Raw genomic sequence first — 55,856 nt, 5'->3', positions numbered from 1 at the left:
CGGTGGCCAAACCAGGCGCGATCCTGGCCACCAACACCTCCTATCTCGACGTCAACGAAATCGCCGCCTCGACCTCGCGCCCGCAGGATGTCGTCGGCATGCATTTCTTTTCGCCGGCCAACGTCATGAAGCTGTTGGAAATCGTGCGCGCCGAGAAGACCGCGCCCGATGTGCTGGCGACAATCGTCGAACTGGCGCGTCGGATCGGCAAGGTGCCGGTCGTGGTCGGCGTCTGTCATGGCTTCGTCGGCAACCGTATGCTGGCTGCGCGGGGCACGGAAACCGAGGCGCTTTTGGTCGAAGGTGCAACGCCACAGCAGATCGACCGCGTGTTCACCGATTTCGGCTGGCCGATGGGGCCGTTCCAGATGGGTGATCTCGCCGGCCTCGACATAGGCTGGCGCAACCGCAAGGCACGCGGCCAGACGGCAATGATCGCCGACACGCTGTGCGAACAGGGGCATTTCGGCCAAAAAACCGGCAGAGGCTTTTATCTCTACGAGAACGGCTCGCGTACGCCGGCTCCCAATCCCGAGGTCGAAGCGCTAATCCGCGACAAGGCTGCCGAGAAGGGCATCGCGCCGCGCGCGATCGGCGCTGACGAGATCATTGAGCGGACGCTCTATCCGATGATCAATGAAGGGGCGAAGATCCTCGAGGAAGGGATAGCTGCCCGCGCCTCCGATATCGATGTCGTCTGGGTAAACGGCTACGGCTTTCCGGTGGGCAAGGGCGGGCCGATGTTCTGGGCGGGCCTCGAAGGACTCGACAAGATCATCGGACGGCTGGACCACTGGCACGAGCGGACCGGCAAGGATGTTTTCAAGCCGGCGGCCCTGCTCAGGCAAATGGCTGAAACCGGCTCCTGGGAAGGCATTTCCAGCTAAACTGCCCTGAGCGAGGCCATTTTCGAAAATCGTGGACTACCGAATCCGCGCGTCCATGATCTCGACGAAACGCGCGAAGAGACCAGCCTGCGACTTGATCTTGAGCTTGCGGTAAATGTTGCGGCGATGAACCTTTACGGTTCCCGGTACGATGCGCATCGCCCTGGCTATCGATTCCGTCGAGTGCCCCTGAAGCACCAGATCGACGACATGCTTTTCGCGCGGTGTGAGCGAAAGGCTCTTCCAGATATGAGCACGTTCGAACTCGTTGACCGGCGCAATCGCTTCGTCCTGCTTCGTCTCTGCCGGTTCGTCGGCCGGAAGGGCCGGCCAGCGCAGCCTTGCGAAACCGATCACCGCCGGCGCCATGTCGCGCAGCAATCTGGCATCGGCGGTTCCGAAGGGTCCCGAAGCATGCAGTCGCATCAGCGAGACCACCAGCGCGTCCTTTCCCGGCAGCGGCACGAAGAAGCCGACCTCTTCGGCCAGTTTGGTCTGGCTATAGTAAGAGCGGTAATATTCGCTGGCATAGAAGCGGTCCGGCGCCAGCTCGCGCATGCGCCAAAAACCTTCCTTGCGCTCGACCGCCGCGTGGTGGAACGGGTCGAGCAGATAAGGCCCCTCCTGATAGAGCGCTACGAAGACGTGGCTTTCGGCTGGCGAGAACGTCTCGAACAGCAGCGGCGGGCGCGAGGCGCCGCGATACCCGAAGACCACACAGTGATCGAAGCTGACATGCTGCCGCAGCCAAGCGACCATCGCCTTGCCGAAAAGCTCGCCGCTCGTCTCCCGTGTCGCAGCGATGAGCGCAGCGAGCTGATTGTATTCGTCGCCGCGCGATCCGCTCAATTTTATACCCCTTTAAACGAGAAAATAGACCGAATATACCACCTGCGAGGTATATACTAGTCACCATTGGCTCTGATAGCGTCATGAAAATCGCCTTCGCTGGAGCCCGCAGCTTTGACCGCAGTGCCAGATATCGAGTTTCGCGGGGTCACCAAACGCTACGGCAGCGTGACTGCGGTCAGCGGCATCGATCTTGCCATCCCGCCATCTGCCTTTGTCGCTCTGCTCGGGCCGTCCGGCTGCGGCAAGACAACCTGCCTGCGCATGATCGGTGGCTTCGAACAGCCGAGCGAAGGTGCGGTGTTCATCCGTGGCAGCGACATGGCCGGCACGCCGCCCTACCGGCGGCCGGTCAACATGGTGTTCCAGCAATATGCGCTGTTCCCGCATCTGGATGTCGAGGACAACATCGCCTATGGGCTGCGCCAGGCGCGGCCGCGGTTGGCGTCGCGGGAGATCAGCCTGAGGGCAGGCGAGGCGCTCGCCATGGTGCGGCTTGCCGGCTACGGCCGCCGCAAGATCCACGAGCTTTCCGGCGGCCAGCAGCAGCGTGTCGCCCTGGCGCGCGCGCTGGTCAACAAGCCGGCGGTGCTGCTGCTCGACGAGCCGCTGGCGGCGCTCGACAAGAAGTTGCGCACAGACATGCAGATAGAGTTGCAGAACCTGCAGCGCGAGATCGGCATCACCTTCGTCCTTGTCACGCACGACCAGGAAGAAGCCCTGTCGATGAGCGATTTCGTCTGCGTCATGAATGGCGGGCGCATCGTCCAGCTCGGACAGCCCAGCGAAATCTATGACGAGCCCGCCGACCTGTTCGTCGCCGACTTCGTCGGCAAGACCAATCTCTTGAGCGGCAAGGTCGCTGGGCACTCGGGCAACCTCGTCGAGGTGGTGCTTGCCGACGGTACCGTCATAGCTGCGCGCAAGCGGACTTCGCTGCGGCAGGACGAAGCCGTTGCGGTCAGCCTGCGTCCCGAATCTTTAAGCCTCGGCGCGCCGGGAAGCGGCCGGCTCAACGGCATTATCCGCAACCGGATCTTTCTGGGCTCGACCGCGGAATATGCGATCGAGGTCGGGGGTATCGGAACGCTGCTCGCCAAGGCCGATCACCTGATCGGCAGTAAAAATCTCTTCAAGCCGGGTGAACCCGTCGCCATCGGCTTTACAGCCGGAACGCCGCTCGCGTTTCCGGACCCCAAGAACAACGGGACCAACCAGAGGGAAAACAAACATGTCGAAATCATATCGTGACGGACTGCCGATAAGCCCCGAAAAATTCGTCGATCAATTGATGCGCCTCAAGCGCGGTTCCATCGGCCGCCGCGAATTCCTTGGCCTCACCGGTCTTGGCATCGCAACGGCGGTGATGGCCCGCGAGCTCGGCATTATGCCCTCGCCGGCCTTCGCCCAAGAGGGTCTTGGCGACCGCATGTCGATCGCCACCTGGCCCAATTACCACGACCCGACGACGTTCGAGAATTTCAAGGCCGAGACGGGCGTCGCCGTCGAGGTCAATGTGTTCGGGTCAAACGAGGAGATGCTGGCCAAGCTGCAAGCCGGCGCTTCTGGCTGGAGCCTTTTCGTGCCGACCAACTACACGATCTCCACCTATAAGAAACTCGACATCATCGAAGCGCTCGACATGGCCAAGCTCGCCAATTTCGACGGCTCGCAACAGGACCCACGCTTCACTGGGGAAGGCACGATCGATGGCGTGACCTACGCGGTGCCGAAGAATTGGGGCACCACCGGATTTGCCGTCAACACTAAGAAGCTCACAAAGCCGATGACGAGCTGGAAGGAATTCTGGGACACGGCTATGGCGGAAGGCGACGGCCGGATCATGGTTCATGATTACCAGCTCACCACGATCGGCAATGCGCTGAAATATTTCGGCTTCTCGTTCAACTCGCTGAAGCAGGACGAACTCGCCAAGGCGGAAGAATTGCTGCTGAAGGTCAAGCCGCATCTGTTCGCGGTTTCCAGCGATTATCAGCCGTCGATGCGTGCCGGAGACGCCTGGATGACGATGTGCTGGACCAATGACGGGGCGCAGCTTCACCGCGACATTCCGGAGATCGCTTATGTGCTTGGCAAGGAGGGCGGCGAGATCTGGACCGACTTCTACGCCATTCCGAAGGATGCGCCCAACAAGCCCGCCGGCTATGCCCTGCTCAACTACCTGATGGATCCAAAAGTTGCGGTCAACGAGCACCTGGCCAACGGTGCGCCCTCCACCGATGCCCGGGTCAATGCGCTGCTGCCAAAGGAAGTGCTGGCCAATCCGATCCTCTACCCGGCGGCGGATCTGCTGAAGCCGCTGGAATTCGGTGCGGCTGCGACGCTGACCGATCCGGGCCGGGCCGAACTGATGGCGCGCTTCAAGTCGGCTTGAACCGGGCGGGCCATAGGTCCGATGCAGGCAACTCTACCGGCGGGCTGATGTCCGCCGGCACCGGGGCGGTTTTTCATGCGCAGCAATGTCCTTCGTCACAATCTCCTGACCGCGCTGCTGCTCGGTCCAGCAACCGCCTGGCTGGTGGTGTTTCTGGTCTTGCCGTTCGTCGCGATCGCCGTTTTCAGCGTCGGCGAGCGGGCGCCGGAAGGCGGCTATCAGGCCGCTTTCACCTTGGCGCAATATGTCAATCTTCCGGCGCGGGCGACTGCCTTCTGGAATACGATGGTGCTGGCGCCGGCGGGCGCACTGGCCTGTCTTCTCGTCGCTTATCCGGTCGCCTACTACCTCGCCTTGCGCGCGCCGGAGCGGTGGCGGCTGATCCTGCTTGCGCTTGTCGTCATCCCGTTCTGGACCAGCCTACTGATGCGAACCTACGCCTGGATGTATATTCTGGGCGGGCGCGGCATCCCGGCATTGCTGGCCTATGTCGGGTTCGAAGATGTGCGGCTGATCAACACGCCGGGCGCAGTCCTGCTCGGCATCGTCTATGGCTATCTGCCGCTGATGATCCTGCCGATCTATGTCAGCCTCGAGCGGCTCGATCGCCGGCTGCTGGAAGCCTCCGCCGATCTCGGCGCGACACCAGTCTCGACATTCCTTGGTGTGACGCTGCGGCTGTCGCTGCCGGGTGTGATGACCGGCTTCTCGCTGGTCATGATCCTGCTGCTCGGCGAATATCTGATTCCGACGCTGCTCGGCGGCGGCAAGGTCTTCTTCATCGGCAACGCGCTGGTCGACCTGTTCCTGCAATCGCGCAACTGGCCGTTCGGATCGGCAATCGCGATCACGCTGGTTCTGGTTTCGGTGGTGGTGCTGCTTGCCGCCAACCGCATTTCGACCCGGCTTTCGGGCGCGCGTCGGGTGGACCTGGTCTGATGCGCGCCTTCGTCGTTGCGGTCTTTGCCTTCCTGTACTTGCCGATCGCGCTGGTGGTGCTGTTCTCCTTCAATGCCGGCCGTCACGCCAGCGAGCTCACCGGTTTTTCGGTGCAATGGTACGGCAAGGCGCTGTCGAACCCTTTCCTGGTCGAAGCGCTGAAGAACAGCCTGTTCATCGCCACCACCAGCGCGTTGCTCGCGGCGCTGTGCGGCACGGCGGCGGCGCTTGGCCTGGCGCGTGTCGGCGCGCGGACACGGGCCATATTCGATGCGCTTTTGGGTGCTGCGATCGTCGTTCCGGGCGTCGTCATCGGCATCTCGACGCTGGTCGCGCTCGTCCAGCTATTTGGGGTCGTCAATCCGTTTCTCGCATCGCTGTGGCCGAACGACCAGCCGCCACGCCTAGCGCTTGGCTACGGGTCGATCATCGCCGCGCACGGCCTGTTTTCGATGGCGCTGGTGGCGATGATCGTCGGCACACGCCTCGGCAGCCTCGACCGCAATCTGGTCGAGGCTTCGAGTGATCTTTATGCCACCCCGCTGACGACTTTCCGCAGCATCGTGTTGCCGCAGATCATGCCGGCGGTGATCGCCGGCTTCCTGCTCGCCTTCACATTCTCCTTCGACGATTTCATCGTCGCCTTCTTCGTCGCCGGCGCACAGACGACGTTGCCGATCTATGTCTTTGCCTCGATCCGGCGCGGGGTGACGCCCGAAATCAACGCCATCGCGACGATCGTGCTCGTCGCCTCGGTGCTGCTTGTGGTGCTTGCCCAATGGCAATTGCGCCAACGCAAACCATCAAACTGAAAGTCGCATCATGATTCTGAAAGATCGCATCGCCGTGGTGACGGGCGCCGGGTCGGGCATCGGGCGGGCCGGTGCCATGATCATCGCCAGGGAAGGCGCGGTGGTGGTGATCGCCGACAGGGATCAGGCTGCCGGCGAAGCCACCGCTTTCGACATCCGTGCCGCCGGCGGCCGGGCCGAGGCGATCGCCACGGATGTCGGCGAGGACGCGGCAGTCGAGCAACTCATCGTCGGAACGCTGGGCAAACATGGCCGGATCGACATCCTGCACAATCACGCCGGAGTCCAGGTCGGCGGTACGCTGACCGAAGTCGGCGTCGACGGCATGGATGCCTCGTGGCGGATCAATGTGCGGGCGCAGTTCCTCGCTGCCAGGCTCGTCATGCCGTCGATGATCGAACAGGGCGGCGGCGTCATCCTGAATACCGCCTCGAATTCAGGTGTGTTCTACGACCGCGAGATGATCGCCTACGCAACCTCAAAACATGCCGTGGTGGCGATGACCCGGCAGATGTCGCTCGACTATGCCACGCACAATGTCCGCGTCAACGCACTCTGTCCGGGCTGGGTCGATACGCCCTTCAACGAGCCCTTCATCGCCCAGATGGGCGGGCGGGATGCGATCGAACGCTATGTCCGCACCAAGATTCCCATGCAGCGCTGGGCCAGCCCCGAAGAAATAGCCGAAGCGATCCTGTTCCTCGTCTCCGATCGTTCGTCCTTTATGACCGGCCAGGCTTTGGTGATTGACGGCGGCGAGAGCATCGGCTGACACTTCGCGACAATGCGCTCCGTGTCACCTCATACGTGCTTGCGGCCGCCGGCCTCGCGGAACCAGCTGTCGGGATAGGGATACCACCAGTCCTGGATCACTGGCTTGTGCTCGATGATGACCATCTTCGAGCGGCGGAAGGCATCCAGTCCTTGGCGTCCAAGTTCGCGGCCGAGGCCAGACGCCTTCCAGCCCCCGAACGGCAGCGCGTCATTGTCGATCAGCGGATTGTTGACCCAGACCATGCCGGCCTCGAGCCGCTCCGCAGCCTCATGCGCTTCGGCTAGATCGGTGGTGAACACGGAGGCGCCGAGCCCGAACGGGCTGTCATTGGCAAGCTCTATCGCCTCGTCGAAATCCTTGACCCGGCAGATCGCGGCGACCGGTCCGAAACACTCTTCGCGCACGATCGCCATGTCTGGAGTGATGCCGGTCAGGATTGTCGGCTCGTAGAACCAGCCGACATTGTGCGCCGGCGGAATGCGCCCGCCGGTGACCGCCTTGGCGCCGCTTCGGATCGCATCGTCGACCAGCCGCATGACTTTCGCCCGCGCCGCCTCGCTGACCAGCGGCCCGATCTCGGTCTTGTCGAGGCCGTTGCCGATGCGCAGCGTCCGTGTCTTCTCGGCAAACAGATCGACAAAGCGATCGTGAACGGCATCGACGACGAAGAATCGTTCGGCCGAAGTGCAGACCTGGCCGGTGAGGTGGAACGCGGCGGTGACGCTGCCGGCCGCCGCCACGTCAAGCGGGGCGTGTTGGCTGATGATCAGCGGATCGCTGCCTCCGGCCTCGATCACGCAAGGCTTCATGCGCTCGGCGCAGGCGACGGCGACGGCCTTGCCGGCGGCGACCGAGCCGGTGAAGGCGACCGCATGGGTACGGTCGGAAGCGATCAGCGCCTGTGCGGTGGCCGCCCCGCCGGGGAGGCAGGAAACCAGGCCCTCCGGCAGTGAGCGGAACACCTTGAAATAATCCAGCGTCGACAATGTCGTCGCCTCGGCCGGCTTGATCACGCAGGCATTGCCGGCGGCAAGCGAAGCTGCGACGGTCCAGCACATCAACAGGATCGGAAAGTTGTAGGGCATGATATGCACCGACGTGCCGTAGGGCTCGTAGCGCGCATATTGGAACGAACCGGCCTGCGTCGTGCCGGCGACCTTGCCGGCGTCGTCACGCGCCATTTCGGCGTAATAGCGGAAGATCGGTGCGCAATTGGCGATCTCGCCGATCGCTTCCGGATAGGGCTTGCCCATCTCGCGCACCATCAGCTCGGCGCAGCGCGTGAAGTCGGCCGCCTCGATAGCGTTGGCGACAGCATGCAGATGTCTGGCGCGGCTCTTGGCGTCGAGCTTCTTCCACGCCGTTTGCGCCTTGGTCGCCGCGGTGAGCACGGCGTCGATCTCGCCGTCGGCTGCGGCAGCGATGGCGCCCACGGTTTCCAGCGTCGCCGGATCGATTACTGGTTTTGCCGCACCGGTCATCGGCCGATAATCCGGATTGACAAAAAAGGTTGGCCGGTCAGCGGAGAATTCCATGGTCTTCCTTTCAACCCGCTCAGCGGATCATGTAGACCTTCTTGATCGTCTCATGGACAGTGCAAACGCCCTTCCAGTCCTGCGGAAAGAACGCCGCAGTATCTGGTTCGATCTCGATCACCTCGCCGGATTCGTGGACATAGGTGCAGCGTCCCTCGAGGAAATGGCAGAACTCGTCGCGGGTGACATGGCAGTGCCATTTGCCTGGGGTGCAGACCCACAGCCCGCATTCGGAGCGGCCCTCCGGTCCCTTGTGCAGCAGCTTGCCGGAAGTGCGGGATTCGCCCTCGATCATGGTGGGGATGACGCCCCAGTCGACCAGGTCGGTGAGGGCGAGCGGCGATTTCATGATCGGTGTCGGCATGTCGTGAAGCTCCAGTGGCTGGCTTCAGGCCAGCATGTAGATGTTGCGAATGGTTTCGTGGACAGTGCATTCACCCGCCCAGCCGGCCGGGAACATGACCACCGTGGCGGCGGAGACGTCTATCACCTCGCCGTCATCTGATCGGTAGGTCGCGCGGCCGGCAACGAAATGGCACAATTCGTCGCGCGGAATCGCCAGCCGCCACCGGCCGGGCGTGCAGACCCAGATGCCGGATTCCGGCTGGTTGTTCGGCCCCTTGTGGACCAGCCTGCCCGTCGAGTGCGAAGCACCTTCCAGCACATTGGGCTGGGTGCCCCAGTCGATGAGGTCGGCGCGGGTGGAAGCCTGGTGGAGATGTGGCGCGGAGGAGGTCATGTGGGTACTTCGTTGGTGCGACGCTCATTTTCGAGAGGCCTTCGCTCTACGGCGCCCCCTCTGTCCTGCCGGACATCTCCCCCGCTTGGGGGGAGATCGGCACCCTCGCCGAGAGCGCCCCATTTGCGAAGTTGGCGATTGGCGAAAAGCACTGATGACAGCCAATATCCCTCCTTGTGGGGGACATGTCCGGCAGGACAGAGGGGGGCGCAAAGGAACTCCATACCCATAAGCCCGGTCACAGAAGTTTCTCCAGCAGCCCCGCCGCTTTCTCCGGGCCGTTCTGCGATTGCATCTGCGCCGATGTCCTAGCCAATTTGGCCTTGATTGCCGGGTCCGTCAGGCAGGTTTCGATCTTGGCGATCAGCTCGGCATCGCTCCAGTCGTAGCGCGGCATGCCGAAGCCGTGGCCGGTCTCCTCGACCCTCGTCGCGTTGTCGTGGCCATCCCAGACATAGGGCATGATGATCGCCGGCTTGCCGAAGTAGAGACACTCGGTGAACGAGTTGTTGCCACCATGGTGGATGACCGCATCGACCTGCGGGATGACCGAGGGCTGCGGAAACCAGCTCTCGACGATGACGTTTTCGGGGACTTGCGCGTACTGGTCCTTGTATCCCCCGACATTGACCAGCGCCCGGTAGCGCGTCTTGCCCAGCGTCGCGATGATGCGCTTCAGCAGATCGACATCGCCGGCGCCAAGGCTGCCGAAGGAAACGTAGAGCAGCGGCCCGTCATTGTTTTTCGCGAAGGTCGGCACGGTGTAGGGCTTCTCCTGCCGCACGCAGCCTTCCAGATACTGAAATTTTGCCGGGTCGAGCGGATGGCGGCGCTTGAACTTTGCCGCCTCGGGATAGAGCAGCAGGTTGAGATAGGGCGAAGCCTCGAAGAACTGGCCGATCGGATACGGCGCCTCGTTGTTCGCCTTTAGGAACGCGTTGAAGTCGTCATGGATCGGCTTGATGGCCGCGTTGAAATGATCGCGGTAGCGCCGATGGCAGGCGTGGTCATTCTCACCGCAGCCGGACAGATGCGGCGGGATATCCTCGTCCTCGATTTCGTTTTCCGAGCAGGAGATGACGCGCACCCACGGCTTGCCATACTGCTTGATCGCCGGGAACAGGATGACATTGTCGACGCAGATAACATCCGGCTTGATCGTCGCAAGTACACCAGGCAGGTCCTTCTCAGCCCATTTGGCGCTGTCGACAATCGCCGTCCAGCAATCCTTCACGTAGTTGTCGACCTGGTCGTAGGGCGACTTGCGGAAGTTCGGGATGTGGCCGTTGATGAAGTCTTCCCAGAACTTTGCCATCTGCTCGGGCGGCATCGGCTCGGACAGGTTCACCGGATGAGCTTCGAAGCCGTAGCCCTTGTAGACATCGAGGAAACCAGGGTCCGACAGGAACACCGCTCTGTGGCCGTGCGCCTCGACCGCCTGGGCGATGCCGACCGAATTGAGCGCCGGGCCGTAGGCTGCTTCCGGAAAAAACGCGATCGTCTTCTGAGCCATCAAGCTTCTCCTTCCAATCAATCTGCGAAAATTCTGACGTCGGCGGCATCCCAGCCGAGTTCGACCGCATCGCCTGACGAGACCGGGCGCCGGTCGGCGGCGTCGGCGGTGACGCGCACCAGGAACGGCTTTGGCGACAGAGCGGTGCGGACATGCAGCTGCAGGTCGAGCCCATGATAGGCGAGCGCCTCGACGGTGCCGGCGATCCGGTTGGCTGTCTCTGGCGACGGGAAAAGCCGGATTCGCTCGGGCCGCACTGAAGCGACCGCCGCTGCGCCGGAAGCCAGAGGCGAGGGAACCGTTCCGACGATCCGTGTGCCGTCCGCTGCCTTCACCCCGTCGGCGGTGGCCTTGCCCGGCACGAAATTCATCACGCCGATGAAGTCGGCGACGAAACGGTCGGCGGGATGCTCGTAGACCGCATGCGGCGTGTCGCATTGCAGCAGCTTGCCGTCTCTCAGCACCGCCATGCGGTCGGCCATGACAAGCGATTCCTCCTGGTCATGGGTGACGATGACGAAGGTGATGCCGACCTCGTGCTGCAGGCGCTTCAGCTCCAGCTGCATGGCGCCGCGCAATTTCTTGTCGAGCGCGCCGAGCGGCTCGTCGAGCAGAAGCAGCCGCGGCCGCTTGACCAGCGCCCGCGCAAGCGCGACGCGCTGCTTCTGCCCGCCCGACAGTTGCTCCGGCTTGCGGTCGGCGAAAGGAATGAGCTCGGTCGTCGCCAGGATGGCGTCGACGCGGGAGCGGATTTCCTTTGCCGGCAAGCGTTCCATTTCGAGGCCGTAGGAGACGTTGGCCCTGACGCTCATATGCGGAAACAGCGCATAAGACTGGAACATCAGATTGACCGGCCGCTTGTTGGGCGGGGTCCTGGCGATGTCGCGGCCGTCGAGCAGGATGCGCCCGTCATTGGGCGTCTCGAAGCCGGCCAACATGCGCAGCAGCGTGGTCTTGCCGCAGCCCGACGGCCCGAGCAGGGCGAAGAACTCGTTCTCACGGATATCGAGCGAAATGCGGTCGACGGCGGTCACCCGGCCGAAATTCTTCGACACCTTGTCGATCGCCAGCAGCGTGCGGGGTGCGCTCATTGGCCGATCACCCCGCGGTTGAGCCGCTGCGACAGGGTTAGCGCGGTGATGCTGACCGCCATGACGATGGCCGCCAATGCGTTTATCTCCGGGGTGATGCCGAAGCGGATCATCGAATAGATCTGCATCGGCAGCGTGGTCGAGGCGCGGCCGGCGCCTGATGTGAAGAAGGCGATGATGAACTCGTCGACCGAAAGCGTGAAGGCGAGCAGCGCACCGGCGACGACCGCCGGCAGGATGACCGGCAATGTCACCCGCCTGAAGGTGGTGAGCGCGGAGGCGCCGAGATCGGCGGAGGCCTCGACGATCGACCAGTCGAAGCTCTTCAGCCGCGCGCGCACCACCGAACAGACGAAGGCGAGGTTGAAGACGACATGGGCGAGGATGATGGTGTGCAGGCCCAGGGTGAAATCGAGCAAAGAGAAGAAGCTGAGCAGCGCGATCGCCAGCACGATGTCGGGAATGATCATCGGCGCAAAGATCAGCGCCTCGAGGCCGCTCCCATATTGCCGGCGTATTTCGACACCGATCGCCAGCAGCGTGCCGATCAAGGTGGCGATTGCCGTCGAGACGAGCGCCACGATCAGCGTGTTGAGGGCAGCGGAAAGGATCGCGGCGTTTCCGACCAACGAGGCATACCATTTCAGTGAAAAGCCCGACCAGACGGTCGGCAGCCCGCCTTGGTTGAAAGACAGCGCCACCAGCACCGCGATCGGGATGTAGAGAAAGGCAAAGACCAGCGAAAGCACAAGCCAGAGCGTGCGCCGCGTGGCGGGGGAGCGCTCAGCCATCGGCGCCTCCTTTCGCCTCGGCGGCACGGCCTGCGGCGCGATCCGCAGCCAGGGCCTGCGCCGTCAGCACTAGCAGCATTATGGCGATCAGCGCCATGGCAAGTGCGGCGCCGAAGGGCCAGTCATTGGCGGTCAGGAACTGGTCGTAGACGAGATTGCCGATCATCTGGAAGCGGCCGCCGCCGAGCAGCGCCGGCGTGACGAAATTGCCGATCGACAGCACGAAGACGAACACCGCCCCGGCGGCGATGCCCGGCACGGTCAACGGCAGGATGACCCGGCGAAATGTGGTCATCGCCGAAGCGCCGAGGTCGCGTGAGGCCTCGGCGAGCTCCGGATTGAGCCGCGACAGCGGCGCGTAGCAGGCCAGGATGACGAAGGGCAGATAATTGTAAACCAGACCGGCGATGACGGCGCCTTCGGTGTAGAGCATCGACGGCGGCTCGCCGGTATAGCCAAGCCAGCGCAAGAGCTGCGTGATCAGGCCCTCGCGATTGAGCAGCACTATCCAGGCGTAGGTGCGGATCAGGTAGTTGGACCAGAAAGGCAGGACGGCGAAGAACAGGAATACCGGCTGCCACCGGCGTGGTGCCGCCGCGATGGCATAGGCGGCGGCATAGCCGATCACCACCGCGATCAGCGTTGCCGTGCCGGCGATGCGCGCCGAATTGAGGAAGATGCCGGCATAGAGCGGGTCGAACACCAGCCCGAAATTCTCCAGCGTGAAGGTGTATTCGATGCCGCCATAGATGCCGCGCCGGAAGAAGGCGAGCGCCAGGACCAGAGCGCATGGCACCACCATCAAGGCGGTGAGCCAGGCCAGCGCCGGCGCCATCAGCAAGGAGGAGCGAAATCTGGTTTGGGACACGATTGCGATACCGCACTCAGCGGCCGGCGGCGGAGGCCCGCCGTCGACCGCGATCTCTGACCTTGATACCGGTTACTGCGCGGCCTTGATCTCGCTGACGATCTTCGAATAGTCGCGCTGGGCGTCGCCGACGTCGCGCAACTGCTCGAACTTGACCAGCTCGGCCACCGGCATGCTCATATTGGGGAACTTGGCGAGGAAATCCGCAGGCAGACTTTCCATAGCCGGCTTGTTCGGCACCTTATAGTCGATGTTCTGCGCCGCCCAGGCGTGGTTCTTGGCGTCCAGCATGAAGTTGATGAACTGGAAGGCGGCGTCCTTGTTGGCCGAAGCCTTCATCACCACCATCGTGTCGACCCACAGATCCGAGCCCTCTTTGGGGATGACGTATTTGATCTCAGGCTTCTCGGCGATGCCGTAATTGCACCAGCCGTCCCATGCCTGCACCAACAACGCCTCGCCGGAGACCAGCTTCGAGTAGAAGGTGGTGTCGTCATAGGCGAGCAAGGTCTTCTTGGCCGAGATCAGCAGGTCCTTGACCTCGGCGAGCTTGGCCGGATCGGTCTCGTTGACCGAATAGCCCTTCGCGAGTTGGCCGGCGGCCAGCAGCCAGCGGTCCGTCGCCAGCATGGTGGTCTTGCCCTTGAGGTCGTCGGAGGGGGCGAGAAGATCGTTCCAGCTGGCCGGCTCGGTCTTGACCAGATCCGAGCGGTAGCAGAGGCCGGTGGTGCCCCAAGTGTAAGGCACGGAGAAATTGTTGCCGGCATCGTGCGGCAGCTTCGTCGCCTCGGGATAGAGATTGGCAAGGTTGGGGATCTTCGCGTGGTCGATCGCCTCGATCAGGCCGAGCTTGTTCAGCACTTCGGCAAAGGGCGAGGAGACGAAGACCACGTCATAGCCCTTGCCGCCCGAAGCCACGAGCTTGCCCATGATCTCCTCATTGGTGGCGTGAACCACGACTTCGCCGGAAACGCGGGTTGCGGCCTTGAAGGCGGCCATGGCATCCGGCGCCATGTAGCCGTCCCAGTTGGAAATGACGAGGTCGGCGGCGGCCGCCGGCGCCGACAGCGCCAGGGCGAGACCAAGCGCGACCGAAGATATCTTTAACGGATGGCGCAGGCGGGTTGAGGCGGTCATTACAGACTCCCATTCTGGTTGATCGTCGAATTCAATCAATCGTCGGACCAGCGCTTGCGACCATGCCGCCGCTTCGATCCTGTTCCCCGGTCTTTTTGTTGCCGTTTGACCTCACAGTACTATTGCAGAAAAAAGTACGTCAATCCATAATTTGGCACGTCGCTGCGAAATCGCCGAACGCGCTATAAGCGCGATCGGTCAAGCCGTAGCGGTCAAGCCGTTCATGAGAAATCGCCATGCAAGCCGCCGCCAGACGACCGCGCACCAACCATCTCGATCTCGCTCAGCGCATTCTCGATGTGGCCCGGCAGCGCGGCTTCGAGGCCGGCGCTCATCTCCCGGAACAGCAGATCGCCTCGCTGTGCAACGTATCTCGAACCCCGGTGCGCGCCGCTTTGCGCCTGCTCACCGAAAGGGGTGTCGTGCGCTGGGAGGCTGAATCGGGCTATCGGCTGGCCGTCGACCTCACCAACCAAGCGACCGTTTCAGCCGACCTGCCGAGCGCCGAGGAAGACGAGCTCGCGGAGATGATCCTGCGCGATCGATCGGCGCGCCGGCTGGATCAAACGGTGACCATCGGCGCGCTGATGCGGCGCTATGGTGCCGAACGAAAGACGGTACTAAAATCGCTAAAGAAACTGACGGAGGAAAATCTTCTGGACCGTGCACCGGGGCAGGCCTGGCTGTTCAGGCGGGCGCCTGACGATCCGGAGGCACAAGGGGAAAGCTATGAGTTCCGCCTGCTGCTGGAACCCGCCGCCATTCTGGCGCCCGGCTTTCGGCTGGACGGGACGCGCGCGGCAGCCTTGCGCCAGGGCATGGAAACGCTGCTGGCGCTGCCCGATGCCGCATTCGATATCAGAGAGTTCCAGCGGCTGGACATCGATTTTCATGGCATGATCGCCGACGGAGCCGCCAACCGGTTCGTCACCGACGCGCTGTCCGACCATCTCAGGCTGCGCCGGCTTCCGGGAACCTATGCCGGCGTCAACGTCTTCCGGCTGAAGCAATCGCTGCGCGAGCACCTGACCATACTCGACCAATTGGAAAGCCGGCAGTATGAGGTTGCAGCCGATCTGCTTCGCGTCCACCTGCGGCTCTCCCGCAGCCAGCGGCCGCAGGCGGCCAGTCGCGGGGCCCCCGCATTGTTCGGCATGATCAGCCGGCCGGACTCACGAGGACCGTAGTGACGCGCAAAGCCAGCCCGACCATCGCGCTGTTTCCCGAAGCGAGCTTCGGCGCCGCGCTCAATTGCGTCGGTATCGCGCAAGCCTTGCGCGCCCGTGGAGCCCGGCCGGTGTTCATCTGTCACGCCGGCTTTTCCGGTGTGTTCGCCGACTATGGTTTTCAGGAATACCAGTTGCCGACCCACGAGCCGCTGACCGACAGCGAACGCCAGAGCTACTGGCAAGCTTTCGTGCGCCGGCATCTGCCGCATTTCAGGCTGAGCCCGATCGATCAGCTCGAAACCTACGTCGCCCCGACCTGGGAAGCGATCGTCGATACCGCGGTCAATGCCGAGGGGCCGCTGCGCCAATTGCTGGCCCGGCTGAAGCCGGATGCCGTGGTGCTCGACAATGTCATCATGTTTCCGGCGCTGGCCGCCGCCGGCTGCCCATGGGTGCGCGTCGTCTCCTGCGCCGAGACCGAGCTTCCCGACGCCGATGTACCACCCTATCTGTCCGGTCTCGCCGCCGACGACCCAAGCCGCGCGGCCTTCGAGGCGCGCTATCTGGCAGCGGTCGCTCCGGCGCATGACCGCTTCAACCGGCTTCGGATCGACGCCGGTCTTGCGCCCTTGCCGAAGGGCCTTTTTCTCGAAGCTTCGCCAGATCTCAATTTGCTGCTGACCCCAACGATCGTGCGCAGGGAGCGGGCCGAGCCGCTCGACCCGGCCCGCTTCGTCTATCTCGAAGGCTGCGTCCGTTCGGAAGGGCCGTTCGATGTGCCGGTCTTTCCGCGCAATGACGGGCCGCTGGTCTATCTCAGCTTCGGCAGCCTGGGCGCCATGGATGTCGGCCTGATCGAGCGCATGCTTGCCGTGTTCGACCGGCTTCCGGCTCGGTTCATCGTCAATGTCGGCGGTCTGCGCGACACCTATCGCGCGGTTCCGGACAATGTCTATCTCGACGCCTGGTTTCCGCAGCCGTCGGTCGTCGCGAAATCCGATCTCTTCATCCATCACGGCGGCAACAACAGCTTTTGCGAAGCGCTGCGTTTCGGCGTGCCGTCGCTGATCATGCCCTATTGCTGGGACGGGCATGACAATGCGCGACGCGCTGAGGAAACCGGCGTTGGCCGCCACATCAGCCGCGACGGCTGGAGCGACGATGAACTGGAAAATGCCATCCTTGGCCTAATGGCCGACAGCGGGATGCGCTTTCGCCTCAAGGAGAATGCGGTCACCATGGCACGGGCGCCGGGAACCGAAATCGCCGCCGAAGCCATTCTCGCCCTCGTAAGGACGTGACCTGATGCTCAACACCACGACAACGGATGCACCGCAAATGACCCCGACGGACGATCCGAAGGGATGGCTGGAGCAGCAGGGGATCAGGGAAGTCGAGTGCCTGGTGCCGGATGTGAACGGCGTGCTGCGCGGCAAGACCTTGCCGACGGCCAAGTTCCTGAAGTCGCTCGAAGATCGCGCGCTCTACCTGCCGAGCAGCGCCTTCCTGGTCTGCATCGACGGCCGCTATTCCGGATCCAACGACGAGGGCTTCGGCTATCAGGACCCCGACATGCGGATGATGCCGGACGTTGCGACGCTCTGCCTGGCACCCGGTGCCGGAGCAGGGAAAGCCTATGTCTTTGCCGATGCGTTTCACATGGACGACCGGCCGTGGATGGCCTCGCCGCGCCACGTCTTGAGGGCCGTGCTCGATCTCTACCGCCAGCGGGGATGGCGGGCGGTGGTGGCGCCGGAACTCGAATTCTACCTGACCGCGCCTAATCCCGATCCTGATCGGCCGTTGAGCGCACCGGTCGGGCGCAATGGCCGTTCCGAAACAGTGCAGCATCCTTATGACATGGCGGCGTTGGAGGAATTCGAGCCGGTGATCCGGCGCCTCTACGATTATGCCGCGGCGGCCGGGCTGCCGCTCGACACGCTGATCCATGAATCGGGCACGGCGCAGCTCGAGATCAATTTCCTGCATGGCGACGCGCTGCCGCTGGCCGACAAGGTGCTGCTGTTCAAGAGGATGACGCGCCAGGCTGCACAGGAATTCGGCATGCACGCGACCTTCATGGCCAAGCCGATCGCCACACAGGCCGGCAGCTCCATGCATCTCCATATGTCGGTCGTCGACGAGGCCGGGAATACGCTGTTTGCCGGGCGCGACGATGCCGACACCGAAATGTTCGGGCATTTCGTCGGCGGCCTGCAGAAATACCTTCCCGAGGTGATGCCGCTGTTTGCGCCGAACGTGAATTCGTTCCGCCGCATCCGGCCGAACCACAGCGCCCCGGCCAACATCGAGTGGTCGCACGACAACCGCTCCTGCGGCCTGCGCGTGCCGGCCGGCGGGCGCGCCGCGCGGCGGGTGGAAAACCGGCTGCCCGGCGCCGATTCCAATCCCTATCTGGCGATGGCCGGCTCGCTGCTCTGCGGCTATCTCGGCGTCGAAGAAAAGCTCTCGCGCTCGCCAGAGGCATCGGGCAATGCCTATCGCAGCAAGAGCACGCTGCCGAAAACCATGGAGGAGGCGCTCGACCGTTTCGCCGCGTGCAGCCCGGTTCGGGAGTTGCTCGGCGAGGATTTCGTCCAGACGTATCTGCGCGTCAAGAGCGTCGAGCTCGACCTGTTCCAGAGTGTCGTCACCAGCTGGGAACGCGATCATCTGCTGCTCAAGGTTTGATGATGGGCTTCAACTCCGGCCTGGATATCGGCAAATCCTATTATGTCGCGACCGCCAATCCGGCCGCGGATTATCCGGCGCTGCAGGGCGACGTCGACGCCGATCTGGTGGTGGTCGGCGGCGGCTGCACCGGCCTGTCGGCGGCCCTTCACGCGGCCGAGCGCGGGCTGAAGGTGGTGCTGCTCGAAGGCGGCAAGATCGGCTGGGGGGCGTCGGGGCGCAATGGCGGCCAGATCATTCCAGGCCTGCGCAAGGGCGCCAAGGGTCTGGTCAAGCTTTATGGGCCCGAACGGGCGCGGGCGCTTTTCGCTCTCGCCTTCGAGGCACGCGGACTGGTGCTCGACCAGATCAAGCGTCACGCCATCGATTGCGACCTCAGGCTCACCGGTCATCTGGCCGGTGCGGTCAACGCCTCCGACCTGCGCGACCTTGAAGAAGAGGCCGAGTGCCTTGCCAGCGTGATGAATTTTCATGACGTCGAGATGCTGTCGGCGGCGCAGGCGCGCGGAATGGTGAACACCCCCTATCACGGCGCGATGTACGAGAAGCTCGGCGGCCATATGCATCCGCTGAACTACACGCTGGGTCTTGCCCGCGCCGCGGCAGCTGCGGGCGTCAGCATCCATGAGAATTCGGTGGCGCTGCGGCTGGAGCGGGAACCTGCCATCAGGGTTGCGACGGCCAAGGGCTCGGTCCGGGCCAGGCATGTCGTGCTGGCGGGCGACGCGCTGCTCCAGGGGCTCGAGCCGCGCGTCAACAGCCGCATCATGCCGGTCGGCAACTACATCGTCGCAACCGAGCCGTTGGACGACCCGAGCGACGTCATCCCAAGCAATGTCGCCGTTTCCGACACCCGCTTCGTGGTCAACTACTACCGGCTGTCGGCGGACGGACGCCTGTTGTTCGGCGGCGGCGAGCGCTACACGCCGTCGCCGCCCGCCGACATTGCCGGCTTCGTGCGGCCGCATATGGAAAAGACCTTTCCGCAATTGCGCGGCCGCCGCATCGACCATGCCTGGGGCGGCCTCGTCTCGGTGACGACATCGCGCCTGCCGGATGTCGGCCACTATGGCGAGGTCTATTTTGCGCATGGCTATTCCGGCAAGGGCGTGATCCTGTCGACGCTGTCGGGAAAGCTGCTCGCTGAGGCGATCACCGGCGATGCTTCGCGGTTGGATCTGTTTTCGACGCTAAGGCCAATACCGTTTCCCGGCGGCACGGCGCTGCGCGGTCCGCTTTATGTGCTCGGCATGCTCTGGTACGCCATGCGCGACCGCATCAAGCATTGAGCGCAAGCGAGCGGGGCCGTAGCAGGGAAACGCAAAAGAGAGCTGTTAGATGGCCGAGGCCTATATCTGCGACTACATTCGCACGCCGATCGGACGCTTTGGTGGGTCATTGTCTTCGATCCGCACCGACGACCTTGGCGCGATCCCCCTGAGAGCATTGGTCGAGCGCAACCCCGGCATCGATTGGGCCGCGATCGATGACGTCGTCTATGGCTGCGCCAACCAGGCCGGCGAGGATAATCGCAATGTCGCGCGCATGGCACTGCTGCTGGCCGGGTTGCCCAAGGAGGTTTCCGGCTCGACCGTCAATCGCCTCTGCGGTTCGGGCATGGATGCCATCATCATCGCCGCACGCGCTATCAAGGCGGGCGAGGCGGAGCTGATGATATCAGGCGGCGTCGAATCGATGAGCCGTGCCCCTTTCGTCATGCCCAAGGCGGAGACGGCCTTCTCCCGCAATGCCGAGATTCACGACACCACCATCGGTTGGCGTTCCGTCAACCCGCTGATGCAGGAGCAGTACGGCATCGATTCGATGCCGGAGACCGGCGAGAATGTCGCGGAAGAGTTCGCCGTCTCCCGCGCGGACCAGGATGCGTTTGCCGTACGCAGCCAGGACAAGGCGGTGGCCGCGCAGGCCAATGGCCGGCTGGCGAAGGAGATCATTCCCGTAACGATCCCGCAGCGCAAGGGCGACGCGATCGTCGTCTCGAAGGACGAGCATCCACGCGCGGGTACGACGATCGAGGCGCTGGCGAAATTGCCGACGCCGTTCCGGCAAGGCGGCGCGGTCACGGCCGGCAATGCGTCGGGCGTCAACGATGGTGCCGCGGCGCTGATCGTCGCCTCGGAAGCTGCCGTGAAGAAATATGGGCTGACGCCGATCGCCCGCATCCTCGGCGGTGCGGTCGCCGGCGTGGTGCCGCGCATCATGGGCATCGGCCCCGTGCCGGCGACACAGAAGCTGTGTGCCCGGATCGGGCTGAAGCCGGCAGATTTCGACGTCATCGAGCTCAACGAAGCCTTTGCCTCCCAAGCCATCGCCGTGCTCCGCCAGCTCGGCATTGCCGAGGACGCGGAGCACGTCAACCCGAATGGCGGCGCCATCGCACTCGGCCATCCTCTCGGCATGTCGGGTGCGCGCATATCAGGCACTGCGGCGCTGGAGCTCAGGGAGCGCGGCGGCCGCTATGCGCTCGCCACCATGTGCATCGGCGTTGGCCAAGGCATCGCCGTGGCGCTGGAACGGCAGTAAAAAAGATCGAGCGCCGGCCGCGGTCTGCCGCGGCGGGCGGCAGCTGCTGCTCCCCGAAAAATTTGACCATGTGGACAAAGGTGCGGCTCCGTTCCATAGTTCCCCAGCTGACAATTCAAAGAAACAGCCGGCTCGCCACGGCGCCAATCAGAGGGGCATGCGATGGAAAACGGGAAGAGCAAAGTCCAGTCGAAATGCAAAGGGCTTTCGCGACGCAGCGTTCTGGAACTGGGCGCGCTCGGCCTGGCAGCAACCATGCTGCCGGGTCTGGCCTTAGCTCAGGACAAGAAGCTGAAGGTGGCGGCCATCTTCGCCACGCCGACCGAGGAGCCATGGGTCCACCAGATCCATGTCGCCCTGCAGAGGGCCGAGAAGGAACTCGGCATCGAGTACAAATGGTCGGAGAAGGTTCAGACGGCGGATTTCAGCCGTGTCATGCGCGAATATGCGCAAGGCGGCTATGAGCTGGTAATGGGCGACGCCTTCGCCGCCGAACGGGAATCCCGCCGGACCGCCAAGCAGTTCCCGAAGGTTGCCTTCCTGTTCGGCTCCGGCGCCGGGCCGGCCGAGCCGAATTTCGCAGTCTTCGACAATTGGATCCACGAGCCGGCTTATCTCTCCGGCCTGATCGCCGGAAAGATGTCGAAATCAGGCACGATCGGCGCCGTTGCGGCGATGGGCATTCCGGAAGTGAACCGGCTCGTCAATGCCTTCTTTGCCGGCGCCCGAGAGGTCAATCCTAACATCAAGCGGAAGGTCGCTTTCATCGGCTCTTTCTTCGACCCGCCAAAGGCCAAGGAAGCGGCTATCGCCCAGATCGACGCCGGTGTCGACGTGATCTATGCCGAACGTTTCGGCGTCATCGAAGCGGCGGTCGAGAGGAAGATCCTCGCTATCTCCAACATGTCCGACCAGTCCAACCTCGGCCCGGACACGGTGATAACCGGCCCGGTGTGGGACATGTATCCGACGGTCGAGCACGCGATCAAACTGGTCAAGGCCGGCGTCTTCACCGCCCAGGATTACGGTGATTTCTCGCGCATGGCTAAGGGCGGCTCCTTTCTGGCTCCGTACCACAAATTCGACAAGACGTTGCCCGCCGACGTCAAGGAGCTGGTCGAGAAGAAAAAGGCCGAAATCCTCGACGGCAATTTCCGCGTCGATGTCGACGAGAACACGCCGGTTTCGGATTGAGTTTTTTACCCCCCTTGTGGGGAGGGTCGATCCGCGAAGCGGAGCGGGGTGGGGGTCGGCGCCGTACCCCCCCACCCCGTCTCTCGATCTTCGCTTCGCTACGATCGTAAGCCGACCCTCCCCACAAGGGGGAGGGCGAAGAGTCGCGCCATCTCCCACCAGGAGCACCCTTGTCAACATCTGCCCCACTCATCGAAATGCGCGGCATCTCCAAGAGCTTCGGCGCCGTCAAGGCAAACGAAGCCGTCGATCTCAGCGTCGCGCCGGGTGAGATTCTCGGGCTGCTGGGTGAAAACGGCGCCGGCAAGACGACGCTGATGAACGTGCTGTTCGGCGCCTATGCGCCCGACGCCGGCGAGATCCTGGTTCAGGGCCGGCCGGTGACGATCAACAGCTCGGCCGACGCGCTTGCCGCCGGCATCGGCATGGTGCACCAGCACTTTCATCTCGCACCGCGGCTTTCGGTGCTGGAAAACCTGCTGATCGGCATCCCCGGAAAGTCGGGCCGGATCGACCGCGCCGGCGGGCTGGCGCGGCTCAACGAGATCGGCCGGCAGCATGGACTCACGCTCGATCCGGACCTTCCCGTCTCGGTGCTGTCGATCGGCGAGCAGCAGCGGCTCGAAATCGTCAAGGCGTTGTTTCGCGGTGCAAGGCTGCTGATTCTAGACGAGCCGACGGCGGTGCTGGCGCCGACAGAGGTCGACGGGCTGTTTTCGGCGCTGCGCTCGATGGCGGCCCAGGGCCTCGGCATCATCTTCATCTCGCATAAGCTCAACGAGGTTAGGGCGCTCACCCATCGCTGCGTGGTGCTGCGGCATGGCCGCGTGACCGGGCGCGTCGATACCCCCGCAAGCACGACATCCTCGGAGATGGCGAGGCTGATGTGCGGCCACGAAATCGTTCCACCGGCCAGGGGACCATCGACGCCAGGTGCCCCGGTGCTGACCCTCGACGGCATCTCGACGTCGCGGCATTCCGGCATGGCGCTGCGCGACGTGTCGCTCTTCGTGCGTGCCGGCGAGATCCTCGGCATTGCCGGTGTCGCGGGCAATGGCCAGCGGGCGCTTGCCGAGGTGATCTCCGGCGTTCGCGCGCCCGATGACGGCCGGATGACGATAGCCGGCAAAAAGGTCTCGCGGTTCTCGCCGCGCGAGGTGCAGGCGCTCGGTCTCGGGCGCATCCCGGAAGACCGGATGACGACCGGTCTGGTCACCAATTTGCCGCTGGCGGATTCGATGGTGCTGCCGCGCATCGGCACGGGGGCGTTCAGCCGCAACGGCCTGCTCAGGCCGGATGCGATCCGCGCCTTCGCCGAAGCGCAGATCAAGGCCTATGACATACGCTGCCCCGGACCGATGACGCGGGCCGGAGCGCTGTCCGGTGGCAATCTGCAAAAGGCGCTGCTGGCGCGCGAGCTCGCCTTCGACCCCAAGGTGCTGATCGTGTCGCAGCCGACGCGCGGTCTCGACATCGGTGCGGCGCGCTTCATCCACGAAAAGTTCCTCGACATGCGTGGCAGGGGCTGCGGCATCATCGTCCTCGGCGAGGATCTCGAAGAGCTGCTCATGCTCTGCGACCGCATCGCGGTGATGTATGAGGGACGGATCGTCGGCACGCTCGACAGCGCCGACGCCACCATTGCGCGGCTCGGCCTGATGATGACCGGGGCGGAGGGGACAGCCTGATGTTTCGCCTCGAAGCCCGCACCAGCACGCCCGGCTGGTTCAATCTCGCTCTGCCACTGCTGGCGATCGGAGCAACGCTGGTGCTGTGCAGCGGCCTCATCGCGCTGGCCGGTGCCGGCGTCATCGAAGCCTATGGTGTGATGTTCTCGGCGTCGCTGGGCGACAGCTACGCCATCACCGAAACGCTGGTGCGCGCGACCCCGATGATCTTTACCGGGCTGGCCGTCGCCGTCGCCTTCCGTGCCAAATTCTGGAACATCGGCGCCGAGGGGCAGTTGCTGGCCGGTGCGGTGGCGAGCTGCGCGGTCGGCGCCATCCCGATGCCGGGGCCGCTCGCCATGCTTCTCATGGCTGCGGCAGGCGCTGCCGCCGGTGCCGCAGTCGCCTTGGTGCCGGCGACGCTGCGCGTCAAATTTAGTGTTGATGACGTGGTCAGCTCGCTGCTGCTCAACTCGGTCATCTTCTACGCCCTGATGGCGCTGATCGAGGGCCCGTGGAAAGATACGTTCAGCGGCTACCCGATCTCGCCGCCGATCGAGGATTCCGCGAATTTCCCGGTGCTGCTCGAAGGGACGCGGCTGCATCTCGGCGTTGTGGCAGCGTTCCTTGCTGCGCCGGTCATCTGGTTCCTGATCGCGCGCACGACGCTCGGCTTCAGGATCAGGGTTATCGGCGAAAATCCAGAAGCTGCGCGCTATGGCGGCATCCATGTCGAGCGCGTGCTGATCTCGACGGCGCTGCTGTCCGGCGCGCTGGCCGGGCTTGCCGGCGTCGGCGAGGTCGGCGGCGTGCATTTCCAGGTGATGAGCGACATCTCGCCGGGCTATGGCTATTCCGGCATCGTCGTCGCCATGCTGGCGAGGCTCAACCCGCTCGGCGTGGTGCCGGCGGCGCTCTTCCTCGCCGCCGTCATGACCGGCGCTGAGGCGATGTCGCGAGCCACCGGCGTTCCGGCCTTTCTCAGCGATGTCATCCAGGGAACCGCGCTGCTCGCCATGTTGGTGGCGCTGCTGTTCACCGCCTACCGCATCCGCCGCGTGGGGACAGCAAAATGAGCGTCGTGCTCGAACAGATTTTTCAGGTCGGCTTCCTGGCCGCCATCATCCGGATTGCCACGCCGCTGGCTTTCGCAACATTGGGCGAGATGTTCTCCGAGCGCGCCGGCGTGCTCAATCTCGGCATCGAAGGCATCATGCTGTTGTCGGCGATGACCGGCTTCACCGCCACCAGCCTCAGCGGCAGCCTGTGGCTCGGCGTGCTTGCGGCAGTTGTCACCGGTGCGCTGATGGGTGCCGTGCATGCGCTGTTCACGGTGGCGCTCGGCCTCAGCCAGCATGTCTGCGGCATCGGCGTGACGCTGTTCTCGTCGGGCCTCGCCTATTTCCTTTACCGGCTGATCTTCGGCCAGCAATCGGTGCCGCCCAGCATAAAGAGTTTCGAGACGCTGCCGATCCCTGTTCTCTCCGACATCCCGGTGCTCGGACCGGCGGTGTTCAACCAGTTTTCGCTGGTCTACATGGCGATGGCAGCCGTTCCCCTGGCCGCCTTCGTGCTCTACCGGACGCCGTGGGGCCTGTCCGTGCGCATGGTCGGCGAAAATCCGCGCGCCGCCGATTCGGCCGGCGTCGGCGTTATCGCCACGCGCTTCCAGGCGGTGATCCTCGGCGGCGCCCTGATGGGGCTGGCCGGGGCTTTCCTGTCGATGGTGCAGTTCAACGCTTTCACCTTCGGCCTTGTCTCCGGACGTGGCTGGGTGGCGATCGCGCTCGTCGTCTTCGGTCGCTGGGACCCCTGGCGTTCGGCAGGGGCCGCCCTGCTATTCGCCTTCGTCGATGCCTTGCAACTGCGCATGCAGGCGAGCGGGCTCGGCCACATCCCCTATGAGGCGTTCCTGATGCTGCCCTTCATCTTCACCATCGTCGCCATGGCGGTGATGTCGCGCAATGCCGTCGCGCCTTCGGCGCTGCTCAAGCCGTTCCGCCGGGAAGAACGCTGACTAAAGCGCGTCGCATTCGACCGGCCTCCTGCGAAGCGCTTTTGATTGTTGTGTTCTACGCATGTCGCTATCGCAAAACCGCTGCGCACTTTTGCGCGACATGCATTAGCCGAGGACCGCCGGCTTCAATATGTCCTCGCACCATTGGCGGAAGCTGGTGGGGGTGGTGGATTGTGGTGTGCGCAGCTCGGCATTGTCGAGGCCCTCGTTCTTGGCCCGGACCATGTCGAGCATACCCTGCGCGAAAGCCTTGGAGGCACCGCGTTCGATGAAACCCGCTTTGAACGCCTCGAAGGAGATCTGCTCAAAGAGCACCGGTTTTCCCAGCACCTCCGACATGATCTGCGCCATATCGTTGAAGGACAGGTCCTCGGGGCCAAGGACCGCGATATGACCCTCTCCGCTCCAGGTGGGGTCGAGCAGCAGCTTGGCGGCGGCAGCAGCGATGTCCCGGGTGGCGCAGGTCGGGAGCTTGCGATCCCCGGAGATTGGCCAGAAGAACATGCCTTGGTCCCTGATCGACCCCACCTGGCGCAGGATGTTGTCCATGAACGAAGGCACCGTTAGCGCCCGGTAGCTCACGCCAGTACTCGCGATCAGATCGTCCATTGCCAGCGACGCCGACACATGCCCGGCCCTCGCGGCAACCGCCGTTCCGCGGCCAAGGGCCGACACTGCGACCACACGTTTGACTCCCAGGCTCTTGATCGCGTCGCAGGCCGGCCGGCTGAAGTCCACATAGGCAGCCTCGACACTCTCGGCGTGGACGTTCGGGGGCGCCAGCCAGAACACGGCGTCGGCGCCAGCGAACGCCTGGTTGACGACGTCGATGTCGCCGTGCGACCCCTGCACGACCTCGACGCGCTCACGTGTGTGCGAGGAGAGACGGGAAGGATCGCGCACGATCACGCGGATCGGTCGGCCGCTGTCGAGGAGATTCTCGAGGACTTGGTGGCCGATGCTGCCTGTGGGTGTGGTGATGACGATCATATGAATCTCTGACTTCGGGTCGTGACCGCTTTTCGCGATCGACGGGGATAGGTAGCTCTCGCGTCCCCCGCCGATCGCGGTCGCCTGAGTCACTCAGACGACCGTGATGAGCGCAACGGTGCGAGGGTGAGCACCTCCAATTCAGGCGTTGAGCGCCGCCAGCACCCGCTCCGGCAGGAATGGATAGTGCCGGAGCCGCACGCCGCCGGTGAGCCGCGCCACCGCGTTGGCGATCGCCGGACCGATCGGCGGCAGACCGACCTGGCCGACGCCGCCGATCGGATTCTCGGGCGTTGGAATCACGGTGACCTGGATGTCTGGTGCCTCGGACATGCGTATCACCCGATAGGTGTCGAAGTTCGATTCCTGCACCTCGCCATCGACGATGTTGATCTGCTCGAACAACGCATGGCTGGCACCGCCTGTGATCCCGGTAATCATCAGCGCTTCGATGTTGCGCGGCTGTACCGCTATCCCCGGATCGACAGCGCACCAAACGGTGTGAACGCGGATCTCGCCGGTCTCCCGGTCAAGCGAGACCTCGGCGATCTCAGCGCAGTGGGAGCCAAAGGCATCGGAATAGGCGACACCCAGCGCCCGCCCGTCGCGTTGGCGGCCCCATTCCGCCATTTCGGCGACGGTTTCGATGACCTTGCGCGCTCGCGGCTGGTCCTTCAGGAGCTCCAGCCGAAGCGCCACAGGATCGACCCCATTGGCGGTCGCGATTTCGTCGATGACACATTCGATGCCGAACCTGGTGTAGCCAACCCCGACCCCGAACCAGAAGCCTATGTCCAGGCCGTTATCCTGGCGGATATATTCGATCTGATGCGCAGGGATGGCATAGTTGAAATGCGCGCCTTCGGTCACCACACTGTCGTGGCCGCCTTCGCTCTCGAACAGTTGAGGCATCGTGCGGGCAAAAATGGAATCCGCCACGATGCGGTGCCGCCATCCGACGATGTTGCCGTCGGCGTCGAGCCCAATCTGCACATGTTGCGCCTCGAGCGGCCGGTACTTGCCATGCTGGACGTCGTCTTCGCGGCTCCAGATGACCTTGACCGGGCGGCCTTGCACCGTCTTGGCGAGCGACACTGCATCGATGATGAAGTCGGCCTCGGCCTTGCGACCAAAGCCGCCACCGAGCAAGGTGGTATTCACCTTGACCTTGTCAGGGGTGGTGCCGGCCACCTCCGCAGCAAAGCCCTGCGTGCCCGTTGGCCCTTGCGTCGGCGCCCAGACTTCAACCGTATCGCCCGTCACCAGCGCCGTGGCGTTCATCGGCTCCATAGTCGCGTGGTGAACATGGTCGCTCATGTAATCGACCTCGATGAGAGTTGCGGCCTTCGAGATCGCTGTCTGTGCGTCACCTTCCGTGCCCGCGCTGACGCCGGTTTGGGCGAGGTCGCGGCCAATGTTGCGATACTCTTCCAACAGTCGATCGCTGGTGTAACTGCGAATCCGCGACGACGTGGTCCACACAATTTTGAGCAGATCCTTGGCCCGCTTCGTCGCCTCGACCGTCTCGCCGATGATGCCGACGCCGTAGGGCAGCGGGACGATATGGATGATGCCCGGCACGGCCCTGGCTTCGACATCGTCGATGGTTTCCGGCTGCTCGCCCTGTACCGGTGCCCGCAGCACCGCTCCGTAGAGCATGTCCGAAAGCTGCACGTCGATGCCGAAGATCGCGGTGCCGTCGACCTTCGAGGGCACGTCGACACGCGGTACAGTCAGATTTCCGATATAGCGCCACTGATCGCTCGGCTTCAGATCGGCTTCGGTCGCCTGCGGCAGCGGATCCGGAAGCGCGCCGGCCGCGGCGACCTCGCCGTAGTCGAGCGAGCGGCCCGATCGCGCGTGGACGACCCGGTTGGGATCCGTGGTGAGTTCGCTCACCGGAACTTTGAGCATGGCGGCAGCACTCGCCAGGATGATCTTGCGGGTCTGGGCGCCGACCAGGCGCAGCATATTGTAGTAGCCCCGCGTGGATTCACTCCCACCGGTGAGCTGCACGCCGTAAAAGCCAGGGTTGCCGTACTTCTCTGCGTCGGATGGAGCTTGGACGACGCGAACCTTATGCCAATCGGCGTCCATGTCCTCGGCGATTAGCAGCGGCAGCGTCGTCATGATGCCTTGCCCCATCTCGGATGCGGGTGACATGATGGTCACGGTGCCGTCGGCCGCGATGGTCAGCCAGCCGTTCGGCCGATAACTGCCCTCGACCGTCGGCGCAACGCTGTCGCCCGAGGCATCCTGGAGCAGACCTCCGAACGCAACCGCCATGCCGGTGGCGCCGACGGTGATGAGGAAGCTGCGCCGCGAGAGCGCTCTGGTGTGCAGCTGCAATCTCTTGGTCATGGCTCAGGCCTTCCGTGCGGCGCGCTGAATGGCGCTGATGATTCGCACATAGATCCCGCAGCGGCAGATGTTGCCGTCCATGTGTTCGACGATCTGGTCGCGGGTGGGGTCGGGGTTGCTCTTGAGGAGCGCCGCCGCCTGCATAATCTGCCCGGACTGGCAATAGCCGCATTGCGGCACCTGCTCGGCGATCCAGGCTTGCTGCAGCGGATGGCTGGCATCCGGCGACAGGCCTTCGATCGTCGTCACTTCCATTCCGGCCACGTCCTGAAGCATGGTCACGCAGGAGCGCGTCGGCACGCCGTCGACGTGAACGGTGCAGGCGCCACATTGCGCGATGCCGCAGCCGAATTTGGTGCCCGTGAGTTTCAGATGCTCCCGTATCACCCACAAAAGCGGCGTATCTGGCTCGGCAGCAAGGTCCACCGCCCGTCCATTGATCGTGAACGCTGTCATGACTCTTGTTCCTTTATCTGGCGCAATCATCCGGTGTCATTCAGTGATGATGGCGAGTTTATTCCGCGTTACCCATAGAATTTTCTCCGTTACCCGCAGCGGTAACATCTAAACATTTCAATAGTTCTGATTATTACATCACCGATGGCCGCATTATCGGAGGCGTTGTTATTAAATACCCAGTTGAGGAAATGCGGTCTATGCTGTAAAGTCCGTATCATCTTCGCAATCGTCCGGAACGCCCATGGATCCGCTCTCAGATGTGCTGTCGCTGCTGAAGCCACGCAGTCACGTGTCCGCTGGCTTCGACGCAGGTGGGAACTGGTCGATCCAGTTCTCCGACCAGCACGAACGCATCAAATGCTACGCTGTGGTTTCCGGAGGGTGCTGGCTCTCCGTGGAAGGCGTTGCCGACGCGGTGCGCCTGGAGAAGGGAGACTGCTTCGTGCTGCCGAGTGGGCGGCCTTTCCGCCTCGCAAGCGACATGACTTTGATGCCGGTCGAAGCTGGCACGATTTTTCCCCCGGCGCGCGCTGGCGGCGTCGTGACCTATAATGGCGGCGGTGATTTCTTTCTTGTCGGCAGCCGCTTCGCCGTCAGTGGCAGTCATGCCGGCATGCTGTTGGGGATGCTGCCGCCCATCGTCCATATTCGGAAAGAAACGGATCAGGCGGCGCTGCGCTGGTCGGTGGAGCGGATGATGCAGGAACTGCACGAGCCGCAGCCTGGCGGTTTTCTGGTCGCGCAACACCTCGCCCACATGATGTTGGTTCAGGCCTTGCGCCTGCATCTGGCGGAAGGGCTGGGAGGTGGCGTTGGATGGTTCTTCGCCCTGGCAGACAGACAGATGGCTGCTGCGATCAACTCCATGCACGACGATCCGGCGCATCGCTGGACATTGCAGGAGCTGGCGCAGCGTGCCGGCATGTCACGATCGACCTTTGCCCAGAAATTCAAAGAGATGGTTGGGACGTCACCAATGGAGTACCTGACGAACTGGCGAATGCTGCTGGCGGGGGACAGGCTGGCGAATTCCAGCGATCCAATTTCCATCATCGCCCTGTCGCTCGGCTACGAATCCGAAAGCGCCTTCAGCACGGCCTTCAAGAGGGTCATGGGCTGTACACCACGGCAACATGGCCGTGGCCGGAATCCCGCTTTCCCTTCAAATAGCCAGGGGGAAGCGCTCCGCGCCAGTCGGTTCGAATCCATCGCATGCTGATATGCGCGAGTGGGGGCGCTGCAAGTCGATCTAGATCTAGCCCGAGCCGAAAGGGATTCTCAGCCGCCGCTTAGCGCCCGCATCACATTCGGCAGCGCCGGCAGCGTCAACAAAACCGTGCCGGCAAGCCAGATGGACGAGACGACGATGCTCCTGGGGTACGCCGACCAGCGCTCATAGAGCGCGGCCGGGACGCCGGCGAGCATGATGGTCATCGTCGACAGGATCAGCGCACTTGCCATGTAAACGATCTGGCTTAAGGGAGGCGCCCAGCCCGGATACCAGACCGGATAGAACAGGAACACCAACAGCACCCACGGCGAAAAGATACCGTTGACGATGGCGACCGCCATGACCGGCACAAGAGCGTTTCTGTCCATTGCCTCAACCCCCTTGTGAAGCCATCGGCGCAATGCCGAAATTGATCAGAAAAACGAGATAGCTGACGCGCAAGGCCATAAGCCAGAGCACGCTGAAGACGATCACCACCGGCTGGGTCAGGATCGACGGCGTGATGGTCCGCACGATCCGCAGGACCGGGTCCGTGACGGACTTGAAGAAGCGCCAGATGTAGTTGTCCCAGCTTTCGGGCACGAAGAGGCCGAGCAGGAGACGCCCCATCAGCGTGTACATCACCGCGGCGAGGATGAAATTCGGTATGTGGAAATACCAATAGGACCAGAAATCGTTCATGGGCGATTTTCCAAGCGGCGGCGGCGCCGCGTTATGCCAGCGACGTCCCCGAAATGAAAGCGGGGTCCGTCACCGGACCCCGCCTCTTGCGCCGATCGCTATGCGCAATCAGGCAATCTTTTCTTCCATCATCTGCTTGCCGCGAGGGACACGGATTTCCTCAATGAAATCCTGCATAGCCCGGGACGGCGCCCTGGTGAGAAGGCTGACGATTATCATCGCGGCGAAGCCCACCGGCAGTCCGAAAGTCGCCGACGAGATGTTCTTCACCCCCCACCACAATTCCATGTTCGGCGTCGCCTTGTCGAAATCGGCGCCGTACTGGGTCATCACCAGATAGAAGAGGGTGATGCCGAAGCCTGCGATCATGCCGGCGACAGCGCCCGCCGAGTTGGCGCGCTTCCACCAGACGCCGAGCACCAGCGCCGGGAAGAGCCCGCCGGCGGCCAGAGAGAACGCCCACGACACCATCGACAGGATGTCCGACGGCTTGGTTGACGCGACGTAGGCGGCCAGCACCGCGACCATAACCAGCAAGATGCGGGACACGATCAGACGCCGCGACGTAGGCGCATTCTGGTCGATCATCTTGTAGTAGATGTCGTGGCTGAGCGCGTTGGCGATGGCCAGCAGCAGGCCGTCCGCAGTCGACAGCGCGGCGGCAAGGCCGCCGGCGGCGACGAGGCCCGAGATGACGTAAGGCATGCCGGCCATTTCCGGCGTGGCCAGCACGATCATGTCGGCGTTGAGGTTGATGTCGGCAAACGAAAGGGCCGTGACGCCCTTTTCGGCGCAGGCTGCGACGATCGCCGCGGTGTCTGTCGCCGCCTTGCCGCAGATCTGCACGAGCGTATTGTCGGCAGCGGCCCAGCGCATCATCCATCCGGCTTTCTCGGCGATGTTTTCAGGGGTCAGGCCCGACGCCACCAGGTCGAGCATCGTCCACTTGGCGAATGCCGCATAGGCGGGCGCCGTGAAGTACAGGATGAAGATGAACAGCAGCGACCAGGCGACCGAGACACGCGCTTCCCGCACCGACGGGGTGGTGAAGTAGCGCATCAGGACGTGCGGCAATGACGCTGTTCCGACCATCAGGCAGAGAATGAGCAGGAAGTAGTTCTTGGCGTCATAGCCGCCATGCACGAATGGCGTGATGTGATGCACCGTGATGCCCTGCGCCGTCTCAAGCGCGGTGATGTTCGCCAGCGCCTGGCCCTGCATCAATTGCGGGATAGGAATGCCCGTCTTCACCGTGGACATCCAGATGGCGGGGATCAGGTAGGCGATGATCAGCACGATGTACTGGGCGACCTGCGTCCAGGTGACGGCGCGCATGCCGCCGAGCATCGAGCACACCAGGATGCCGGCGAGGCCAACATAGACTGCGACGTTGAAGTCGATGCCAAGGAAGCGAGCCGAGATCAGCCCGGTGCCGAAAATCTGCGCGACCACATAGGTAAACGAGCAGGAGAACAGAACGATCACGCCGATCAAACGGGCAAGATTGCCGCCATAGCGCGCCGACAGGAAGTCGGGAACCGTGTAGGCGCCGAACTTGCGCAGATAGGGCGCAACGAGGATGGCCACGAGCACGTAGCCGCCGGTCCAGCCGAGCACGAAGCCGAGGCCGTCATAGCCGAGCAGGTAGAGCGAGCCGGCCATGCCGATGAAGGAAGCCGCCGACATCCAATCGGCGCCGGTCGCCATGCCGTTGTAGAGCGCCGGTACGCGACGCCCGGCGACGTAATATTCGCCGACGTGCATGGTGCGGCTCAGGATGCCGATCACCGCGTAGATGACGATGGTAAAGCCCATGAACAGGTAGCCGATTACAACGTTCTCGACACCCATGGCGCTCAAGATGGCCATCAGGATGATGAAGGCTATGAAGCCGCCGGTGTAGATGCCGTAGATGCGGCCAAGATTGGAGGTGAAGTCGCCTCCGCTTGCGGTGGTAGATGTCGTGTTAGCCATTGACGTTCCCCCCGATCAATCTTCATTGACATGATGCTCTTCGTCGATCGCGTTCTGGCGCCGTGCGAACCAGAACAGCATGACGACGAAGGCGATAAGCGAACCCTGGGCGGCCATGTAGAAGCCGAGCGGAAAACCAAAAATGACGATGGTGTTGAGTTGCTCCACGAACATGTGGATGACGTAACCGAAGAACACCCACAGGCCCAGCATGACGAACATGAGGCTCTTGGTCTTGTTCCAATAACTTACGCGGTCTGGTGTCGCCATAGCGTTGAACCTCCCTTGGTTGGCAGCTTGCGAACCGTCTCGACCGCAAGGCGCCGTTTAAAGCTTGCCTCTTCCGCTAAGGCGGAAGCCCTCCGGCATGTGTAGCGGTCAGGTATAGAATCAGTGACCGTAACTTTATAGGAGTAACACTTCTTGCCGCTTCTGTTCATACGACTTTAGAATCGGTGAGAGGACTGGAGAACCGGTGAGAGGACTTGAATCGGTAAGAGGGCTGGCGGTGCGGCGTCACGGAGGCTAAACGATCAACATCGGTTGGAAAAACCGAAGGGAGAGCGTCATGGGCCTGCTGACCAACCTGTTGCCCGAGTTCCTGCGTAAGCCGCACCCGATCGTCAGCGTCAGCGACCTGGCTGACTTCATGGATTCGCGCGCCGCCTTCCTGGCGCAGAAAAGCATCGTCGAGTTCTGCCGCGTCAGGGCAGGGGTCTACTGGCAGAAGCTGTTCAGCGAGAAGGAGTTCCAGGCGGCGCTCAACCATTCACGCTGGCGCGCCTACCCTGCCTGCTATGCCATCGTGGCGGAAATGGTGGAGGGTGCGCTGCGCGAACCCGCCGGCTTGCGCCAGCGAGGCCTGCCAGCGGCGCTGGAAAAAGTGGCCTTGGCAAGCTTCTCCAAATATGCCGTTCCGGACGGCTCGCCCCCGACTTTCTGGGAGGACGCCACCGAGCTCACACGTCAACGTCTCACCGCCACGCAGATCGGTCCGCCGCGGCCGGTGAGCGAAATCCCCGAGCCGCTGGCGCGAACGGTTTTCGAGATGGTCCCGATCCACCCCAATCTCCTGACCAACGACTATGACTATATCTTCAACTTCCTGAGGATGAATCTGCTGCGCGCGCATGAGGATTTCCTTGCGCAGGCTGACCGCAGCGCCCTCGCCGACGAGTTGCTGGGTGCCGCGCGCATCTGAGCTTTGTTCCGGCGCGCCGATATCCAGGGCTCCCCGTTCGGCCTCACTCCGTCCGAGCGTCGCCGGCTATGCGAACATCAGGTCCCGCACCAGGTCGGGTGCCGACTGGAGGCGCTTGATGAGGCTCTTGAGCTCTGCCTGCTGCTCGCGCGTCAGGGCATTGATCTCGATACGGTTGGATACAGGTATACCAGCGTAGATGTCATGCGTCTGCTGAGCGAGCAGCAAGCCGATCAGCATGGAATGGCCGGCCAGCATCGCCTTCATGTCGCGCTCGCCGCCGATATCCTGCGCGATCAGTCTCTCGAGCCGGGCACGCGTGCTCCGCTCGCGGATGCCGTGGCGAATTGCAAGCGTGCGTGCGGTCGCGACGATAGGAAAAAGGCCATACTTCTTGATGTCCAGCCGGCCATTTTCAAGCTGAAAGCCGCCAAAAACAGTGAAGGGATTGCCGGTTGTCATCTGCTCGCCGAGAAGCTTCGCGAATACCGGCTCGGCGTGGCCACGGTCATACGCATATTCGATGAACTGCGCGGCCAGCGTCGTGTCACCGTGAACCGGCCGCAGATCGTAGACGATATCGACGTTGAGCAGATCCTCCGGCCGTAGGCGGCGAACCCAATCTTCGACGCGCCCCTTCCAGGTGTCGAGGCTTCCGCGGAATGCGGCGTTCGCGGCCATTACCCCGCCTTTGCAATACGGCACGCCTGAGATGTCGAGCATGTCGGCGAGCTTGGTGCCGAGCTTTTTGTACCAGCTGTCTTCGGCCCCGCCCGGCTCGCCATCTGCGAAGACGATTGCGTTGTCCTGGTCGGGGGCTATCAGGCTTTCGCCACGGCCGCCTGAGCCGAGCACGAGCACGGCGTAGGCACAGGGCGGCGGGCCGTGACCTTCGATCTGCATCTGTTGTTCGGCAAGCACGGCGGCGCGGCGGGTAAGCGAGCAAAGTTCATCGCTGATGATTTCCGCCACCGCGCGCGGGTCGATCGCTTCGCCGATGAGCGAACGTACCACGCCCGGCAGCATCGACCAGGTGGCGGCCAGTTCGGCGGCGTCCTTGGCATGTTCGATCGTGTCGTCGAGATCGATGGCAGCGGCGGCGCGCAGCCTCAGCAGGTCACGCGCCGAAAGCACGCCGACCAGCACGCCCCCGTCGTGGACGGCGAGGTGGCGGACTTTCAGCCGATCCATGCGGCCGATCGCCCGATAAGCGAAGGCGGCGGCGCGGATGCTTATCAGCGGTCGCGTTGCGATGCTTCCGACCGGCATGTCAAAAGCCCGCTCGGCGTCGGACGATATGCGGCGCAGCAGGTCACGCTCGGTAACGATACCATACTCCTCAATCGGTCGATCCGGCGTTCCTCGGTCGGACACCAGGACCGAGCTGATCTTGCGCTTGACCATGAGGTCGATGACCTGCCTTGTCGGTTTGGTCGATTTCACCACGACTGGCGGGCTGCTCATGAGGCTGCCGACGCGATGGCGATAGGCATAGGGATCAACCGGCTGAAACGCGGGAGCCTGGGGTCGCGACACCGGCTCGGCCCAGCCGGCGCGATGGCCGGCTTCGAGAGCATCCGAAAGGGCAAGGCAGGCGACTTCGGCCTCTCCGAGTGTTCGGATGTTGCGCTTGCGCAACTCCGGTATCAACCCGGCAAAGATGTCTCCCGCCGCGATCGCATCGCCCAGAGCCGAATGGCGGCCAGCTATCTCCAGGCGAAGCCAGGCGGCGATCGTCTCCAGCGAATGGTCCGCCAGATTGGGATTTGCTATGGTTGCAAGAAGCCGGACGCACAGCGCCCGAGGCTTTTTCCAGGGCAAACCGGCGCGTCGGCATTCGCGCTCCAATACCGCCAGGTCGAAGCCGATCGAGTGGCCGACAAGGATGCGGTCGCCGACGAACTCCTGGAATTGCCCCCATGCATCCGGGAAGCTCCCGGCGCCGTCAACATCGCCATCCGTGATGCCGTGGACGAGCGAAGCCTCGGACGGGATTGCTTCGCCAGGATCGATGAGGAGATCGAACCGAGGTTGCCGGACGACCTTGCCATGCGCGATGCCGATCGCGCCAATCTGGACCACGCGCGCCTTGGTGGCGTCGGGCCCGGTTGTTTCGGTGTCAACGGCGGCAGCCGCAATTGCTATCAGCGGTGTCGCGCCGGTCGCCGGCTTCAATTCCGTCCCCTTCGGCATAGCCGATAGCCTTCCTCTGCCGGATTTCTTGCCGAGACAGCGCCCTGTCGATGTCGGAAAGGTCGATCCTGCTTGCCCTGCAGCATAGAGCGCGCCGGCGGGCCGCGTCGATGGCCGAATTTCATGCTGTGGCGCTCGCAAAGATGCCCCGGTCGGCCTGGAGCTGCGCGCCGGTACGTCCATACTGAATCCCGGAGGACCACCCGTCCAGGCGGCACATTCGCCTTAAAGTGATTTGATACGGTCGCGGCGCTCGCACATTGTCGGCGAGTTTGTTGCCGAGGCGCCGATGGATGAGATCAGGCGGGTTGCTGTGGGGTGTATCGGGCGCGCCGTAATGTTCGGATCGCTTGCCATCGGCTGTGTCATGGTCGGCTTCTCCTTCAGCCCGGTGTCCGCATTCCGCTCCGGCGCGTTCCTCACGCTGACGATGGTTCTGGCCCTGATGTGGAAAGCCACGACCGCAGCCAGCAAGGATCCCAAGCACACCGAAGTCTGGCTCTACCTTGATGAGAAATCGCGCCCAGCCGATGGTCCGGCGCGACGGGTGTTCGGCACCATCATGAGTGACGTTTATAGACTCTACGCCCGGATCGCGCTCGGGGTGGCGGTCGGGTTCTTCCTGGTGTCGCTCGTGCTGATGCTGTTCGGTCTGGAAGCTTACAGGCCGCCCGCCAAATAGGCGGCCGCCCCCCATTCCCGCCCCTCCGCCTGCATGAGCCCGGCGTTTTGCCATCGGGCTTGGAAGTGCCGCTCTAAGCAGCAAACAAACCAAATTTCCATCCAGTTTGAGAAGAACATTCTAAGGATCGCTGGAAAATAGCACTCGACAAAGTCTACTGATTTTATAGATTGATCGCCGAGACGGAGGTCGATATGTCCTATTTCCAGAACGCCCGGATTGCCCGCAAAGGCCAAAGGCTCGGTTCTGATCAGACTTGGCGGCCGGCCTATGCGGGCGCCTTTGCCTATCTCGTCTTTGCCCTTGCGTTCGTGTTCACCGGGGCAGTCGTTCTGGGTCTTATTCCCTGATCATGGCGCCCCGAGTGATCGGGTCCTGACTTACAGGGATAGCGATCTGCCGTTTCGCAATATCGGAGTTGAATGAACCGAATGCCGGTGTGCTTTTGCGCGCCCTGATCTCAACGTGATGGAGGAGATGGCAATGCCGATCGAGTTCACGCATGTTCCCGGTAAAACTCACCCTGCCGATTCAACCGTGCCGTTTTTTTACGATTTCGCGGAAACCGCGACAAAGCTGTCGCTGATCGAGAACATCGGTTTCCAGAAGATCGTCGTCGACGATCCGGCCGGGCTGCTGACCAATATGGATATTGCCGCCCGGGCGCTGGACCGCACGTCCTCACTCGAGGTCGTTCTCACGCATTGGGCCGGTGTGATCGAGCCGACGGTGGCGGCACGGCAACTGGCGGCGCTCGACGCGAAAAGCGGCGCGCGGTTGTCGCTCAGGATGCTCAGCGAGCCGCTGAACGATGACGATGCCGAAACACGTCCGGTCGGTCATACGGTCGTCTGGCAGCGGATCGACGAATATCTGGTGCTGCTGAAGCGGTTGTGGTCGAACGACTGGCCGTTCGATCATGAAGGCGCCTTCTACAGCGTCAAGGGCGGCTATGTGCCGCGCAAGGGGCCGACTGTCGCTGACGTGACCATCCGCATGGGCGGCCAGTCCGGAACGGCCCTCAAGGTGGCCGGGCGGCATGCCGATGTCTTCGAACTGGCGCCAGGTTCGCTCAACGAGATCCGCCAGCTGATGGAGCGGGTGCGCAGTGCCGCCGCCGAACACGGCCGGGCCGGCAAGCTGCGTTTCGCGCTTCCCGTCCGGATCCGTTCGGAGGACAACGCCTCCTGCCAAAAAGCCGTCGAAATTGCTGGGCCGCCGGCGCAGATCGCGTTGTCGCTGCTCCCTTATGCGGCCCTGGGAATCGAGGAATTCATGATCATCGGCGTCGACAGGCCGCGCGAGATCGCAATGGCTGGCCGCGAAATGATCGCGCTGCTGCGCAACACTCTGGCGCACCGCGAGGCTCCGCAGCCCGAGGCGTTTGTCTCTCGCGCGATCAGAGAAGCACGTGCCGGGTGAGGAGCCCGCAAGGCTTGACGCCGAAAGTCCTCGATGCGGTGTCAGAAGCCTGGCTTTCGCGCCGCACTTGGCGCCGGCCGCCGTTCGTCGAATGGCAGGGCTATGCGCTGTCTGGCCGCCAGCCCGAAGCGCTTGGCGGTGCCGCTCATTGCCGGCCTTTCCACATCAGCACCATGAAATAAGGCCCGCCGACCAGAGCAGCTAGCAAACCCGCCGGAATCTGCCACGGGAAAATGAGCATCCGGCCGGCCCAGTCGGCCGAAACAAGGATCATGCCGCCAAGGATCGCGGATGCGAAAAAGCGGTGGCAAGGCACGTTGGAAGCCGAGCATGCGGGCCAGGTGCGGCGCCGTAGGAATCGAGCGCCGTGACCAGCGTGAAATTGCTCTCCTTGAGCTGCAGCCCGTCCTTGTAGAAGACGCCGCTGGAGTTCGAAATGCCGCGCATCTGCAGGCCGTGGCCACGATTGTCGGTGCCGTAGAGATTGCCGCTTGCGCCTGGCGTATAACGCAGCGCGCGAGTCAGGCTGTCCACCGCCTGCGCTTCCATCTGGCCTTTGGTGATGACCGATATCGACTGCGGCGTCTTGATCAGCGGTGTATCGGTCTTGGTGGCGGTGGAGCCCTGGGTGGCGACATAGCCATCGACCGTCCCAAAGGTCGCTTTCGACGCGTTCCTGAATGTTGATCGGGTCGAGAGTGGCGGTCGCCTCCTGCGCGACGGCGTGGCCGCCGCCAAGCAGCACCGGCAGCGACATCGCCGCGATCAGGAGGTTCCGGCGCGCGGTCACTTCATCTTGAGTTCTTCCGCGACCTGAACCAACGACCATCTCGGCGCGCTCCACATTTTCGAGTTTCGACGCAAATCCGGAGCGTCACGCATTTTGGTGACTCAAAAAGCCATCACCATTGTTGACTATTAAACTCATGTTTCATAGTCAACCGGGCATCGGCGCCGAAAACCGGGATTGCCGAAAGCCGGATTTCGAGATGCACGCACAAAGCTGGAGGGAGGCCGAGACCGTGGCAGGAACTCACGCCCAGACTGCCTTCCATGTCGAAGCGGTGCGGTTCGCTGTCGGCGAGCGGACGCTGCTCGGGCCGGTCACACTCGAACTGCAACGCTCGCGCGTCTACGGGCTGATCGGGCACAACGGCTCCGGCAAGTCGACGCTGATCAAGCTCCTGGCGCGCCAGCAGCCCGCAAGCTCGGGCGGCATCACCTTCGCAGCGTCCGCTGGTGCAGTGGGGCGCGCGCGAACTCGCCCGTGCGCTCGCCTATCTGCCGCAGACGACTCCGGCGGCGACCGGCTTGACCGTGCGCGAACTGGCGACGCTCGGGCGCTATCCCTGGCACGGCGCGCTCGGCCGCTTCGGGCACGAGGACAGGCGCCATGTCGACGAGGCGCTTGTCCTGACCGACATGGCGGATTTCACCGACCGGCCGGTGGACGAATTGTCCGGTGGCGAGCGCCAGCGCGCATGGCTGGCCATGTTGGTGGCGCAGAATGCCGGCGTCATGCTGCTCGACGAGCCGATCTCGGCGCTCGACATCGCCCATCAGGTCGAGGTGCTGGGGCTGGTCAGGGCCCCAGCCGCAAACGCGACCTGTGCGTCGTCGTCGTGCTGCACGATCCCAACATGGCGGCGCGCTACTGCGACGAATTGATCGCGTTGAAGGACGGCAGGCTGCTGACGCGCGGCACGCCGGACCAGATCATGCAGGGCGAGGTGCTCAAAGGAATTTTCGGTGTGGAGATGGGCGTGTTTACGCATCCCGTCACCGGCCAGCCGATCGGCTATGTGCAATGAGGCCACTGTGAGAATAAGGAAGAAGCCCTTGTCCAGACATGGTTTGTTCGCGGCGGTGATCGCATTCGCCATCCTGTCGGCTGGCGGCATTGCCGCCCAGGAGCAACCAGGCGCGGCCCCGCCGATCGAAGCTCCCGCGCCTGGAGAGGCTGCGCCGGACGCGGTCGTGCCACCGGCGCAGCCCACCGTGACCACGCCCACCGAGACCACGCCTATCGAGACGGGGCCTTCAACGGCGACGTCTTTGACCCTGCCGCATGATCTGTCGCCATGGGGCATGTTCATGGCGGCCGATATCGTCGTGAAAGCGGTGATGATCGGGCTGGCTTTTGCGTCCTTCGTCACCTGGACGATATGGCTGGCCAAATCGCTGGAGATCCTTGGCGGCAAGCTGCGCGCCCGCCGCGCGGCACAAGCGATCGGCAATGCCGCGACGCTGAACCAGGCGGGGCGCGCGCTTGGTCACAATGGCGGTCCCGGCGCCCTGCTGGTGCGGGCGGCAGAGGAAGAGACCGCGCTTTCGGCCGGCTCGCTCGACCATGTGTCCGGCGACGGATTGAAGGAGCGGGTCACCTCGCGCCTGTCGCGCATCGAGGCGGCGGCGGCGCGGCGCATGTCGCGCGGCACCGGCGTTTTGGCGACGATCGGCTCGACCGCGCCCTTCGTCGGCCTTTTCGGCACGGTCTGGGGCATCATGAACGCCTTCATCGGCATCTCGCAGGCGCAGACCACCAATCTCGCTGTCGTTGCCCCGGGAATCGCGGAAGCCTTGCTGGCCACCGCGATGGGCCTTGTCGCGGCGATCCCGGCGGTGGTCATCTACAACGTCTTCGCGCGATCGATAGCCGGCTACAGGCAGATCCTCGCCGACGCGTCGGCAGGGGTCGAACGGCTGGTCAGCCGGGATCTGGATTTCCGCACGGTCGCGCCGGCAAAGCAGATGGCCGCGGAATGAACACGGAGTGACGCCATGGCAGCTAGAATTCGAGAGAACATCGACGGCGATCTCGAGGAAAACCATGAGATCAACGTCACGCCGTTCATCGATGTGATCCTGGTCCTGCTGATCATCTTCATGGTCGCGGCGCCGCTGGCGACGGTGGATGTCAATGTCGACCTGCCGGGCTCGACCGCGACGCCGGCTCCCCGGCCGGAGACGCCGCTGTTCGTGACGCTGAAAAACGATCTCAGCTTGGCGATCGGCAACGACGCCGTGCCGCGCGAAGCCTTCGCCGCCACGCTCGTCGGCAGGACAAAAGGCGACAGGCAGACGCGCATCTTCCTACGCGCCGACAAGGCGGTCGGCTATGGCGATCTGATGGAGGCGATGAACCTTCTGCGCGGCGCCGGTTATCTGAAGATCGCGCTGGTTGGCCTCGAGACCGCGCCCGGCAATGCCGCGGCGCCGCAAGTCGGAACGGGCCAATAATGTCGCCGGCGGCCGCCCTGCCGATGGCCGATCAGCGGCGTTTCGGCATGCGCGAGATTGCCTGGTGGGCGGGCGCGGCTGCGCTGGTTCTGGTGGCGCATGCCGCGATCGGCTATGCGATGCAGAGCTGGCGCCCGGCCGAGCCCGATGGCGGGCCGCCGCAGGCGCAGGTGATCGAGTTGTCGCCGATGGCGTTCACGCCGGCGATGCCGGCCCCGATACCGGACGAGGTGGCGCCCGATCAGCCGGATCCTGCCGAGGAGCCCGTAGCCGAAACGGAGCCTCCGCCCGAATCGCCCGTCGAGCCGGCAGAGCCGGTCACCGAGCCGTCGGAAACCGCTCCGGCCGACACAGTCGAGCCCACCCCGCCGACCATGGCGGAGCGGGTCGACCAGCCGCCGCTCGAGGAGGTCATGCCGGACATTGCCGAGGCCGTCACGCCGGAAGTGGTCATCCCGCTGCCGCAGCCGAAACCGGTCGAGGCACCCGTCGAGGCCAAGACAAAGAAGCAGGCAAAGACTGAGGTAAAAGAGCAGGCCGAGGTGAAGGCGAAGAAGTCGGTCGAAAAGGCCAAAAACCTTCCGAAAAAGGAGAAAGCCGCACCGCCGCGGACGACGGCCAGTCTCGCTGAGAAACCCGCAGCCAGGGCGGCCGCACCGAAATCGGCCAAAGCAACGGCTTCGAGATCAGGTGTGAGCTCGTCCAAGTGGAACTCGCAATTGCATGCGTGGATCAGGCGGCATACGCGCTATCCGAGGGCAGCGAAAGCCCGGCGCGCGGAAGGTACTCCGAAGGTGACCTTTACGGTCGACGCATCCGGCCGGGTCCTATCCGCCCGGCTTACTCGTTCCTCCGGCGATCCGGACCTCGACAGCGCGGCGCTCAGCGCGCTGCAGGGCGCCAAAGTGCCGGCGCCGCCGCCGGAAAAAGCGGGCACATCTGTCGCGGCGCCTTTCACATTCAAGCTGGATTAGGGCGACACACCGAGACCATTTGATCCTGTCCTGTTCGAAGTTGTCTTTGCCGGATGCAGACCATTGCAGCCCGCATCCGGCGACGATTTTCGACTATGGCTGGCGCTTCTCTTGCGAGCGCGCGTCCCTTTTCTTGCGCCAAGGCGCGTTGGCTTCCCAGTCGCCGGCCATGATGCAGCCATAGGGCAGGACCTCGTCGACGATCTCGGCCAGGCCGAAATGCTCGATCTGGCGGCGCATCGAAGCTGCGTTCTTGTAGGCGCTGGGCAGCTCCGAAATATCCGTCACGCCGGAGAAGAAACGAGCATCGATGCCCTTCGTCTCTTCGGCGAAGATATCGGCGTCGCTGCGGCCCGCCTGCATGCGCCGGTGCTGACTGCGCGAGAAATTGCGCCCGGCGCCGTGTGGCGAGAAGCCAAGTCCATGGGCAGCGTTCTTGCCGCGCACGATCAGCACCGGTTCCGCCATGTTGAGCGGAATCAGCGTCAGATCGGTCGCATCCTCGGCCCAGTTGTCGAAGGCCGGGGTGGCGCCCTTGCCGTGGTAGAACAGCCCGTCCGAGCGACGGAAGACGAAGTTGTGCTCGTTCCAGAATCGGTCGGACACCTTCGCTGACAGACGCTCGGCCGTCATATCGTGGATGAGCATGTGGTTGCCCTTGGTCCATTCGCGGATCGTCTGCAGGGCGTCCCAATACTCATCGCCTTCCCTGGTGTCGGCTGGTATCCAGGCATTCTGCGGCAAGGTCTCCGGCGACAAGATCTTGCGAACCCCCTCGGCGATCTTCATCCCTTTGCTGTAGAGCCGGGCGCCCGGAGAGCGCGAGCCATGGTGGGTGACCAGCGCCGTCTCGCCACTCGACTTCAGCGTGCCGACATAGGCGAAATGGTTGCCGTCGCCCTGGGTGCCGAAATGCTCGATCGCCGCACTGGTCACATCGCGAAGCAAGGGGTTGGCCTCGAAGCGCTCGAAGACCTCCTTGGCCGGCCGGATCTGCTGGCCGCGCGGACGTCCGCCCGGCCCGAAATGGGTGACCGCATGGACAGCATCGATCAGCGCGGCAGGCGCCACGCCAGGGAATACCGAGATCGCCATCGAGCAACAGATATCGGCCGAATGCATGCCTGGGTGGATCGCCTCGGACACGGCGACACCGCCGACCGGAATGGTGCCCGACGGACCGGTTGGGCAGGCGTCCGGCATGATGGCGCCGGCACGGATCACCGGCGTGCGCATCAACTCGGTCATGCTGCGCGTGACGGCTTCGACATTGGCGGCTTCGTCAGGCGTTTCAGCCTCGATGTTCAGATGTAGCGGCATGGAGGCAGCCGCATGCAGCGGCAAAGCCGGCGGCGGCGCGAAAGCACGCGCGGCCTCCAGCGCATCGCCCTGCGAGCCGCCGCTCTCCAGGACGGCGTTTGCAGCGGCGAGCGCCTTGGCGAACCACTTGCCCTGCGGCATTCCGGCGTCGATCAAATCCTGTCCACTCAAAATCTCGGTCATGTCTTTTACTTTCAATTCGACGGTGTTCGTCCAGCAGTCACGTTCTCGTAGGCGGACGACAAGAGAACACGAGACGCTTTCATTCCGCCACTTCGCTAGATGCGAAGGAGGGACACGAACCCTCACGCCTTTCGGCACCCGCAAAAGCGGGCCGCGTCTACCTGTAGTCTCGCAGGCATTCGTCCTTTTCACTCAGTCTGGCGACAAGGATCGGCAAGACAATAACTGAGCTACTTTCCATCCTCATCGAATGGAAGGGATGACTTGAACACCCGACCTTCCGCAACTTTCGCTGCGGACGCTCTACCCCTGTAGTCCTGCCCTGCATTCGCCATTTCACGTCCGTCGCCACGGCGACAAGAGAAGATGAAACCCGGGAGTCCCGCTCGTGCCAGAGAGCGCCTGCGAGGTGAGGAGTCGAACCTCACGGAGCATCCCGTTCCTGATGCTGTAGTTCCATCCGGCATTCGCCGCGGCTATTTCGAGTCATGACGGCAAGGTATTGGTGAAACGTTCCCGCCTAACCACTCGGCCACATGCTCGATCGAGCACGGCAGGAATCGAACCTGCGTAAGGAGCACCCAAAGCTGTAGTTCCACCGGCATCCGTCATGCCTTTGTCTGTTCTCCTTCTCCAAATGCGGCCGACGCCGCGCAAAAGTCGTCGGGCATGACGACAAGGTTTGACGAAACGTCCTGCTCTGACCGCTGAGCTACAGGCCCATAGTGATGGACCCGACGGGATTCGAACCCGCGACCTGGAGGTGTGTAGCCTGTAGTTTCGCCGGCATTCGTCATGTCCTTGTTTCTCCCGGCCGATCCCGGCGGAGGCGCCGCCGGGATCGTCGTCAGAGTTCGACCGCCTCGATCGTGCGCACCCAATGGTCCGGGTCGCCTTTCGAGGACAGCATGGTCCCGATCACATCAAAGACGCGGTCGGAGAAACCGCCGACATTCAGGATGTCGGCCTTTGGCTTTGCCTGCCCTTGGGCCTGTGTCGTCGCGTAAGGCTGGATGTCGATGCAGACCAGCTTCGCCGCCGGGTTCAAGGCCTTCAGCTTGCTCCATTCCTGCATCGTCGCCGTGCCCTGATGCGCATGCGCGGACGCATCCACCCAGGACTGGTTGTCCGACACGAACACCACCAGATCGACCTTCGCCTTCTCCCGAACCAGCCATGCCAGCGGCGCCGAACAGTTGGTTCCGCCTCCGCCGATGGCGGCAAGCTTGGCGGCATTGGTCATCACGGTGTCGCGCGCGTTGAGGCGGATATCCACCACATCGTTCTCGAACGGCAGGACCCTGGCCGTCGGGTTCCGGCGCAGCAGCGCGGCGGCCACCAGGGCAGCCACGTCGATGCAACGGACGGCCGAAGTCGAGCCCTTGCGATAACCGGTCGCCGGCGAAGCCATCGATCCGGACACGTCCGGGCACACGGCCACATTGCCCTTGATGCTGGGAACGTTGCCGAGCGCGATTTCCATCGCATCCTGCAACGCATCCCTGACCACGTCAGGCACTTTCGCATCGGCCGTGGTGAACGCCACCATCAGCTGATACGGGAACACCCGCGCGCGCCGGATCTCCTCCGGATCACGCAGACGCGCCGCCAGCTTCTCGGCGAACCCTTCCACTTCGAACACGCCGTTGCGGGCAAACGTGTTCAGGTTCTGCCGCAGCATCTGCCATCCGGCCGTCTCGGCGATCTGCACCCAATGCTCTGATGTCAGCGGCATAGAGGTCAGCATTTGGAACGGCACTTCCGGCACAGGCAGCGACGGATAGCGCTTGAACGCTTCGAAGCTCTTCACCACGTCCGGCAGGGCCTCCACGTCATGCGGCTTGTCCAAAAGGTAGCCATAAAGAGCTTCACGCGAAGCCGACTTCGGCTTCGGGTGAACCATCTTGACGACATCGGCCAGCGACGGATCGTTGCCGACCGCAGCCCGCATGATCTCGAAATCGGCCGCCTGCTCGAGCCAGGCCTGGACCAGGCGCTTCGGCCGTGTGCCGAGCGACTTGCGCCCGGTCGCGCCGGAACGCATGACCTGCACGAAGGTGCGCAGCATCTTGCCGTTCTTGACGATGCGCCCGAAGACACTGTCGAACTCGTTGCCCTGCATACAGGAGAGGACAGCCAACAGGAATGCCGGCATGTCCTTCATGTAGCCCTGCTCGAAGGCGTGAACGGCGGTGCGCGCCAGGAATCCCGGCTCGACCTGCCAGGCCAGTTTCAGGACCTCGTCCAACTGCTCGCGCGACTCGGCATAGAAAGTCGCGTTGAACGTTCCCGTCGCCGCCAGCTGAGCCAGAGCCTGTTCAGGCGACAGGCGATAAGCCTGGGCACCCTCATGGTTCCTGGTGTCAGCTGGCGGGAGCAGCTTTCCTGCAATCGTCGCAAACACGGATTTGTTCGCCATTGATCTTATCCTTCATTTCACACCGGTAGCAGTACAAGGTGCGTGCCAGTTTAAAGGGGAACCTGTTTTTCGACGCTTGCGCGACAACAAGTCATTGTTTTACTTTGCAGATAAATTTTCAGAACGAGAACAAGTCCTGGCGGGCCTGTTTACGAGCTCTGCGGATCAATGATACCGATGTATCGTCATTTATACGGTTAGATAAAGATGCGAAGACGTGTTGCCATTGGTATTCTCGGAACGACGCTTGACTCCAGTGGCAAGGACGACCGCTGGAAGAAATGGCGGCCGACGGTTGCGCTTTGCCAGCAACCGGGGCTGTTCATCGATCGGCTGGAGCTTATCCACGACGTGCAGTCGCAGCGGCTGGCCACGCAGATCATTGCCGACATCGAGACGGTCTCGCCGGCGACCGAAGTCAGGCAGCATATCATCGGCATGAACGACCCTTGGGATTTCAGCGAGGTCTATACCGAGCTGCGCGATTTCGCCCGCGCCTATGTGTTCGACCCCGAGAAGGAAGACTATCTCGTCAACATCACCACCGGCACGCATGTCGCCCAGATATGCTGGTTCCTGCTCACCGAGGCGCGCTTCATCCCAGCGCGGCTGCTTCAGCTCTCGCCGCGCAAACGCGAGGGCGGCGGCGAGTTCTCGGGTGGCCATTCGATTATCGACCTGGACCTGTCGCGCTATGACGCGATCGCCACGCGTTTCGCCGCGGAACGCGACGAGGCGACGTCTTTTCTGAAATCCGGCATCCCGACCCGCAATCCGGCCTTCAACCAGATGATCGACCAGATCGAGAAGGTGGCGATAAGGTCGCGTGCGCCGGTTCTGCTGACCGGGCCGACCGGGGCCGGCAAGTCGCAGCTGGCCAGGCGCATCTTCGAACTCAAGAAGGCGCAGCGACAGGTCTCCGGCGCCTTCATCGAGGTCAATTGCGCGACACTGCGTGGCGACCAGGCGATGTCGACCCTGTTCGGCCACGTCAAAGGCGCCTTCACCGGCGCCCAGAACGAGCGGGCCGGGCTGATGAAATCGGCCAACAAGGGCGTTCTGTTCCTTGACGAGATCGGCGAGCTCGGGCCGGACGAGCAGGCCATGTGCCTCAGAGCCATCGAGGAAAAGCGCTTCCTGCCGGTCGGCGCCGATCAGGATGTGACGTCGGATTTCCAGCTTCTCGCCGGCACCAATCGCGACCTTTCGATCGGCGTGAAGGAGGGCAAGTTCCGCGAGGATCTTTTCGCCCGCCTCAATCTGTGGACGTTCCAACTCCCCGCTTTGCGAGACCGCAAGGAAGACATCGAACCCAATCTCGAATTCGAGCTGCGCCGATTCAGCGAGCGCGAGGGGCAGAACGCCACCTTCAACAAGGAAGCGCGGGACCTCTACCTCAGATTCGCGGTAGCGCCGGAGGCGACGTGGCGAGCCAATTTCCGCGATCTCTCCGCGTCCGTCACGCGCATGGCCACGCTGGCGCCGCTTGGACGCATCAACGAAGAGACCGTGCGTGACGAGATCGATCGGCTGACGGTGCTGTGGCGTGCCGGCGCAGCCCAGTTCGGCGATGGGGAGCGAATCCTGTCGGAAATTCTCGATCCCGATCGCCGAAATCGGATCGACATGTTCGACCGGGCGCAACTTGCCACAGTGCTTGAAGTCTGTCGTGGCAGCAATTCCCTCAGCGCGGCCGGGCGCAAGTTATTCGCGGTTTCGCGGCTGCAAAAGACCAGTGGCAACGATGCCGACCGGCTGCGCAAATATCTCATGCGCTTCGATCTAAGCTTCGAGGATATCGCCGGAAGCTGATAGACGTCGTTGCTGCTCCAACTGACGGGAGTTGGGATTCCGACACGAGATGAAGCGGCTGGATCGCTCTCTCCTTGTCGTCATCAAATTGTGATGCGGTGGCCGTAGGAATCCATAATTCCGGATTTGTGGATACATGGACAAGACGACAGCTCTTCTCGCACTGGCAGCGCTTGGCCAGGACACCAGGCTCGAAGTGTTTCGCCTGCTGGTCCGGGCGGGCGCAGACGGTGTGCCGGCCGGCGAGATCGCCTTGCGCCTCGGTACGGTGCAGAACACCATGTCGGCGCATCTGAAGGTCCTCGACCATGCCGGCCTGGTCCGTGCCGAGCGCGACGGCCGGACAATCCGCTACGTCGCCGATATGACCGGCTTTCGGAATCTCCTTGCCTATCTCATGGAGGATTGCTGCAGCGGCGCGCCGGAGCTCTGCCAGCCGGTCATTCAGGCGGTGACCTGCAACTGTTAGAAGGGACTACGCCATGAGCGAGCCATACAACGTGCTTTTTCTCTGCACCGGCAATTCGGCGAGGTCGATCCTCGCCGAAGCGATCTTGAACCGTGTCGGCGCCGGCAAGTTCAGGGCCTATTCGGCCGGATCGCACCCGAAGGGAGAGGTCCATCCCTACGCGCTCCAGCTGTTGAAAACCCTGAATCACGACACGTCCTTCGCCCGTTCGAAGGACTGGCAGGAATTCGCGGCTCCCGGCGCGGCCGAGATGAATTTCGTTTTTACCGTCTGCGACAATGCGGCAAATGAATCCTGCCCGGTGTGGCCGGGACAGCCGATGACGGCGCACTGGGGCGTGCCCGACCCGGCCGCCGTGGAAGGCACCGACGCCGAAAAACATCTGGCCTTTGCCGAAGCCTATCGCATGCTCAACAATCGGATCTCGATCTTCGTCAGCCTGCCGATGAACATGATCGACAGGCTCGCCCTGCAGAAACGGCTGGATGAAATCGGCCGCGATCTACCGAAGGCCGGCTAATATGGCGGTTGACCTGTCCCGTCGCATTGTCGCGGAAGCGCTCGGCACGGCAATGCTTGTCGCGACGGTTGTCGGGTCCGGGATCATGGCCGACAGGCTGACGGGCGACCTCGCTGTTTCCCTGCTCGGCAACACCTTGCCGACTGGAGCGATTTTGGTGGTGTTGATCACCATACTCGGACCGATTTCCGGGGCGCATTTCAATCCGGCGGTGACGCTGGTTTTCGCCCTCAGGCGGCAAATCGAAGCGAACGCCGCACTGGCCTATGTCATCGCCCAGCTTGTCGGCGGCGTTGCCGGGACGCTAATGGCGCACGCTATGTTCGAACTGCCGATTCTACAGCTCTCGCAAACCGTGCGGACCGGAAACGGACAATGGCTCGCGGAGTTGGTGGCCGCCTTCGGCCTGGTCTTCACCATTCTGGCGGGACTTCGCTTCCGTTCGGATGCGATTCCCTGGCTGGTCGGCCTCTACATCACCGCGGCCTATTGGTTCACCGCATCGACGTCGTTCGCCAATCCGGCGGTCGCCATTGCGCGAGCGGTTTCAAACACGTTCGCGGGCATCCGTCCTGTTGACCTGCCGGCGTTCATCGTCGCCGAGCTGCTGGGCGCGCTGCTTGCCATGGCCTTGGCAGGATGGCTGCTCAGCGAGCCCAAACCAATCAGACAGATGAGAGCCGCGAAATGACCATCACCATCTACCACAACCCCGACTGCGGCACCTCGCGCAACACGCTCGCCATCATCCGGCAGTCCGTCGAAGAGCCTAATGTGATCGAGTATCTGAAGAGCCCGCCGTCGCGCGAACGGCTGGTCGAGCTGATCAAGGCGACGGGAATGACGCCGCGCGAGTTGCTGCGCGAGAAGGGTACGCCGTACGCCGAGCTCAACCTCGGCGATCCCAAATGGACCGACGACGAGATTGTCGATTTCATGCTGGCGCATCCGATCCTGATCAACCGGCCGATCGTGGTGACGCCGCTCGGCACCATGCTTGCTCGGCCGTCCGAAGCCGTTCTCGACATCCTGCCCAATTCTATCGGGCCGTTCACCAAGGAAGACGGCGAAGTGGTGATCGATGCATCGGGGCGGCGCGTCTGAAGGTATAATCCAGTTCTTCGATAATCTTGGAAATAGAACTTGACGACACCCGGCAGCGGGAGCTAGCGTATTTCCATGAAACTCGAACAAGCAGCAAAACAGCTCGAGGCGCTCGGCAATCCGACGCGGCTGAAGCTTTATCGCACGCTGGTGAGGGCAGGCGAAACCGGACGACCGGTCGGTTATCTGCAGGAAGCCCTCGGCATCGCTGCGTCGACCCTGTCGCATCATCTCCACCGGCTTATCCTGACCGGCCTGGTCACCCAGGAACGCCAGGCAACGACGCTGATCTGCCGTGCCAATTACCCTGTCATGAACGATCTCCTCGGCTTTCTTGCCGATGAATGTTGTGCCGATGCCGTATGCGGCCCGGCTGTCGGCGAGGCTGCTGCGTAACTCTTTTTGGCCTATATTTCTATAATCCTAGAAGCATAGAAGGTGCATCATGGTTCCCAACAGCAATCTCCCGGTCGCCATCATCGGCGGCGGACCGGTCGGCCTGGCGGCTGCCGCTCAACTTGTCAGCCGCGGCCTTTCGGTCAAGGTTTACGAGGCTGGTTCCGCGGTCGGGTCGAACCTTCTGGATTGGGGTCATGTGCGGGTTTTCACGCCGTGGCGCTATTGTGTCGATGCGGTCGCCCGAAAACTTCTCGAGAGCCACGGCTGGCAGATGCCGGAGCCGGAGGCGTTCCCCACGGCTGGCGAGATCGTCGACCAGTATCTCGCGCCGCTGGCAAAGCTTTCCGAACTGGCGCCGTCGATCGAGACTAATGCCCGCATTGTCGCGATTTCCCGGTGGGGAGCCGACAAGGTCTTGAGCAAGGCGCGGGAGACGCGGCCGTTCGTGCTTCTGGTCGAAACCGCCGAGGGCACGCGCCGGGACAGCGCTCGTGCCGTCATCGATGCGTCCGGCACCTGGCAAACGCCGAACCCGCTCGGTGCGGGCGGCTTGCCGGCCGAAGGTGAGAAGGAATTTGGAAACCGCATTGCCTACGGCATACCGGATGTCCTCGGACGGGACCGTCATCTCTATGCAGGCCGCACGACATTGGTCGTGGGCGCCGGCCATTCCGCTGCCAATGCCTTGCTCGAATTGGCGGAGCTTGCGCAAACCGAACCGGGCACCTCGGCACTATGGGTGACGCGCGGCACCGACCTTGTCCGCATCTACGGCGGCGGCGATGCCGACGCCTTGCCGGCGCGGGGCGAACTCGGTTCGGATGTCCGGCATCTCGCCGAGAGCGGCCGCGTGCGGCTGGTGACGGGCTTTGCCACGGTTGCCATTCGCGAGGTCGACGGCCGCCTGGTTGTCGAAGGCCAGACAAAAGACGGATTGCGCACGCTCGGCCCCGTCGACAGGATTATCGCCGCGACCGGTCAGCGCCCTGATCTCACCTTGACCCGCGAGCTTCGGCTGGACCTTGATCCGTGGCTCGAAGGCGTCAAGGCGCTGGGGCCGCTCATCGACCCCAATGAACATTCCTGCGGCGATGTCCCGCCGCATGGTCATCGCGAGCTCAGCCACCCCGAGCCCGATTTCTACACGGTCGGCGTCAAAAGCTACGGCCGGGCGCCGACGTTCCTACTGCTGACCGGCTATGAGCAGGTCCGCTCGGTCGCCGCGGCGCTCGCCGGCGACATGGCTGCGGCCGATGCCGTGCAGCTGGTGTTGCCCGAGACCGGCGTCTGCACTGTGCCGGCGTCACTTTCAGGCGCGTCGTCCCAGGGTTGCTGCGGCGGGCCGGCGCCGGCTGCTGTCGATGCCTGTTGTGTCGACGACGCCAAGGCGAAGGCGAGCGGCAAGTCAGGCTGCGGCTGCGGCAGCACGCAAGCGATCGCAGCAGTGCGCAGCGGCGATCTCGAGATCGCCGCTCGATGAGCGACCGGAAGATCCCGGCTGCCGCGCTCTGGGCGTTGGGGCTGACGCAGATCATCGGCTATGGCACGCTCTATTACAGCTTTAGTATCCTGGTGCCGTCGATCGCGCTCGAATTCGCCTGGCCGGAACAATGGGTTTTCGGCGCCCTGTCGGCGTCGCTGCTGGTGGGTGGCCTGTTTGCACCGACAGCCGGGCGCTGGGCCGATCGTTTCGGCGCCGGCCGGGTGATGACCTTTGGTTCGCTTGCTGCCGCAGCAGCGCTTGTCGCTTGCGCGCTAGCACCCGGCCGGGTGAGCTTTGTGCTGGCTCTGGTGGCGATGGAGCTGGCGTCCGCCTTCGTGCTTTACAGCGCCGCTTTCGTCGCGATCGTCCAGATCGGCGGAGCCAGGGCGCAGCGCAGCATCACCCATCTGACGCTGATCGCCGGCTTCGCCTCCACCCTGTTCTGGCCGTTGACGGCTGCGCTGCACGAACACCTGACCTGGCGCGAGGTCTATTTGGTCTTTGCCGGCATCAATGTCGCCATCTGCCTGCCCATCCATGCCTGGCTGGCACGGCTGTCGCGTCGGACAGACGAAAGCGCCTCGCCGACACCTGCGGCCGTCGCGCCGGCAGGCCGTGCCTTCACGCCACGCGACCGCAGCAGAGTGTTTCTGCTCATGCTTGGCGGCTTCGCGATCGAGGGTTTCGTGCTGTCCTCGATTCTCGTTCACATGGTGCCGCTGACGACGGCGCTCGGGCTTGGCTCCGCCGGGCTCGTCGTAACCACGCTTTTCGGGCCCTCCCAGGTGGCGAGCCGGTTGATCAACATGCTGTTCGGCGGCCGGCTGGCACAGACCTGGCTCGCGGTGATCGGCGCGACATTACTGCCGCTCGGCCTTGTCGTCCTGCTGGCGATGACACCATCGCTGCCCGGCGCCATCGCCTTCGTAATCCTGTTTGGATTGGGCTCGGGCCTCGCCAGCATCGTCGGCGGCACGCTGCCCCTGGAACTGTTCGGGCGGGAGCGCTACGGCGCCCGGCTCGGCTGGGTGACGGCCGCGCGTCAGTTTTCTTCAGCGCTTGCGCCCTTTGCCCTTGCCATGGCGATGGCAGGCATCGGCGTCCAACCATCGCTCTGGTTGACCGCTGCGGTCGGCATGCTCGGCATACTGGCTTTCTCGGCAATCATCCTGATCAGGCGGCAGCCTCTCGCGCATGATCGCGTGATGCTTACCTCGGCGAACTGACGTCGCGTGCAGCGTACAGCTGTGCGCAACAGCGAGCGGTCGGCCATGGGCGCTCGACGGGCTGTGATGCGGTTGATAAGCCCTCTCCCCAAGGAGAGTCGAGACATGACCGTTGCGATCGAGATGGGCCACACGACCGCAGGCGCCCCGGCGGCACTGGATCTTGAGGAACTGCTGGCGACCCGCCTTTTGGTGCAGGGCAATTCGGGCTCCGGCAAATCGCATCTGCTGCGCCGGCTGCTGGAGCAGAGTGCCCCCTGGGTGCAGCAGGCCATCATCGACCCCGAAGGCGACTTCGTGTCGCTGGGCGAGCGCTTCGGCCATCTGGTAATCGATGCCGAGGAGCATACCGAGCGCGGCCTGCAGAGCGCCGGCGAGCGGGCGCGCATCCATCGCGTTTCCACGGTGCTCAATCTCGAAGGGCTCGACGCCGAGAACCAGATGCGTCGCGCCGCTGCCTTCCTCGGCGGACTGTTCGAGGTCGCCCGCGACCACTGGTATCCGATGCTGGTGGTGGTGGACGAGGCGCAGCTGTTCGCGCCGGCCGTCGCCGGCGAGGTTTCGGACGAGGCGCGCAAACTCTCGCTCGGCGCCATGACCAACCTGATGTGCCGTGGCCGCAAACGCGGGCTTGCCGGGATCATCGCCACCCAGCGGCTGGCCAAGCTCGCCAAGAATGTCGCCGCCGAGGCCTCCAATTTCCTCATGGGCCGAACTTTTTTGGACATTGATATGGCCCGGGCGGCCGACTTGCTGGGCATGGAGCGGCGGCAGGCCGAGGCTTTCCGCGACCTGGAGCGCGGGCAATTCATGGCGCTGGGCCCGGCGCTATCGCGCCGTCCGCTGGGCCTGCGCATCGGCCCGACCGATACCAGCCCGCGCAATGGCACGCCGCGGCTGATGCCGCTGCCGGAAGCAGCACTGGAGGATGCCCGCGCCATCATCCTGGCAGCGCCGCCGCCGGAAACTGTCCGGCCGCAGCGCCGGTCGTCGCCGGACCTGCTCGACCAGCTGATGGCGGCGAAATCGGCGGCACTGGAAATCCGCCCCGAACCGGTGGAGCCGCCGATCAGCGCCGAGGATTTGGCGGAGCGGCGGGAGCGGGTGGACCGGGTCCTGCGCGCCGTGCTGGCGCAGCCCGACGCCGGCTTCCGTGTCATCGGCGTGCTCTATCAGGAGTTCGTGGTCCGCTGCCGGATCGAGGGCCTCGCCTCAGTCGTGCCGGACCTGCCCGCCTTCCGCCGCATGCTGACCCGCGCCCGCGCCGGCCTCGGCTCCGACATGGCTGGGGATGACGCCTGGCAGGATGTCTCGGCGCGCGCCTCGCTGCTGCCCGAGGATATGCAGGGTGTGTTCATGATGATCGCCCGCGCGGCGAAGGAGGGCTGGCCCTGCCCGAGCGACGCGGCGATCGCCCGCGCCTACGGCTCGCACTCGCTGCGCCGCGCCCGGCGCCTGCTGACCTATATCGAGGAACAGGGCCTGATCGTATGCCAGCTTGACGGTCTCGGCCGGCGGGTCGTGACGCTCGTCGAATTGGCCTGGGCAACGGCACCGGGCGACCCCAACGCCGAGGAGGCGGAGCAGGGCAGTTTGGCTGTGTGAGGCGGCGGCCGAGTGCGCAAAGGGAATGCCACGCATCAAGGCGATGTATTGCCAAGCGGCAGGTACAGCGGCGAGTCTTTTTTGCGCAGATAGGGCCTCGCTGGCCCGCCACGCTCATCTGCCCGGTCTTCATCATACGACGACGAATTGGCGCGACGCAGATCCGCCTATTGTAAGTTGTTCGATGCTACAGCACTCCCTCCTGCCGACGGCGCTTTACATATGTTCTAGAGCGGGATGAGATTTGTAAGAGTCGTGGGATTCCCAAATCATCGCAGTTCTGATTCAACATTCA

General features: G+C 63.5%; 55 protein-coding genes and 1 pseudogene (1 of these 56 running past the window's edge). 34 read left to right on the top strand and 22 right to left on the bottom strand.

The window, feature by feature from the left end; all coding sequences use genetic code 11:
• A protein-coding gene (locus ACWUKX_RS12915; protein ID WP_456007114.1) for a 3-hydroxyacyl-CoA dehydrogenase NAD-binding domain-containing protein crosses the window boundary here: on the top strand, nt 1-887 show its end. Its footprint begins 1,183 nt before the window's first position; only the last 887 of its 2,070 coding nucleotides appear in the window; its start codon lies beyond the left edge, outside the window; it ends in the stop codon at nt 885-887.
• A 36-nt stretch (nt 888-923) separates the two neighbouring features.
• Here ACWUKX_RS12915 and ACWUKX_RS12910 read toward each other — a convergent pair whose 3' ends face one another.
• Nucleotides 924-1,736, bottom strand: a complete 813-nt coding sequence (locus ACWUKX_RS12910; protein WP_456007112.1) for a LuxR C-terminal-related transcriptional regulator — start codon at nt 1,734-1,736, stop codon at nt 924-926.
• Between the two features lie 114 nt (nt 1,737-1,850).
• Between ACWUKX_RS12910 and ACWUKX_RS12905 the strand changes: the two genes are divergently transcribed.
• The 5 genes from ACWUKX_RS12905 (at nt 1,851) to ACWUKX_RS12885 (ending at nt 6,654) form a co-directional block, all read left to right on the top strand.
• A complete protein-coding gene (locus tag ACWUKX_RS12905) occupies nt 1,851-2,987 on the top strand; it encodes an ABC transporter ATP-binding protein (RefSeq protein ID WP_456007110.1) in 1,137 nt (378 codons plus the stop codon).
• Nucleotides 2,968-4,131: an ABC transporter substrate-binding protein gene (locus ACWUKX_RS12900; protein WP_456007108.1), complete on the top strand. Its 1,164-nt coding sequence runs from the start codon at nt 2,968-2,970 to the stop codon at nt 4,129-4,131. Before ACWUKX_RS12905 ends, ACWUKX_RS12900 begins: the two co-directional genes overlap by 20 nt.
• 75 nt (nt 4,132-4,206) lie before the next feature.
• The gene (locus ACWUKX_RS12895; RefSeq protein ID WP_456007106.1) at nt 4,207-5,070 is read left to right on the top strand and encodes an ABC transporter permease; all 864 of its coding nucleotides are present in this window, start codon (nt 4,207-4,209) and stop codon (nt 5,068-5,070) included.
• Nucleotides 5,070-5,882 carry an ABC transporter permease gene (locus ACWUKX_RS12890; protein WP_455849005.1) on the top strand — a complete coding sequence of 271 codons (813 nt, stop codon included), beginning with the start codon at nt 5,070-5,072 and terminating at the stop codon, nt 5,880-5,882. The genes ACWUKX_RS12895 and ACWUKX_RS12890 overlap by 1 nt, the downstream gene beginning before the upstream one ends.
• Before the next feature lie 10 nt (nt 5,883-5,892).
• A complete protein-coding gene (locus ACWUKX_RS12885) occupies nt 5,893-6,654 on the top strand; it encodes an SDR family NAD(P)-dependent oxidoreductase (RefSeq protein WP_456007104.1) in 762 nt (253 codons plus the stop codon).
• A gap of 29 nt (nt 6,655-6,683) precedes the next feature.
• Here ACWUKX_RS12885 and ACWUKX_RS12880 read toward each other — a convergent pair whose 3' ends face one another.
• From ACWUKX_RS12880 to ACWUKX_RS12845, 8 genes are all read right to left on the bottom strand, one after another.
• Nucleotides 6,684-8,192 carry an aldehyde dehydrogenase family protein gene (locus tag ACWUKX_RS12880; protein WP_456007102.1) on the bottom strand — a complete coding sequence of 503 codons (1,509 nt, stop codon included), beginning with the start codon at nt 8,190-8,192 and terminating at the stop codon, nt 6,684-6,686.
• A 19-nt stretch (nt 8,193-8,211) separates the two neighbouring features.
• Nucleotides 8,212-8,556: a cupin domain-containing protein gene (locus ACWUKX_RS12875; RefSeq protein ID WP_023800538.1), complete on the bottom strand. Its 345-nt coding sequence runs from the start codon at nt 8,554-8,556 to the stop codon at nt 8,212-8,214.
• Nucleotides 8,557-8,580: 24 nt separating this feature from the next.
• Complete coding sequence (locus tag ACWUKX_RS12870; RefSeq protein WP_455840834.1) at nt 8,581-8,931, bottom strand: cupin domain-containing protein; 351 nt, start codon at nt 8,929-8,931, stop codon at nt 8,581-8,583.
• Between the two features lie 238 nt (nt 8,932-9,169).
• Nucleotides 9,170-10,444: a glycosyltransferase gene (locus ACWUKX_RS12865; protein ID WP_456007100.1), complete on the bottom strand. Its 1,275-nt coding sequence runs from the start codon at nt 10,442-10,444 to the stop codon at nt 9,170-9,172.
• A 17-nt stretch (nt 10,445-10,461) separates the two neighbouring features.
• A complete protein-coding gene (locus ACWUKX_RS12860; RefSeq protein WP_456007099.1) occupies nt 10,462-11,535 on the bottom strand; it encodes an ABC transporter ATP-binding protein in 1,074 nt (357 codons plus the stop codon).
• Nucleotides 11,532-12,326, bottom strand: coding sequence for an ABC transporter permease (locus ACWUKX_RS12855; protein ID WP_456007097.1), 795 nt, complete (start codon nt 12,324-12,326; stop codon nt 11,532-11,534). Before ACWUKX_RS12855 ends, ACWUKX_RS12860 begins: the two co-directional genes overlap by 4 nt.
• On the bottom strand, nt 12,319-13,161 hold the full coding sequence (locus ACWUKX_RS12850) for an ABC transporter permease (protein ID WP_456007321.1): 843 nt from the start codon (nt 13,159-13,161) through the stop codon (nt 12,319-12,321). Before ACWUKX_RS12850 ends, ACWUKX_RS12855 begins: the two co-directional genes overlap by 8 nt.
• Nucleotides 13,162-13,266: 105 nt before the next feature.
• Complete coding sequence (locus ACWUKX_RS12845; RefSeq protein WP_456007095.1) at nt 13,267-14,331, bottom strand: polyamine ABC transporter substrate-binding protein; 1,065 nt, start codon at nt 14,329-14,331, stop codon at nt 13,267-13,269.
• A gap of 236 nt (nt 14,332-14,567) precedes the next feature.
• Between ACWUKX_RS12845 and ACWUKX_RS12840 the strand changes: the two genes are divergently transcribed.
• The 9 genes from ACWUKX_RS12840 to ACWUKX_RS12800 all read left to right on the top strand — a co-directional run bounded on the left by ACWUKX_RS12840 (nt 14,568) and on the right by ACWUKX_RS12800 (nt 25,613).
• Nucleotides 14,568-15,518 (top strand): GntR family transcriptional regulator, encoded by a 951-nt coding sequence (locus ACWUKX_RS12840; protein ID WP_287114483.1) that lies wholly within the window; start codon nt 14,568-14,570, stop codon nt 15,516-15,518.
• A complete protein-coding gene (locus tag ACWUKX_RS12835) occupies nt 15,518-16,801 on the top strand; it encodes a glycosyltransferase (RefSeq protein WP_456007093.1) in 1,284 nt (427 codons plus the stop codon). The genes ACWUKX_RS12840 and ACWUKX_RS12835 overlap by 1 nt, the downstream gene beginning before the upstream one ends.
• Nucleotides 16,802-16,838: 37 nt before the next feature.
• A complete protein-coding gene (locus ACWUKX_RS12830; protein WP_456007091.1) occupies nt 16,839-18,191 on the top strand; it encodes a glutamine synthetase family protein in 1,353 nt (450 codons plus the stop codon).
• Nucleotides 18,191-19,480, top strand: coding sequence for an NAD(P)/FAD-dependent oxidoreductase (locus tag ACWUKX_RS12825; RefSeq protein WP_456007089.1), 1,290 nt, complete (start codon nt 18,191-18,193; stop codon nt 19,478-19,480). The genes ACWUKX_RS12830 and ACWUKX_RS12825 overlap by 1 nt, the downstream gene beginning before the upstream one ends.
• Nucleotides 19,481-19,529: 49 nt before the next feature.
• On the top strand, nt 19,530-20,735 hold the full coding sequence (gene pcaF / locus ACWUKX_RS12820) for a 3-oxoadipyl-CoA thiolase (RefSeq protein WP_456007087.1): 1,206 nt from the start codon (nt 19,530-19,532) through the stop codon (nt 20,733-20,735).
• 162 nt (nt 20,736-20,897) lie between these two features.
• Nucleotides 20,898-21,929 carry a BMP family protein gene (locus tag ACWUKX_RS12815; protein WP_127209731.1) on the top strand — a complete coding sequence of 344 codons (1,032 nt, stop codon included), beginning with the start codon at nt 20,898-20,900 and terminating at the stop codon, nt 21,927-21,929.
• Nucleotides 21,930-22,126: 197 nt separating this feature from the next.
• On the top strand, nt 22,127-23,617 hold the full coding sequence (locus ACWUKX_RS12810) for an ABC transporter ATP-binding protein (protein WP_456007320.1): 1,491 nt from the start codon (nt 22,127-22,129) through the stop codon (nt 23,615-23,617).
• Nucleotides 23,617-24,672, top strand: coding sequence for an ABC transporter permease (locus tag ACWUKX_RS12805; RefSeq protein ID WP_029349211.1), 1,056 nt, complete (start codon nt 23,617-23,619; stop codon nt 24,670-24,672). The genes ACWUKX_RS12810 and ACWUKX_RS12805 overlap by 1 nt, the downstream gene beginning before the upstream one ends.
• Entirely contained in the window at nt 24,669-25,613 is a 945-nt protein-coding gene (locus ACWUKX_RS12800) for an ABC transporter permease (RefSeq protein WP_029349209.1), read from the top strand. The genes ACWUKX_RS12805 and ACWUKX_RS12800 overlap by 4 nt, the downstream gene beginning before the upstream one ends.
• A 105-nt stretch (nt 25,614-25,718) precedes the next feature.
• Here ACWUKX_RS12800 and ACWUKX_RS12795 read toward each other — a convergent pair whose 3' ends face one another.
• The 3 genes from ACWUKX_RS12795 to ACWUKX_RS12785 all read right to left on the bottom strand — a co-directional run bounded on the left by ACWUKX_RS12795 (nt 25,719) and on the right by ACWUKX_RS12785 (nt 29,420).
• A complete protein-coding gene (locus tag ACWUKX_RS12795) occupies nt 25,719-26,603 on the bottom strand; it encodes an NmrA family NAD(P)-binding protein (RefSeq protein ID WP_456007085.1) in 885 nt (294 codons plus the stop codon).
• Between the two features lie 141 nt (nt 26,604-26,744).
• On the bottom strand, nt 26,745-28,964 hold the full coding sequence (locus ACWUKX_RS12790) for a molybdopterin cofactor-binding domain-containing protein (RefSeq protein WP_456007083.1): 2,220 nt from the start codon (nt 28,962-28,964) through the stop codon (nt 26,745-26,747).
• A 3-nt stretch (nt 28,965-28,967) separates the two neighbouring features.
• Nucleotides 28,968-29,420 carry a (2Fe-2S)-binding protein gene (locus ACWUKX_RS12785; protein ID WP_456007081.1) on the bottom strand — a complete coding sequence of 151 codons (453 nt, stop codon included), beginning with the start codon at nt 29,418-29,420 and terminating at the stop codon, nt 28,968-28,970.
• A gap of 244 nt (nt 29,421-29,664) precedes the next feature.
• On the opposite strand from ACWUKX_RS12785, the gene ACWUKX_RS12780 reads away from it, so the two are divergent.
• Nucleotides 29,665-30,642 (top strand): AraC family transcriptional regulator, encoded by a 978-nt coding sequence (locus tag ACWUKX_RS12780; protein ID WP_456007079.1) that lies wholly within the window; start codon nt 29,665-29,667, stop codon nt 30,640-30,642.
• A gap of 59 nt (nt 30,643-30,701) precedes the next feature.
• On the opposite strand, the gene ACWUKX_RS12775 is transcribed toward ACWUKX_RS12780, so the two are convergent.
• The 4 genes from ACWUKX_RS12775 to ACWUKX_RS12760 all read right to left on the bottom strand — a co-directional run bounded on the left by ACWUKX_RS12775 (nt 30,702) and on the right by ACWUKX_RS12760 (nt 33,579).
• Entirely contained in the window at nt 30,702-31,022 is a 321-nt protein-coding gene (locus ACWUKX_RS12775; RefSeq protein ID WP_095520134.1) for a hypothetical protein, read from the bottom strand.
• Between the two features lie 4 nt (nt 31,023-31,026).
• Complete coding sequence (locus tag ACWUKX_RS12770) at nt 31,027-31,335, bottom strand: YggT family protein (protein WP_456007077.1); 309 nt, start codon at nt 31,333-31,335, stop codon at nt 31,027-31,029.
• Between the two features lie 108 nt (nt 31,336-31,443).
• A complete protein-coding gene (locus ACWUKX_RS12765; RefSeq protein WP_456007075.1) occupies nt 31,444-33,309 on the bottom strand; it encodes a sodium:solute symporter family protein in 1,866 nt (621 codons plus the stop codon).
• Between the two features lie 15 nt (nt 33,310-33,324).
• Nucleotides 33,325-33,579, bottom strand: a complete 255-nt coding sequence (locus ACWUKX_RS12760) for a DUF4212 domain-containing protein (protein WP_065010248.1) — start codon at nt 33,577-33,579, stop codon at nt 33,325-33,327.
• A 298-nt stretch (nt 33,580-33,877) separates the two neighbouring features.
• Between ACWUKX_RS12760 and ACWUKX_RS12755 the strand changes: the two genes are divergently transcribed.
• Nucleotides 33,878-34,510, top strand: a complete 633-nt coding sequence (locus ACWUKX_RS12755; RefSeq protein ID WP_456007073.1) for a hypothetical protein — start codon at nt 33,878-33,880, stop codon at nt 34,508-34,510.
• Between the two features lie 66 nt (nt 34,511-34,576).
• Here ACWUKX_RS12755 and ACWUKX_RS12750 read toward each other — a convergent pair whose 3' ends face one another.
• The gene (locus ACWUKX_RS12750; protein ID WP_456007071.1) at nt 34,577-36,703 is read right to left on the bottom strand and encodes a DUF294 nucleotidyltransferase-like domain-containing protein; all 2,127 of its coding nucleotides are present in this window, start codon (nt 36,701-36,703) and stop codon (nt 34,577-34,579) included.
• Nucleotides 36,704-36,992: 289 nt separating this feature from the next.
• On the opposite strand from ACWUKX_RS12750, the gene ACWUKX_RS12745 reads away from it, so the two are divergent.
• The 4 genes from ACWUKX_RS12745 (at nt 36,993) to ACWUKX_RS12730 (ending at nt 38,989) form a co-directional block, all read left to right on the top strand.
• On the top strand, nt 36,993-37,385 hold the full coding sequence (locus ACWUKX_RS12745) for a hypothetical protein (RefSeq protein ID WP_051695693.1): 393 nt from the start codon (nt 36,993-36,995) through the stop codon (nt 37,383-37,385).
• A gap of 194 nt (nt 37,386-37,579) precedes the next feature.
• A complete protein-coding gene (locus tag ACWUKX_RS12740; protein ID WP_456007069.1) occupies nt 37,580-37,735 on the top strand; it encodes a hypothetical protein in 156 nt (51 codons plus the stop codon).
• A gap of 133 nt (nt 37,736-37,868) precedes the next feature.
• Nucleotides 37,869-38,807 carry an LLM class flavin-dependent oxidoreductase gene (locus ACWUKX_RS12735; RefSeq protein WP_456007067.1) on the top strand — a complete coding sequence of 313 codons (939 nt, stop codon included), beginning with the start codon at nt 37,869-37,871 and terminating at the stop codon, nt 38,805-38,807.
• 14 nt (nt 38,808-38,821) lie between these two features.
• Nucleotides 38,822-38,989 (top strand): hypothetical protein, encoded by a 168-nt coding sequence (locus ACWUKX_RS12730; RefSeq protein ID WP_456007339.1) that lies wholly within the window; start codon nt 38,822-38,824, stop codon nt 38,987-38,989.
• Here ACWUKX_RS12730 and ACWUKX_RS12725 read toward each other — a convergent pair.
• The 3 genes from ACWUKX_RS12725 to ACWUKX_RS12715 form a co-directional block, all read right to left on the bottom strand.
• Nucleotides 38,953-39,048 (bottom strand): hypothetical protein, encoded by a 96-nt coding sequence (locus ACWUKX_RS12725; RefSeq protein WP_456007318.1) that lies wholly within the window; start codon nt 39,046-39,048, stop codon nt 38,953-38,955. The genes ACWUKX_RS12730 and ACWUKX_RS12725 overlap by 37 nt on opposite strands.
• 29 nt (nt 39,049-39,077) lie before the next feature.
• Nucleotides 39,078-39,545 (bottom strand): TonB-dependent receptor plug domain-containing protein, encoded by a 468-nt coding sequence (locus ACWUKX_RS12720; RefSeq protein ID WP_456007065.1) that lies wholly within the window; start codon nt 39,543-39,545, stop codon nt 39,078-39,080.
• Between the two features lie 164 nt (nt 39,546-39,709).
• Nucleotides 39,710-39,958 carry a hypothetical protein gene (locus ACWUKX_RS12715; RefSeq protein WP_456007337.1) on the bottom strand — a complete coding sequence of 83 codons (249 nt, stop codon included), beginning with the start codon at nt 39,956-39,958 and terminating at the stop codon, nt 39,710-39,712.
• Between ACWUKX_RS12715 and ACWUKX_RS12710 the strand changes: the two are divergent.
• From ACWUKX_RS12710 to ACWUKX_RS12695, 4 genes and pseudogenes are all read left to right on the top strand, one after another.
• Nucleotides 39,872-40,618: pseudogene (locus ACWUKX_RS12710) on the top strand (ATP-binding cassette domain-containing protein). The gene ACWUKX_RS12715 and the pseudogene ACWUKX_RS12710 sit on opposite strands and share 87 nt — an antisense overlap.
• Nucleotides 40,619-40,646: 28 nt before the next feature.
• Complete coding sequence (exbB, locus tag ACWUKX_RS12705) at nt 40,647-41,573, top strand: tonB-system energizer ExbB (RefSeq protein ID WP_456007063.1); 927 nt, start codon at nt 40,647-40,649, stop codon at nt 41,571-41,573.
• Nucleotides 41,574-41,588: 15 nt separating this feature from the next.
• A complete protein-coding gene (gene exbD, locus ACWUKX_RS12700) occupies nt 41,589-42,047 on the top strand; it encodes a TonB system transport protein ExbD (protein WP_456007061.1) in 459 nt (152 codons plus the stop codon).
• A complete protein-coding gene (locus ACWUKX_RS12695) occupies nt 42,047-43,021 on the top strand; it encodes a TonB family protein (protein ID WP_456007059.1) in 975 nt (324 codons plus the stop codon). Before exbD ends, ACWUKX_RS12695 begins: the two co-directional genes overlap by 1 nt.
• A gap of 93 nt (nt 43,022-43,114) precedes the next feature.
• Here the strand turns inward: ACWUKX_RS12695 and ACWUKX_RS12690 are convergent, their stop codons facing one another.
• Together ACWUKX_RS12690 and ACWUKX_RS12685 are read right to left on the bottom strand one after the other, a co-directional pair.
• Entirely contained in the window at nt 43,115-44,524 is a 1,410-nt protein-coding gene (locus tag ACWUKX_RS12690; RefSeq protein ID WP_456007057.1) for an RtcB family protein, read from the bottom strand.
• 847 nt (nt 44,525-45,371) lie between these two features.
• Nucleotides 45,372-46,943 (bottom strand): vWA domain-containing protein, encoded by a 1,572-nt coding sequence (locus ACWUKX_RS12685; RefSeq protein WP_456007055.1) that lies wholly within the window; start codon nt 46,941-46,943, stop codon nt 45,372-45,374.
• A 207-nt stretch (nt 46,944-47,150) separates the two neighbouring features.
• Here ACWUKX_RS12685 and rtcR point away from each other — a divergent pair, with 207 nt between their 5' ends.
• The 9 genes from rtcR to ACWUKX_RS12640 all read left to right on the top strand — a co-directional run bounded on the left by rtcR (nt 47,151) and on the right by ACWUKX_RS12640 (nt 55,561).
• A complete protein-coding gene (gene rtcR / locus ACWUKX_RS12680; protein ID WP_456007053.1) occupies nt 47,151-48,755 on the top strand; it encodes an RNA repair transcriptional activator RtcR in 1,605 nt (534 codons plus the stop codon).
• A 136-nt stretch (nt 48,756-48,891) separates the two neighbouring features.
• The gene (locus ACWUKX_RS12675; protein ID WP_455840813.1) at nt 48,892-49,224 is read left to right on the top strand and encodes an ArsR/SmtB family transcription factor; all 333 of its coding nucleotides are present in this window, start codon (nt 48,892-48,894) and stop codon (nt 49,222-49,224) included.
• Between the two features lie 13 nt (nt 49,225-49,237).
• Nucleotides 49,238-49,744: an arsenate reductase ArsC gene (locus ACWUKX_RS12670; RefSeq protein WP_456007051.1), complete on the top strand. Its 507-nt coding sequence runs from the start codon at nt 49,238-49,240 to the stop codon at nt 49,742-49,744.
• 1 nt (nt 49,745) lies between these two features.
• Nucleotides 49,746-50,435: an aquaporin gene (locus ACWUKX_RS12665; RefSeq protein WP_456007049.1), complete on the top strand. Its 690-nt coding sequence runs from the start codon at nt 49,746-49,748 to the stop codon at nt 50,433-50,435.
• Nucleotides 50,432-50,848 carry an arsenate reductase (glutaredoxin) gene (gene arsC, locus ACWUKX_RS12660; RefSeq protein ID WP_456007047.1) on the top strand — a complete coding sequence of 139 codons (417 nt, stop codon included), beginning with the start codon at nt 50,432-50,434 and terminating at the stop codon, nt 50,846-50,848. The genes ACWUKX_RS12665 and arsC overlap by 4 nt, the downstream gene beginning before the upstream one ends.
• 75 nt (nt 50,849-50,923) lie before the next feature.
• On the top strand, nt 50,924-51,244 hold the full coding sequence (locus ACWUKX_RS12655; RefSeq protein WP_095520145.1) for an ArsR/SmtB family transcription factor: 321 nt from the start codon (nt 50,924-50,926) through the stop codon (nt 51,242-51,244).
• Between the two features lie 49 nt (nt 51,245-51,293).
• The gene (locus tag ACWUKX_RS12650) at nt 51,294-52,727 is read left to right on the top strand and encodes an NAD(P)-binding domain-containing protein (protein WP_456007045.1); all 1,434 of its coding nucleotides are present in this window, start codon (nt 51,294-51,296) and stop codon (nt 52,725-52,727) included.
• The gene (gene arsK, locus ACWUKX_RS12645; RefSeq protein ID WP_456007043.1) at nt 52,724-53,956 is read left to right on the top strand and encodes an MFS transporter; all 1,233 of its coding nucleotides are present in this window, start codon (nt 52,724-52,726) and stop codon (nt 53,954-53,956) included. The genes ACWUKX_RS12650 and arsK overlap by 4 nt, the downstream gene beginning before the upstream one ends.
• 105 nt (nt 53,957-54,061) lie before the next feature.
• Nucleotides 54,062-55,561, top strand: coding sequence for a helicase HerA domain-containing protein (locus ACWUKX_RS12640; RefSeq protein ID WP_456007041.1), 1,500 nt, complete (start codon nt 54,062-54,064; stop codon nt 55,559-55,561).
• Nucleotides 55,562-55,856 lie beyond the last annotated feature (295 nt).

The sequence above is a fragment of the Mesorhizobium sp. f-mel genome (genome assembly GCF_053850215.1).
Note: the sequence above shows the minus strand (reverse complement) of the source record. Positions and strands in the feature narration are given on the sequence as shown.

Bases quoted from the DNA above. Each gene is read 5' to 3' on its own strand.
- ACWUKX_RS12900 (WP_456007108.1), top strand. From the start codon at position 2,968: ATGTCGAAATCATATCGTGACGGACTGCCGATAAGCCCCGAAAAATTC.
- ACWUKX_RS12895 (WP_456007106.1), top strand. From the start codon at position 4,207: ATGCGCAGCAATGTCCTTCGTCACAATCTCCTGACCGCGCTGCTGCTC.
- ACWUKX_RS12890 (WP_455849005.1), top strand. From the start codon at position 5,070: ATGCGCGCCTTCGTCGTTGCGGTCTTTGCCTTCCTGTACTTGCCGATC.
- ACWUKX_RS12885 (WP_456007104.1), top strand. From the start codon at position 5,893: ATGATTCTGAAAGATCGCATCGCCGTGGTGACGGGCGCCGGGTCGGGC.
- ACWUKX_RS12880 (WP_456007102.1), bottom strand. From the start codon at position 8,192: ATGGAATTCTCCGCTGACCGGCCAACCTTTTTTGTCAATCCGGATTAT.
- ACWUKX_RS12875 (WP_023800538.1), bottom strand. From the start codon at position 8,556: ATGCCGACACCGATCATGAAATCGCCGCTCGCCCTCACCGACCTGGTC.
- ACWUKX_RS12870 (WP_455840834.1), bottom strand. From the start codon at position 8,931: ATGACCTCCTCCGCGCCACATCTCCACCAGGCTTCCACCCGCGCCGAC.
- ACWUKX_RS12865 (WP_456007100.1), bottom strand. From the start codon at position 10,444: ATGGCTCAGAAGACGATCGCGTTTTTTCCGGAAGCAGCCTACGGCCCG.
- ACWUKX_RS12860 (WP_456007099.1), bottom strand. From the start codon at position 11,535: ATGAGCGCACCCCGCACGCTGCTGGCGATCGACAAGGTGTCGAAGAAT.
- ACWUKX_RS12855 (WP_456007097.1), bottom strand. From the start codon at position 12,326: ATGGCTGAGCGCTCCCCCGCCACGCGGCGCACGCTCTGGCTTGTGCTT.
- ACWUKX_RS12850 (WP_456007321.1), bottom strand. From the start codon at position 13,161: ATGGCGCCGGCGCTGGCCTGGCTCACCGCCTTGATGGTGGTGCCATGC.
- ACWUKX_RS12845 (WP_456007095.1), bottom strand. From the start codon at position 14,331: ATGACCGCCTCAACCCGCCTGCGCCATCCGTTAAAGATATCTTCGGTC.
- ACWUKX_RS12840 (WP_287114483.1), top strand. From the start codon at position 14,568: ATGCAAGCCGCCGCCAGACGACCGCGCACCAACCATCTCGATCTCGCT.
- ACWUKX_RS12830 (WP_456007091.1), top strand. From the start codon at position 16,839: ATGACCCCGACGGACGATCCGAAGGGATGGCTGGAGCAGCAGGGGATC.
- ACWUKX_RS12825 (WP_456007089.1), top strand. From the start codon at position 18,191: ATGATGGGCTTCAACTCCGGCCTGGATATCGGCAAATCCTATTATGTC.
- pcaF (WP_456007087.1), top strand. From the start codon at position 19,530: ATGGCCGAGGCCTATATCTGCGACTACATTCGCACGCCGATCGGACGC.
- ACWUKX_RS12815 (WP_127209731.1), top strand. From the start codon at position 20,898: ATGGAAAACGGGAAGAGCAAAGTCCAGTCGAAATGCAAAGGGCTTTCG.
- ACWUKX_RS12810 (WP_456007320.1), top strand. From the start codon at position 22,127: ATGCGCGGCATCTCCAAGAGCTTCGGCGCCGTCAAGGCAAACGAAGCC.
- ACWUKX_RS12805 (WP_029349211.1), top strand. From the start codon at position 23,617: ATGTTTCGCCTCGAAGCCCGCACCAGCACGCCCGGCTGGTTCAATCTC.
- ACWUKX_RS12800 (WP_029349209.1), top strand. From the start codon at position 24,669: ATGAGCGTCGTGCTCGAACAGATTTTTCAGGTCGGCTTCCTGGCCGCC.
- ACWUKX_RS12795 (WP_456007085.1), bottom strand. From the start codon at position 26,603: ATGATCGTCATCACCACACCCACAGGCAGCATCGGCCACCAAGTCCTC.
- ACWUKX_RS12790 (WP_456007083.1), bottom strand. From the start codon at position 28,964: ATGACCAAGAGATTGCAGCTGCACACCAGAGCGCTCTCGCGGCGCAGC.
- ACWUKX_RS12785 (WP_456007081.1), bottom strand. From the start codon at position 29,420: ATGACAGCGTTCACGATCAATGGACGGGCGGTGGACCTTGCTGCCGAG.
- ACWUKX_RS12780 (WP_456007079.1), top strand. From the start codon at position 29,665: ATGGATCCGCTCTCAGATGTGCTGTCGCTGCTGAAGCCACGCAGTCAC.
- ACWUKX_RS12775 (WP_095520134.1), bottom strand. From the start codon at position 31,022: ATGGACAGAAACGCTCTTGTGCCGGTCATGGCGGTCGCCATCGTCAAC.
- ACWUKX_RS12770 (WP_456007077.1), bottom strand. From the start codon at position 31,335: ATGAACGATTTCTGGTCCTATTGGTATTTCCACATACCGAATTTCATC.
- ACWUKX_RS12765 (WP_456007075.1), bottom strand. From the start codon at position 33,309: ATGGCTAACACGACATCTACCACCGCAAGCGGAGGCGACTTCACCTCC.
- ACWUKX_RS12760 (WP_065010248.1), bottom strand. From the start codon at position 33,579: ATGGCGACACCAGACCGCGTAAGTTATTGGAACAAGACCAAGAGCCTC.
- ACWUKX_RS12755 (WP_456007073.1), top strand. From the start codon at position 33,878: ATGGGCCTGCTGACCAACCTGTTGCCCGAGTTCCTGCGTAAGCCGCAC.
- ACWUKX_RS12750 (WP_456007071.1), bottom strand. From the start codon at position 36,703: ATGCCGAAGGGGACGGAATTGAAGCCGGCGACCGGCGCGACACCGCTG.
- ACWUKX_RS12745 (WP_051695693.1), top strand. From the start codon at position 36,993: ATGGATGAGATCAGGCGGGTTGCTGTGGGGTGTATCGGGCGCGCCGTA.
- ACWUKX_RS12740 (WP_456007069.1), top strand. From the start codon at position 37,580: ATGTCCTATTTCCAGAACGCCCGGATTGCCCGCAAAGGCCAAAGGCTC.
- ACWUKX_RS12735 (WP_456007067.1), top strand. From the start codon at position 37,869: ATGCCGATCGAGTTCACGCATGTTCCCGGTAAAACTCACCCTGCCGAT.
- ACWUKX_RS12725 (WP_456007318.1), bottom strand. From the start codon at position 39,048: ATGCTCATTTTCCCGTGGCAGATTCCGGCGGGTTTGCTAGCTGCTCTG.
- exbD (WP_456007061.1), top strand. From the start codon at position 41,589: ATGGCAGCTAGAATTCGAGAGAACATCGACGGCGATCTCGAGGAAAAC.
- ACWUKX_RS12695 (WP_456007059.1), top strand. From the start codon at position 42,047: ATGTCGCCGGCGGCCGCCCTGCCGATGGCCGATCAGCGGCGTTTCGGC.
- ACWUKX_RS12690 (WP_456007057.1), bottom strand. From the start codon at position 44,524: ATGACCGAGATTTTGAGTGGACAGGATTTGATCGACGCCGGAATGCCG.
- ACWUKX_RS12685 (WP_456007055.1), bottom strand. From the start codon at position 46,943: ATGGCGAACAAATCCGTGTTTGCGACGATTGCAGGAAAGCTGCTCCCG.
- rtcR (WP_456007053.1), top strand. From the start codon at position 47,151: ATGCGAAGACGTGTTGCCATTGGTATTCTCGGAACGACGCTTGACTCC.
- ACWUKX_RS12675 (WP_455840813.1), top strand. From the start codon at position 48,892: ATGGACAAGACGACAGCTCTTCTCGCACTGGCAGCGCTTGGCCAGGAC.
- ACWUKX_RS12670 (WP_456007051.1), top strand. From the start codon at position 49,238: ATGAGCGAGCCATACAACGTGCTTTTTCTCTGCACCGGCAATTCGGCG.
- ACWUKX_RS12665 (WP_456007049.1), top strand. From the start codon at position 49,746: ATGGCGGTTGACCTGTCCCGTCGCATTGTCGCGGAAGCGCTCGGCACG.
- arsC (WP_456007047.1), top strand. From the start codon at position 50,432: ATGACCATCACCATCTACCACAACCCCGACTGCGGCACCTCGCGCAAC.
- ACWUKX_RS12655 (WP_095520145.1), top strand. From the start codon at position 50,924: ATGAAACTCGAACAAGCAGCAAAACAGCTCGAGGCGCTCGGCAATCCG.
- ACWUKX_RS12650 (WP_456007045.1), top strand. From the start codon at position 51,294: ATGGTTCCCAACAGCAATCTCCCGGTCGCCATCATCGGCGGCGGACCG.
- arsK (WP_456007043.1), top strand. From the start codon at position 52,724: ATGAGCGACCGGAAGATCCCGGCTGCCGCGCTCTGGGCGTTGGGGCTG.
- ACWUKX_RS12640 (WP_456007041.1), top strand. From the start codon at position 54,062: ATGACCGTTGCGATCGAGATGGGCCACACGACCGCAGGCGCCCCGGCG.